This is a genomic window from Oleiphilus sp. HI0125, from assembly GCF_001635355.1.
In genome coordinates this window covers 1-43,777 of sequence record NZ_LWGF01001377.1, presented here as the reverse complement: position 1 = coordinate 43,777, position 43,777 = coordinate 1, and the positions used below count along the sequence as shown (strand labels likewise).

28 protein-coding genes are annotated in these 43,777 nt (G+C 42.6%); 17 read left to right on the top strand and 11 right to left on the bottom strand.

The genetic code is table 11. The annotated features are described in order from the left end of the window. Positions 1-118 precede the first annotated feature (118 nt). The 3 genes from zipA (at position 119) to A3762_RS23680 (ending at position 5,545) form a co-directional block, all read left to right on the top strand. Complete coding sequence (gene zipA, locus A3762_RS23690) at positions 119-964, top strand: cell division protein ZipA (RefSeq protein WP_068757951.1); 846 nt, start codon at positions 119-121, stop codon at positions 962-964. A 9-nt stretch (positions 965-973) separates the two neighbouring features. Beyond that, positions 974-2,977, top strand: coding sequence for an NAD-dependent DNA ligase LigA (gene ligA, locus A3762_RS23685; RefSeq protein ID WP_068757949.1), 2,004 nt, complete (start codon positions 974-976; stop codon positions 2,975-2,977). A 108-nt stretch (positions 2,978-3,085) separates the two neighbouring features. Next, entirely contained in the window at positions 3,086-5,545 is a 2,460-nt protein-coding gene (locus A3762_RS23680; protein WP_068757947.1) for a hypothetical protein, read from the top strand. Here the strand turns inward: A3762_RS23680 and mnmC are convergent. Then, positions 5,538-7,514, bottom strand: a complete 1,977-nt coding sequence (gene mnmC / locus A3762_RS23675) for a bifunctional tRNA (5-methylaminomethyl-2-thiouridine)(34)-methyltransferase MnmD/FAD-dependent 5-carboxymethylaminomethyl-2-thiouridine(34) oxidoreductase MnmC (protein ID WP_068757945.1) — start codon at positions 7,512-7,514, stop codon at positions 5,538-5,540. The two genes, A3762_RS23680 and mnmC, sit on opposite strands and share 8 nt — an antisense overlap. A 16-nt stretch (positions 7,515-7,530) precedes the next feature. Then, positions 7,531-8,085, bottom strand: a complete 555-nt coding sequence (locus A3762_RS23670; protein ID WP_068757943.1) for a peptidylprolyl isomerase — start codon at positions 8,083-8,085, stop codon at positions 7,531-7,533. A 206-nt stretch (positions 8,086-8,291) separates the two neighbouring features. Here A3762_RS23670 and A3762_RS23665 point away from each other — a divergent pair, with 206 nt between their 5' ends. After that, the gene (locus A3762_RS23665) at positions 8,292-9,083 is read left to right on the top strand and encodes a hypothetical protein (protein WP_068757941.1); all 792 of its coding nucleotides are present in this window, start codon (positions 8,292-8,294) and stop codon (positions 9,081-9,083) included. 26 nt (positions 9,084-9,109) lie between these two features. Here the strand turns inward: A3762_RS23665 and A3762_RS23660 are convergent, their stop codons facing one another. The 3 genes from A3762_RS23660 to A3762_RS23650 are packed head-to-tail and all read right to left on the bottom strand — an operon-like array spanning position 9,110 to position 12,227. Further along, entirely contained in the window at positions 9,110-9,817 is a 708-nt protein-coding gene (locus tag A3762_RS23660) for a sensor histidine kinase KdpD (RefSeq protein WP_068478341.1), read from the bottom strand. After that, a complete protein-coding gene (locus A3762_RS23655; RefSeq protein WP_068757939.1) occupies positions 9,814-11,454 on the bottom strand; it encodes a tetratricopeptide repeat-containing response regulator in 1,641 nt (546 codons plus the stop codon). Before A3762_RS23655 ends, A3762_RS23660 begins: the two co-directional genes overlap by 4 nt. 8 nt (positions 11,455-11,462) lie before the next feature. Further along, a complete protein-coding gene (locus A3762_RS23650) occupies positions 11,463-12,227 on the bottom strand; it encodes a PleD family two-component system response regulator (protein ID WP_068754115.1) in 765 nt (254 codons plus the stop codon). A 171-nt stretch (positions 12,228-12,398) separates the two neighbouring features. Here A3762_RS23650 and A3762_RS23645 point away from each other — a divergent pair, with 171 nt between their 5' ends. From A3762_RS23645 to A3762_RS23595, 11 genes are all read left to right on the top strand, one after another. Beyond that, a complete protein-coding gene (locus A3762_RS23645) occupies positions 12,399-13,853 on the top strand; it encodes a glyceraldehyde-3-phosphate dehydrogenase (protein WP_068478348.1) in 1,455 nt (484 codons plus the stop codon). Positions 13,854-14,151: 298 nt separating this feature from the next. Further along, on the top strand, positions 14,152-15,495 hold the full coding sequence (locus tag A3762_RS23640; RefSeq protein ID WP_068757937.1) for a Na(+)-translocating NADH-quinone reductase subunit A: 1,344 nt from the start codon (positions 14,152-14,154) through the stop codon (positions 15,493-15,495). Position 15,496: 1 nt separating this feature from the next. Then, on the top strand, positions 15,497-16,690 hold the full coding sequence (locus A3762_RS23635) for an NADH:ubiquinone reductase (Na(+)-transporting) subunit B (RefSeq protein WP_068473165.1): 1,194 nt from the start codon (positions 15,497-15,499) through the stop codon (positions 16,688-16,690). Beyond that, complete coding sequence (locus A3762_RS23630) at positions 16,683-17,483, top strand: Na(+)-translocating NADH-quinone reductase subunit C (RefSeq protein WP_231876653.1); 801 nt, start codon at positions 16,683-16,685, stop codon at positions 17,481-17,483. Before A3762_RS23635 ends, A3762_RS23630 begins: the two co-directional genes overlap by 8 nt. A 1-nt stretch (position 17,484) precedes the next feature. Further along, entirely contained in the window at positions 17,485-18,150 is a 666-nt protein-coding gene (locus tag A3762_RS23625; protein WP_068478351.1) for an NADH:ubiquinone reductase (Na(+)-transporting) subunit D, read from the top strand. Then, positions 18,150-18,761, top strand: a complete 612-nt coding sequence (nqrE, locus tag A3762_RS23620) for an NADH:ubiquinone reductase (Na(+)-transporting) subunit E (RefSeq protein WP_197469541.1) — start codon at positions 18,150-18,152, stop codon at positions 18,759-18,761. Before A3762_RS23625 ends, nqrE begins: the two co-directional genes overlap by 1 nt. A 35-nt stretch (positions 18,762-18,796) precedes the next feature. After that, complete coding sequence (gene nqrF, locus A3762_RS23615) at positions 18,797-20,023, top strand: NADH:ubiquinone reductase (Na(+)-transporting) subunit F (RefSeq protein ID WP_068478353.1); 1,227 nt, start codon at positions 18,797-18,799, stop codon at positions 20,021-20,023. Positions 20,024-20,041: 18 nt separating this feature from the next. Then, entirely contained in the window at positions 20,042-21,109 is a 1,068-nt protein-coding gene (locus A3762_RS23610) for an FAD:protein FMN transferase (protein ID WP_082869327.1), read from the top strand. A gap of 26 nt (positions 21,110-21,135) precedes the next feature. Further along, positions 21,136-21,366: a (Na+)-NQR maturation NqrM gene (gene nqrM, locus A3762_RS23605; RefSeq protein WP_068473827.1), complete on the top strand. Its 231-nt coding sequence runs from the start codon at positions 21,136-21,138 to the stop codon at positions 21,364-21,366. 71 nt (positions 21,367-21,437) lie between these two features. Next, entirely contained in the window at positions 21,438-22,829 is a 1,392-nt protein-coding gene (sthA, locus tag A3762_RS23600) for a Si-specific NAD(P)(+) transhydrogenase (protein ID WP_068757935.1), read from the top strand. Positions 22,830-23,016: 187 nt separating this feature from the next. Beyond that, complete coding sequence (locus A3762_RS23595; protein WP_068757933.1) at positions 23,017-33,822, top strand: hypothetical protein; 10,806 nt, start codon at positions 23,017-23,019, stop codon at positions 33,820-33,822. A 36-nt stretch (positions 33,823-33,858) separates the two neighbouring features. On the opposite strand, the gene A3762_RS23590 is transcribed toward A3762_RS23595, so the two are convergent. From A3762_RS23590 to dusA, 4 genes are all read right to left on the bottom strand, one after another. Continuing rightward, the gene (locus tag A3762_RS23590) at positions 33,859-34,575 is read right to left on the bottom strand and encodes a glycerophosphodiester phosphodiesterase (RefSeq protein WP_068757931.1); all 717 of its coding nucleotides are present in this window, start codon (positions 34,573-34,575) and stop codon (positions 33,859-33,861) included. After that, a complete protein-coding gene (locus A3762_RS23585; RefSeq protein WP_068757929.1) occupies positions 34,572-35,015 on the bottom strand; it encodes a TerB family tellurite resistance protein in 444 nt (147 codons plus the stop codon). Before A3762_RS23585 ends, A3762_RS23590 begins: the two co-directional genes overlap by 4 nt. A 7-nt stretch (positions 35,016-35,022) precedes the next feature. Continuing rightward, on the bottom strand, positions 35,023-35,967 hold the full coding sequence (gene tal / locus A3762_RS23580; RefSeq protein ID WP_068757953.1) for a transaldolase: 945 nt from the start codon (positions 35,965-35,967) through the stop codon (positions 35,023-35,025). A gap of 99 nt (positions 35,968-36,066) precedes the next feature. Further along, positions 36,067-37,038 (bottom strand): tRNA dihydrouridine(20/20a) synthase DusA, encoded by a 972-nt coding sequence (dusA, locus tag A3762_RS23575; RefSeq protein WP_068757927.1) that lies wholly within the window; start codon positions 37,036-37,038, stop codon positions 36,067-36,069. Positions 37,039-37,209: 171 nt separating this feature from the next. Between dusA and A3762_RS23570 the strand changes: the two genes are divergently transcribed. Further along, complete coding sequence (locus A3762_RS23570) at positions 37,210-39,291, top strand: hypothetical protein (protein WP_197469540.1); 2,082 nt, start codon at positions 37,210-37,212, stop codon at positions 39,289-39,291. A gap of 16 nt (positions 39,292-39,307) precedes the next feature. Here A3762_RS23570 and fabR read toward each other — a convergent pair whose 3' ends face one another. Both fabR and A3762_RS23560 read right to left on the bottom strand, forming a co-directional pair. Beyond that, positions 39,308-39,904 carry an HTH-type transcriptional repressor FabR gene (gene fabR, locus A3762_RS23565; RefSeq protein WP_068753779.1) on the bottom strand — a complete coding sequence of 199 codons (597 nt, stop codon included), beginning with the start codon at positions 39,902-39,904 and terminating at the stop codon, positions 39,308-39,310. Between the two features lie 18 nt (positions 39,905-39,922). After that, on the bottom strand, positions 39,923-40,399 hold the full coding sequence (locus tag A3762_RS23560; RefSeq protein WP_068757921.1) for a MaoC/PaaZ C-terminal domain-containing protein: 477 nt from the start codon (positions 40,397-40,399) through the stop codon (positions 39,923-39,925). 110 nt (positions 40,400-40,509) lie between these two features. On the opposite strand from A3762_RS23560, the gene hrpA reads away from it, so the two are divergent. Further along, positions 40,510-43,777 (top strand): ATP-dependent RNA helicase HrpA (gene hrpA / locus A3762_RS23555; protein ID WP_068757920.1); only part of this gene is annotated, 3,268 nt, incomplete at its 3' end.

Here is a 43,777-nt window from a genome sequence, read left to right as displayed (position 1 = left end):
CAATTAACCACTCTCTAAGGCTCATTAAGAACTCATTCCACGTATAGATAATCTGAGAACATAAAGGCTATCCTAGCCTTTATGTTCTCAGATTATCTATACGTGGAATGAGTTCTTAATGAGCCTTAGAGAGTGGTTAATTGTAGTTGGTGTCGTCATTATCTTGGGGATTTTGATCGATGGTCTTCGTAGAATGCGTCTCGCAAAACAAGACTCTCTTAAAATGTCCCGAGATTTAGGTGGGCAAATAGATTCTTCCCCCCTTGATGATGATTTTAATCCTGAGCTTCCTGGAGGCGGTGTTCGAGTTGTATCTGCAGGAGCGGATTCTGTTGATAGTGAACTTGATGAACAAAATTTACTGTCTATTTCGGCGCAAGACGATTCAGATTTATTTGAGCCTAAAGTTTCAATTGAATCGGATGAGTCTGAGATTGAGAAACCTTCTTCTAGCACGCCTAAGCAAGCGAAAGCTAAGATTGATGCAACAACAAAGCCCAAAGAGGAAACTGTAGAATCAGATTCAGCAATCGATCATGAAGTCATCGTGATTAATGTTGATGCGCAACCAGGTCAAAATTTTGCGGGCGCAGATGTAAATAAACTTCTTGTAGCGTGTGGTATGAAACATGGCGAGATGTCTATTTTTCATCGACATGAAGAGGACTTGTTAAGTCCTATTCAATTTAGCGTCGCGAATGCTGTTGAGCCTGGATATTTTGATCCAGACAAGCTCGAGACCTTATCCACTCCGGGAGTAAGCTTCTTTATGAGTATTCCCGGACCAAAGAATTACTTGCAAGCTTTTGACTTTATGTATGAAACGGCGAAGTGCTTTGCAGATAATTTGCAAGGTGAGTTGAAGGACGAGCATCGCAGCGTATTGACTTCGCAGACTGTTGAACATTATAAGCAGAGAATTAGAGAGTTTGAGCGCAAGCAGTTGTGCAAAATGCGTCCTTAAGGTTGTTTCGTGTCATTCGATAAAATTCGAGATGAGATTGCAGAGTTATCTGAATCTCTAAATACCCATAATCGTCTTTATTATTTAGAAAGCGCTCCGACTATTAGCGATCAGGAATATGATCAGCTATTTCAACGACTCAGATCGCTCGAAGAAGAATATCCGGATCTAAAAAGATCAGATTCCCCTACTCAACGTGTGGGAAGTGCACCTTCTGGTGAGTTCTCGCAAATTGCTCATCGTATTCCAATGCTTTCACTCGATAATGCTTTTTCTAACGAGGATTTGTTGGATTTTTATAGTCGCATTGGTCAAAAAGTAGATGGTGAAGTTTCTTTGTTTGCCGAACCGAAGCTGGATGGTATTGCGGTTAGTCTGATGTATATCGACGGGGTTTTGGCTTATGGCGCCACGCGTGGTGATGGTCAAACAGGTGAAGATATTACTGCAAACGTTAAAACAATCTCGTCTATTCCTTTGCGTCTTTCAGGTGATGATCTTCCTAGTGAGTTGGAAGTGCGCGGTGAGATTTTTATGCCGCGTAGTGTATTTGATGAGCTCAATCTTGAGGCTCAGAAGCGTGAAGAAAAAGTATTCGTAAATCCACGCAATGCTGCATCGGGAAGTTTAAGGCAATTGGACTCGCGCATTACGGCTAAGCGAAAACTGATGATGAATGCTTACTCAGTGGGATATAGCTCAGAGCCAGATCGATATCGTCTTCATAGTGAATCTCTTTCTGATTTGCGGCGTTTAGGTTTTGTCATCAATCCATTGGGCGAATGTTTAGATTCGACAGAAGCTATCGGTAGTTATGTTCAGAAACTTACAGCCTTAAGATCTGAGCTTGATTACGAAATCGATGGCATTGTTTTTAAGGCGGATAAGCTGGCAGATCAGCAAACTCTTGGGTTTGTAGCCAGAGCTCCGCGTTGGGCTATTGCATATAAATTTCCAGCTGAACAGGCAGAAACAACCTTAGAGGATGTGGAGTTCCAGGTTGGTCGAACTGGAGCAATTACACCTGTTGCGCGTTTGAGCCCCGTTTTTGTGGGTGGTGTGACGGTAAGTAATGCGACACTTCATAATATGGATGAAGTTGCACGTTTGGGGATCAAGATTGGCGATCGTGTTGCGATTCAGCGAGCGGGAGATGTGATTCCTAAAGTTGCCGCTCGAATAGGTGCGGGAGCCTTCGGAAGAAATATCGAGCTGCCTAGTCATTGCCCTGTTTGTTCGTCAGAGATTGAGCAAGAAGGCAGTATCGCCAGATGTTCTGGCGCGATGCTTTGTCCCGCGCAGCTCAAAGAATCAATTAAGCACTTTGTATCGCGAAAGGCATTTGATATTGATGGCTTGGGCGATAAATTGGTTGACCAGCTTGTCGATAAAGAGTTTGTGCTATCGCCGATCGATATTTTTGATTTAAATACTCCTAACCTCGTGCTGTTGGAGCGTATGGGGCAAAAAAGCGCTGAGAACTTAATTTCAGCGATTGAGTCCTCAAAGCAGATCGAATTATCCCGATTTATCTATGCGCTCGGAATAAGGGAAGTGGGAGAAACGACCGCGTCAACCATTGCGCGTGAGTTGGATGACGTTATGGGGCTCTTCTCGCTGACGCCAGATGTATTGGAATCTTTAGATGACATCGGTCCAGTAGTTGCTCGCCATGTTATGGTTTTTACCTCTAATCAAGACAATCGTTCTCTTGTTCGGCGACTGCTCGAAAAAGGTGTTGAGTGTCAGATGCCTACGCAAGTACGGGAGTCTTCAGAGAGTGTATTTGCTGGGAAGACGGTTGTGCTGACAGGAACTTTGCCAAACTATAGTCGTGATGAGTTAAAGGCTCTTCTCGTTGCGGTTGGAGCAAAAGTGAGTGGTTCAGTTTCAAGCAAAACCGATTATTTGGTCGCGGGTGAGAAAGCGGGCTCTAAGCTAAAGAAAGCGACTGAACTTAATGTGCAAGTGCTGGATGAAGCTGCTGCTCTAGCATTACTCAATCAAAACTGATCTTTATTGTGATGTAAGGGGCGTTTCTTATTGCCTCTTCTGTCAAACCCTTCTTTGTTTTTATACTATTTGCATCGTTTAAGTTTTTCATAATAAGCCTTTCTGGCCATGAGTGCGTGTATTTTGAAACATCTAGTTCAAAAACTGTGTGTTGTTATTTCTATTCTTGTGCTAGCTGCGTGCGAAACAAATTTGAGTACGCCTGATTTACGAATTGTAAATGAAGAAGCTCTTCCCACAGAGATGACTTGGTATTCACCTATTGATATTCCGATCGAAATTGCGGGTGGTGAAGGCGGTTTTAACGTTCGTTATATTCAAAACCCCGAAGCAGGTATGAGTGAAGAACTTACCGAAGATGCAGAGGGAAATAACACGATTAGCCTCAGTGTTGTGAAGCAAGAGGGAACACAAAAGAATACTTTTCGATTGCAGGGAACACCTATTCCGGCGGTTGGGGATAGCCCCGTCGCACTTGATAGTGATTACTGGCTCGAAGTAACTGACGGCAGCGAGAGCTTTATTACTAGGTTTCCTTTTACTATAGGGCCTGTAGCTATCGAGTCATTTGCGACTTCCAGTAGTTTTGATGAGGGAGGCGCTAATTTCTCTGGGGTTGAAGGTAGAAATATTCGAGGGAAGCAAGTTTGTACTCAGCTGGGTTCTTTGCCACAAAATTCAATTGATAAGGGTTTCGGATTAAGCTATCCGAATGCAGTGTTACTTACATTAACGGAACCCGTATCCATTCCGCTTGTTTTTGATTATGTTATTTCTGAAGACGATAGTGGAAATTCTCCGGCATCACCACTTTCTGATTTCGAGACTTCTACTGGGCAAGTTAGATTTGAGCCTGGAGATACAGCGTGTGGATTTGTTTTGTACTTAATAGACGATTTGGTGATTGAGCCGCCCGAGACCTTCAAACTAGATTTATTAGCGTCTCAGACAATAGTCTCAGAATTTGAAAACCGTTCAGTGGTGGTAAATATTGTTGATAATGAGCCACGGCTTAAACAGGAAAGTCTTTCTTTTATTGCTACGCCTGGGGATGCGAAGTCATTCTCTATTGAATTAAGTAGGCCTGCAGAAAATACGTTGTTAGTTCCCTTTACTGTGAACGAGGATAACTCTACGTTGTCTGCCACTGACTATTCGATTACTCCAGCATCTCAGGTAGTTGAGATAGGAGAGGGTGAGATACTTGGGCAAGTTTCTGTAATGATTGAGTCAACCATTACTAGCACTGAAGCTGATCCTCGGTTCTATATCGAATTTCAAGGTGCCACTGTAGCAGATTCCGAGCCTCAGGTAGAGGTAGAGTTTATTGTGAATTCATTCATAAATACTGAAGCGGTTTATTCTTCAGAACCTGTCGATTTCGTGGTAATTGGTGCAGACCAAAACGTGTATCTTGGGGGCGGTGATCGAACTAATTCGTCAAGTGTCAGGTTGTATAGCCTTAATAAAAAGGGGGAGGCTCGATCAGTAAACTTTAACGACTTCTACGGCATATCTTCTTTAAACGGCGTTTTAGCCTTGAAGGAGTTAGTTACGCTAGATACCTCAAATCAGACTGAGACTTTAGCACTTGTTATGGAGGTCGAGGGGCGTTTTGACGCTGTCAGCGATGCGTGGGGAGGCCAAGATTTTGTATTGATGGTTCTCGAAGTTGAGGAAGATGGTCGGGTTAATCTTGTACATCAATCCCAGCATGGTTCAGAGTCGGATGATTTAATAACGAATATTGACGTAACTGAACAAAACGAATTGATCGTATCAGGTTATACACAAGGCCGCTCTTTAGATGGTTCATCAATTATTCCGTCACAAGGTCAAAATGAGGGGTTTGTTTATAAATTTGATGCAAATTTTGATATCGATTACGCTCGATTTATTGGTGATTCGTTCGATAATGAGACAATAGCTGTCTTGGCTGATGGGTCTTCAGTGAATTCTTTTTTTACGAGCGACTCAGGTATTTTTTCAAAGACTTTAGATGATGACGGTTTTGTAGATATAGATATTGAAACTGTCGAGTTACCTCAGCCGTCAAGTTTTTCTGTTGGTGGTACTTTGAAATATGAAGAAGGTTTTTTTGGGGCTTTGGTAACATCATCATTTGATAATGACCAAACTGCAACCCCGTCTTTGAGTAATGACGTCTTTTTCTATGATTTTGTAATTGGAGAATCGAGCGAGGTAAGAAAGCTTTTTTCTGTCGCAACGAGTCAGGACGACTTAGGTGTAGATTCCGTCTATTTCGGCAAAGAAGACTCAGAAAGAATTGGCGCTATCGGTGAAACGCTTGGCGTGTTTGGAGACCAGAGCTCGCAAGGTGGGCGAGATGTATTTTTCGCATCGATAAATGCACAGGGACGACCTGAATTGATTAAGGTCAATCAGTTTGGCACTCCAGGCGACGATTATGCGATTGATGTCATTGCTGATAGCGAAGACAAATTTTTAGTTCTTTGGAAGGAGGATCACTCGTCAGGTGATGGTACCTTCCGCTATAGAATCACGCCATTTTCTCCAGATGGTGAAAACCTACTTCCTATTAATTAGTTGAATAAAAATGACCTTTCTTGAGGCTTTTTATTAAGAATCGCGCTGGTGATAGTTGTTTTGCTTGTTCGTGTGGAAGTCCGATACTTGAACTAGAAATTGTATCCACAAGAAGTCTTGCACTTAAGGGTGAGTAGGTGAGTCCCTTCGAGCCGTAAGCTAGGTTTAAGTATGTGTGATCGTAGTATCTGCCTTGTATTGTTTCTTGTTTGGCGTTTTTTGTAAGAAAACTATATTGCTTGTTCATTGCACTCGTTCGAGGTAGTTTCCCAACGATCGGAGTGTAGTCGTTTGACGTTGTCCGAATACCTGCATGTCGGCCTGAAACCTGTTCATTCAACGTCGCTTGATCGCTCCATCCTTTGAGCCAAGTCACGAGTTTTTCGATATTAGCGTGATCATCTTCCCTTGATTCAAATGGTTCTGAATTATTCAAGTCGTAACTGGCACCAATATGCAGTTCGCCGTGTAATGTAGGGCAGAGATAACCCTCGCCACATAGAACTGTTTTGGGTGTCGCGAATGACTTGGATGACAACTGAGTTGTTTGCCCTCTTAGGGGTTTTATTGGTAGTGGGTAGTTTATGTCTAGATCTTGGTAGGAAACTGCATTACATATTATCGTTGCATCTGCATTCATCGAGTTCAGTAACGCATCGCTCTCCCAATCCTGATGTGTATATTCACGCTTATTGATTAGCTCAATGTTGTCATGTTCTAGTACATGTTTAGAAAATGCCTCTGTGTCTAACCAACCTGCTTGTGGAAATACTAGCCCGCTGTCTTGAATATCTAGTCCGCTCAGGCCTTTGAGTTTATTTGCATCGGCCTGATACATAAATGTCTCAGGCAGTTCATAGCGATCTACAACATTTTGCTGTTTAGCTCGTTCTTTTTCATTCCATGCTAGGTGAACAACGCCGCAAGTATGCCAAAATCTGTTTCCGCTTGAGAGTTGCTCTCTCGAGAAAAAGGTTTGAGCGTAGAGCTGTGCTTGAATCAGTAGTCGTGCTTCTGGTGTATATTGCTGAGGGAATTTTCCATACATGATCAACTGTTTTTGACCGCTAGCGCCTTGCAATGGGCCCTCTTGCTTCTCAATGATGGTGGCTTTAAAGCCTTTGCGGGCTAGAGTAATAGCGGTGGTGAGTCCTGCTATCCCAGCGCCTATGACGAGTACGTGGCCATGCTTGATGTTTGGGGATGAATTTTCGCTGATATGCCATGCTTGATCAGGCAAGGCCTGAGTTTTCGTGGTGCTTTCTAAGTGACGCGAAGCAGTAATCATTTCACGTTTTTGTTTGAAACCAGATATTTTGGAAACGATGAATCCCGCATCTATAAGGTTTCTTCGAACAAACCCTGCCGCGGTAAATGTAGAAACTGTCGTTTGGTGATTGCTATAAAGCGCCATATGATCGAACAGTTTGCTGTTCCACATTTCTTCATTTTTAGAGGGGGCAAATCCATCAAGAAACCATACGTCGCTGAAAAACTGATATTTATCGAGTGCATTATTGAGTTCTTCGAAAAATAACTTTAGGCTGACTCTTCCAGATTCAAACTCTAAATAGTGAAATCCAGTAATAGGGCTTGGATATTGATTTAGCAGCTCTTTATATTCAAAGCCTAATTCAGGCCAGATTTTAGACGCTAACTTCAAGTCACTAATGCTAAGTGGAAACCCTTCTATGCTAGAAAATTCAAGGCGTTTTTTGGGTTCAGGAAGTGATCTCCATAGCGCATAGCAGGCTATAAAGTTAAGTCCGCTGCCGAAACCCGTTTCACAAACTCTAAGTGTATCTTGATCGTTCGTTGCGTTTCGCAGGCGTTCTTTGAGGCGGTTGGCCTCTATAAAGACATACTCAGTTTCTGCTAGCCCATCGTTAGCGTTGAAGTAAATATCATCGAAGTCCTTGTGATAAGGGATGCCATCTTTCCATTCAATGTTAGCGGTTGGGCGTTGCATAGTTAGATGTTTGTGCTTATTTGTTGATGCGTATTTCTTCAATGATGATGTCGGTGACAGGCACGTCTCCGTATGGTCCACGTCTACCAGTTTTCGTTGCGCTAATTTGATCAGCTACTTCCATTCCACGAACAATCTCGCCGAACACGGCATAACCAGCTTGTGAGCTTGATTTATTGAGGAAATGATTGTCTACCACGTTGATAAAGAACTGAGCCGTTGCTGAATTTGGGTCGTTGGTTCGTGCCATTGATAGGGTGCCACGCTTGTTTGGTGTGGTGGGTTTTGCTTCGTTTTGGATCGGGGCATTTGTTGGTTTCTTAACCATTCCCTTCTCAAAACCGCCACCTTGAACCATAAAGCCCGGTATTACGCGGTGAAAAATCGTATCGTTATAAAATCCGCTGTTCACATACGCAATAAAGTTTTTGGTCGTAATAGGGGCTTGTTGATCATAAAGCTTAACTTCCATTTCGCCGAGGCTTGTCTTTATGATCGCTGTTGTCGCTGCGTTTAGGGTGGTGCTTAACAACAAAGCTGTTGCGAAAATAACGAGGGACTTTAAGTTCATACGGGGCTCGCATTGTTTTTGTTAAAGAAGCGGAAATTGTAGCTTTCGTCTTATTTAAATAAAAGTGAGTTCTAGTTCACCAAATTTCATATCGTTACGTAGGGGTTACATCCCCTTACCAATACGAGTGGCTAGTTTTTAATCGATGAACCATGCTTTGAGTGTGATCCAAATTTGCGTTTTTTACATTTTAGAGGTGGTGGGCAATGGGCAAGTCTGTGCAGCAATCAAGACTGGGTCGTGTTCTTGTCAATAAGGGCATTATTACAGAGTCTCAGCTTAATTTCGCGCTTACAGAGCAGGGTAGAAGTGGTAAGCGATTAGGCGAGATTCTTTTAGATAACGGTTACATTAGCAATAATCAGTTAGAGAGTGCTTTGAAGCGCCAAGATCTATTGCGCCGTGTTGCTGCGTTTACAACAATCGCGTGGGCGCCGTTTCATGCGGTTGCGGGCTTTTCAGTTCCTTCCATGGTAAAACCTGTAGTTCCATCAGTTAAAACATCTTCAGAAATACAATTTGCTAATTTGCCTGCTGGGTTCGTTGCATTAAGCGATGCAGAGTTAGAAAGTGCAGAAGCGCAAGGACCTTTTGTGTTAGGTAGCGAACTTTTGCCACAGTTCGGTTACGAGATGCCTAGCACTGGGGCAGAAAACAAACTAGAAGAGGATGACGAGGATACCACTGAGGAGCAAGTGGCTTTTCAAGCCATGGACGCGGTTACAACCGTTATGGGATTTGGTCCGTTGTCTAACTTTATTGAAGCTGATGTGACTATAGATGGCTTTCGTCGTTTCGATGATATGCCTGCCATGACAATCCTTGATGACGGTGGCGTAAGATTCTATACAGGTTTCGAAGCTGATCGAATTAGTATTGAAAATGTTCGTGTAAAAGGGAGTTCGAGCCCTGACACTATCGGAAGTTTTTATATTTCAGACGTGAGTTTCGATCGAGGCTCAAGCTTAACAATTCGTGGTGAAGAGGCTCGCTGGTAATCTAAATTTGCTCACTAGCGTTTCTTCTATGGGAGGAATACTCGGAATAAGCCGCCGCCCAGTTCACCTCCGTTTTCAAGGGAAATTCTTCCTCGCTTGCTCCCTTGTTGGTGAAGTGATGCGACTTGTGATGCGAAATAGAGCCCAAGCGATGTGCTGCCAGATTTGAAGTTAATGTTATTAAGCACTTCATCAGGTTCTATCTCAAGGATGCTTTTGGGATAACCTTGCCCATCATCATTAATACTGATTTCTAAATATTCGTCAGCGTCGATCGTGATGGATTTCGCCGTAATTTTTATCTTTGCCTTTGTGTAGCGGCTGGCATTATTCAGAGCGTTGTTAATGATTCCACTAACGAGCTCTCTATCAAAAAACCAAGCCAAATGATTCGGGCATTCTATTTCTAAGCTAATACCCTTGTTGGCAAGAATTTCTTGATATTGCGCTCGTTGCTCTGAGCATATATCATCAAGATAAAATTCGTCTAAGTGTGCCGCGAGTTTCTTTTCTTTTATTCGATAGATACCTAGTAAGTGAATTAAGTCGTTATTGACTCTTTCTGCTTCATATCTGATCGTGCTAACCCCAAGGCCTTTCTGCTGGTCTTCAGGGAGTTGCTCGCAAAGTGTTTCTACGCTGTGAATTAACATGCCTAAAGAGTTTTTCATGTCGTGAACGGATGACGCTAAGATCAATGAAAAGTCAGCAGTTGCCTTTGGGTTTTTGCTCATATCTGGTTTTCTCTTAGGATGTTTTGAATATTTGTTTTTATATGTTGTAAACGACGAAATTGCTTGTGTTGTTTAGGAATGTGCTGAATTCGTTCTATACATTCCTGCGCTAAATTCAAAGTGTTTGGCGATGATTCATCTTTATATAACTTAAGTGCAACTTGTGCCAAGTTAAGATTAAGTGCGGCGTGCTTTGGAGTGAGAGCTAGGGCTGATGTAAACGACTCAACAGCAGACTGAAGTTGCCCACTTTCAAATAGCTGAATGCCGGTTTTATTGAGACTCTTGGCTTTTATTCTAAGTTCAAAAGGTTCGGGTTCATCTAGTAAGGCTTCTATCTTGCCTAGGGCTTGAGGGTCTGATTCGAATTTTTGAGATAGCTTTATTAGTAAGTTCTCGGCTTCGTCTTGCCGACCTGTGGTATGAAGGCTGCGGCTTAATTCCAAGCCTAGGTCAACGCTAAGATCTTCGACATCAATTAAAGATTGTACTTCATCTATTAGCATTTGCGCTTGCTCGTGCTTGTCTCGGCCAACTAGTACTCTAGCTTTTACTAAATTAGCGCAATGACACGCTTCCTCTTCATAAGAAAATTTGTCAAGAATAGTCTCAAGCTGAATGCTAGCCTCGTTCGCGAGAGTGTTGCCCTGATTAGTCGTATCTCCGATTGATAGGTCACTTAAACAACGCCCGAAATCTAAGTAGAGGGTAGGTGTTTCGTGAACGGTATTCTCTCCAAACGTGATCGCTTTTCTGAATGCTTCGCTTGCAGAACGCAGATCATTATTTTCAACGCATAAACTCGCCAATTTAGACTGCCTTTTGACCATCCTAGGAGAAATAGTAACGGCTTCTTGGAGAGCTTCTTGGGCTTCTTGTCTTTGTCCTAAGTGCAAGCACGCGTCACTAACTCCTTCGTAGGCTTCTACCATCATTGGTGATTTTTCAATGACTTGCGAGAATACTTGCTTGGCTTGATCGTATTGCGTGGTATCTAGAAGTGTATGGGCTAGACCTAGTTGAGCCCAGTCTATGTGGCGCTGGCTGAGAACCTCTTTATATATTCCTTGAGCGCTCGATGTGTCTCCTAGTTTTCTATAGAGGCTTGCCATAGTTTGTAGGCACCAAGAGCGGTATCGTGTGCCATTTTCGATTTCTTGCTTACAAAGACTAATCGCCTTGGCGTAATTGTCGATATCAATCTCTCGATTGATTGGTTTTAAAATGGCTTGCTGGGTCATCAGTTGCAATAGCCGCTCTTCAAGCATATTACGAGTGACAGGCTTTGCTATATAAGCATCTGGTTGGAACTCTCGTGTTCCAAGTACTGTCTCTTTTGATGTATCTGCGGTGACCATAACGAAAAGGCTCGTATGTTTTATCCGCTTCTTCATGCGAAGTTCTTCTAAGATTTGTTGTCCATTTTTGCCGGCCCCAAGGTTAAAGTCACACAAGATGACGTCATAGCTGTCATATTTAGCTTGGTTCAGGGCTTGCTCGGCGTTAGCAACAGTATCGACAAATGCTGCACCAAAGCTTGTCAGCATGAGGCGGAGAGAGGTACGGAAATTTTCGAAGTCATCTACAATCAAAAACTTGCTGTTTTGGCAAAGTTTTCTTAATTGGTGTTCATTCACGTGTTTCTTTACCTAGATCTATTGCTTTGTTCTAAAAGAACAATGATCTCGTCAATGAGTTCATTAACTTGATGGATTTGTTGCTGCGTTCCTTTGTAATTTTGATCAATTTTTTGAGTAGTCAGCCAAGCAAATGTAGATGCAAATAGCGCTAGGGCAAGAAAACCTATAAACAAAGGTTGTGGTAGCGCTATTTTGGATCGTTTGTTCGTTTCTTCTGCTTGTATTGAAGCCCAGCGCGATATTTCTGTCTTCATTTGACGATTTTCTTTGAGTAGCTCTTCGTAACTTGCTTCTAGCGTTGAGATTCTTGCGTAGAGTTTCGCGTTACTTGACTCGTTTTCAATAGTTTCGTTTACCTTACTATGCACTTCGTTAAATACGAGAGGGACGTCGTCATTCTTAGGAGTGCATATCCGATCAAGCATTAAATAGAGCTTATCTCTATCGATTTGTTTTGATATGACGCCCGCAGCTCCAAGCTTATGAGCCTCTTCGTAGTAATTGTGCGCATGCTGGGATGTATACATGATGACAGGGATATGCTTGGTTTTATCGTCATTTTTGATGCGCTCTAGTGTTTGAAAGCCATCAAGGCCTGGCATCATATGATCGAGAAAAATATAGTCTGGATGAAACCACGATAATTGGGATAGTGCATCTTCACCCGAGCAGGCTTGTTCGCAATGAACGCCTTTCTTTTTGAGTATTTTTGTGAGTAAGGTTCTTGAGGTTGACGAGTCGTCTACGACTAGTGCGCTTTGGCTTGTCACAATGGGTTCCAGATGTGATTTTTCTTTATAAATAATAAGTTTAGCAAGCTCTGGGCGTTTGGCTAAAAATAATACTTTTATTGGCTCGGTTAATTAATTGCCAAGCGGTCAGATTATCTGGATAATACGCGGCCTATTTTATGTGCGCACATATACAAAGAGGTGTGAAGCGTGAGCAACGAAAACATTCAAAACCATTTTAACGATTGGACTCAACGAGAAGCTGCTGCAGAAGCAATGATTCCTTTGATTGGCCGTCTATATCGTGAGAACAATGTAGTGACGTCGATTTATGGTCGCGCAATCATCAGTCAGTCTGTGATTGGATTGCTTAAGTCACATCGTTTTGTGCGTCAAATTGAGAATACAGAACTTTCTGCGCTAGATACGCTAGAAGTTCTAAAAGTGCTTGATGGTTTGAATCTTGGTCCAGCACGCGTTGATATCGGTAAATTAGCTGTTTCGTTCAAGGCGCAGAGCGATGCTTCTTTGGAAGAGTTTTTGAAAGCAGAGCTTGCAGACGTTATTGGTAAAGGCGGTGAGCAGGCGAATGCTGAGTCTAAAGACGTTGTTTTATACGGTTTTGGTCGAATTGGTCGTCTTCTAGCGCGTATTTTGATCGAGAAAGCGGGCGGCGGTAATAACTTGCGATTGCGTGCGATCGTTGTTCGTAAAGGTAAGGCTGATAATGACTTAGAAAAGCGTGCAAGTTTGTTGCGTCGTGATTCTGTTCATGGTCCATTCGAAGGTACGATTTCAGTGGATAATGAAAACAATCAAATCATTGCAAATGGTAACTGCATTCAAGTTATCTATTCAAATGGTCCTGATCAAGTTGATTACACTGAGTACGGCATTAACGATGCACTAGTGATTGATAATACTGGTATCTGGCGTGATGAAGCAGGTCTTGGCCTGCACTTGAAATCAAAAGGTGCAGCTAAGGTGTTATTGACTGCTCCTGGTAAGGGCGACATTAAGAACGTTGTTTACGGCATCAATAACGATGTGATCGAGTCGAGCGATACGATTCTTTCTGCTGCTTCATGTACAACAAATGCGATTACGCCTGTATTGAAAGTTATCAACGATGAGTATGGCGTGGTAAATGGTCACGTTGAAACTGTGCATGCGTTTACAAACGATCAGAATTTGATTGATAACTACCATAAAGGTAGCCGTCGTGGTCGCAGTGCTCCTCTGAATATGGTTATCACTGAAACGGGAGCAGCAAAGGCGGTTGCGAAGGCGCTTCCAGAAATGGCTGGTAAGTTGACTGGTAATGCTATCCGGGTTCCTACGCCTAATGTTTCTATGGCTATTCTTAGTTTGAATGTTTCGCGCGAAGTGACTATTGAAGAAGTAAATGACTTCTTGCGTCACACAAGCTTGCATTCAGAGTTTTCAAAGCAAATTGATTTCACGAACTCGAACGAAGCAGTTTCAAGTGACTTTGTTGGTAATCGTCGCGCGGGTATTGTTGATGCGCAAGCGACTATTGTCAGTGGTTCGCGCATTAATTTGTACGTTTGGTACGATAACGAGTTCGGTTACAGTGCTCAGGTGATTCGAATTGCGAATCAAATGTCTGGTGTGGAGTATCCTACATTCCCTATACATCCATAAATAGCCGCTCAAGATATAAAAAAACCGCTCAATGAGCGGTTTTTTTATGCCTAATTTAAAGGGGTTAACTGACAATTGGTGATTATAGTCAGGAACTTACGAACTATAGCTAAGCTTTATTTTACTTATGTGGTAGCAAAATAGTGGGCGCGTCTTTATAATTGGCGCGATTTTCTGGTTCATCTATGCGTAATTGTGCCTGGTCATTTGTGGTTAGGGATCTTATTTCGCTGTAAGTCTCTGTTATTCAAAGATTTAGATGGAAAATTCATTTTTTGTTTATGTTTAGGCGGGATTAATGGTCAAGATTAAAAAAGGCCTCGATCTTCCAATAACTGGCGCTCCAGAACAAAAGATAACTGACGCAAAATCGGTCAGTCGTGTAGCTCTTGTTGGGTTCGACTATGTCGGAATGAAACCAACAATGGCTGTGCAGGTTGGCGATGTCGTTAAGAAAGGTCAGTTACTTTTTGAGGATAAAAAGACCAGCGGTGTTCGTTACACTGCGCCAGCCAGCGGTAAGGTTGTAGAAATTAATCGCGGTGAACGACGAGTCTTTCAATCTATCGTTATTGAGGTAGAGGGAAATGATGCAGAGTCATTCGATAAGTATGATACTGCGGCGTTTGAGTCGTTGACGCGCGATCAGGTACGCGACAATTTAGTTGCTTCAGGTATGTGGACAGCTCTACGTACACGCCCTTTTAGTAAGGTGCCTGAGTTAGGTAGCGTTCCAAATTCGATTTTTGTAACTGCAATGGATACAAATCCTCTTGCAGCAGACCCTTCAGTTGTTATCTCCGAGAAAGCCGAAGCATTTTCAAGCGGTTTGACAGTCCTTTCTAAGTTAACTGATGGTCGTGTGTTTGTGTGTTGTGAGGCGGGCAAAGAGCCTAGCGTTCCTTCATCAAGCCAAATTGCTGTTGAGACGTTCTCGGGCGTTCACCCAGCAGGTAATGCTGGCACGCATATTCATTATCTTGACCCTGTTAGTGCTGAGAAGACTGTTTGGACTATCTCATATCAAGACGTGATTGCGATCTCTGAGTTGTTCGCAACGGGCGAGCTTTCAGTTGAAAGAGTTATTTCGCTAGCTGGCGAAGGTATTGCTCAGCCTCGTTTGGTTCGTACTCAACTAGGTGCTTGTGTAAGCGATTTGGTCAACGGCGAAGGTGACAATGTTACCTGTCGTGCGATCAGTGGTTCTGTGTTTGGCGGTCGTACAGCGCGCGATTCAGTTGACTTCTTGGGTCGATATGCACAACAGATTTCAGTCATTCCAGAGCCTCAAGAACGCGAGTTGTTCGGTTGGTTAAACCCGGGCATGAACAAGTTCTCTGTCATGAACATTTACTTATCAAAATTAATGGGAAGTAAACTGTTTAGCTTTAGCACCACTACAAATGGTAGTGAACGCGCGATGGTTCCTGTTGGTGCTTATGAACGTGTAATGCCATTAGACGTCCTTCCTACTCAGCTTCTTCGCGCATTGATTGTTGAAGACACTGAACAAGCTCAGCAATTAGGTTGCCTGGAGTTAGACGAGGAAGATTTGGCATTATGCACATTTGTATGCCCTGGTAAGTATGAGTATGGTCCGATCCTTCGGTCCAACCTAACGCGCATCGAGAAGGAGGGCTAATATGGGCTTACGTAGTTTTTTAGATGATCTTGAGCCGCACTTTCATAAGGGTGGCAAATATGAAAAGTTCTACGCACTTTATGAAGCCGTAGATACGATTTTTTACTCACCTTCAAGCACAACTGCTGCGACATCTCATGTTCGCGATGGCGTAGATTTGAAGCGTATTATGATCACAGTTTGGATGTGTACATTCCCAGCTATGTTTTTTGGTATGTGGAATATCGGTTTCCAAGCAAACGATGCAATTGCAGCAGGTCTAGCGACTGCTCCAACGGACTGGCATAGCTTGTTCTTTATTGGTCATGACCCAAGTAATATTTGGCATAATATGGCTTATGGTGCAGCTTACTTCCTGCCTATTTACGCGGTTACCTTCGTAGTTGGTGGTTTTTGGGAAGTGTTGTTCGCAGCTGTTCGTGGTCACGAAGTTAACGAAGGTTTCTTCGTAACATCGATTCTATTTGCTTTGATCTGCCCACCTGATTTACCACTATGGCAAGTTGCTTTAGGTATTTCATTTGGTGTTGTGATTGGTAAAGAAATCTTTGGTGGTACCGGTAAGAACTTCTTAAACCCTGCTTTGACTGGTCGTGCATTCTTGTACTTCGCATACCCAGCTGAAATTTCAGGTGACGTCGTGTGGACTGCAGTTGATGGCTTCTCTGGTGCTACTTCACTTAGCCTCGCGGCAAGTGGTGGTGTCGAAGCGATCATGGCGAACAACATAACTTGGTTGGATGCATTCTTCGGTACCGTTCAAGGGTCGATGGGTGAAACATCAACGCTAGCGATTTTGATCGGCGGTGCGGTTCTGCTCGCAACGCGCATTGCCTCACTTCGTATTGTGATGGGTGTGTTCTTTGGTATGACTGCGATGTCTACCTTGCTGAATCTAATTGGTTCGGACTCTAACCCAATGTTTGATCTGCCATTCTACTGGCACTTCGTTATTGGTGGTTTTGCTTTCGGTATGATCTTTATGGCAACAGACCCTGTGTCTGCTTCTATGACCAATACCGGTAAGTGGTTCTACGGTGCTTTAATTGGCGTAATGACGGTTCTTATTCGCGTTGTAAACCCAGCTTTCCCAGAAGGCATTATGTTGGCGATTCTGTTCGCGAACTTGTTTTCACCGTTGATCGACCATTACGTTGTTCAAGCGAATATTACGAGGAGGTTGGCTCGTGTCTAGTAAAGAAACCATGGGTAAAACCTTTACTGTTGCAGTTTTGTTGTGCCTTGTATGTTCAATCATTGTTGCGGGTTCAGTTGTTATCCTGAAGCCAACTCAGCAGGAGAACAAAGCGCTCAACTTGCAAGCAAACATCTTAGCGGCTGCGGGTTTGCTTCCAGCAGGTGCCGATAAAACTGCAATCCAAGAAGCGTTTAAGAAAATCGATGCGCGCATCGTTGATTTGGATACTGGCGAATATGCAGAGCCAGATCGAGTTAATAAAGAAAATGCACTTGATTACGACCAGCGTAAAGCTCAAAAAGACCCTAAGTTATCTAAGGCGATTGCGGGTAGTGAAGATATCGCAAGTATCAAGCGTCGCGTTGACTACGCAAAAGTATACCTTGTGCGTGAAGGCGACGAGATCAAAACAATCATTCTTCCTGTTAGTGGTTACGGCCTTTGGTCAACACTTCACGGCTTCCTAGCGCTAGAAGCAGATGCTAACACTGTTGTTGGTTTTGGCTTCTATGAGCATGCGGAAACTCCAGGACTTGGTGGTGAAGTTGATAATCCAAACTGGAAAGCTCAATGGCCTGGTAAAAAGGTTTACGATCTTGACGCTTCTGAAGCGCCAAAAATTGCGTTGTTAAAAGGTGCAGTTGATCGTTCAAACCCAGAAGCAGAGTATCAAATTGATGGTCTTTCGGGCGCGACTCTTACAAGTCGTGGCGTGACAAATCTCGTTCAATACTGGACAGGCGAGCACGGTTTCCAAAAGTACTTGCAGAAATTGCGTCAGGGGGTATGAGGTGAGCACAGCATCCGCTAAACAGGTTTTATTCGAACCTATTTTTAGTAATAACCCAATTGCCCTCCAAATCCTTGGTATTTGTTCGGCACTTGCGGTTACCACTAGCATGCAGCTTTCAGTTGTTATGGGCTTGGCAGTATGTACTGTTACAGGCCTTGCCAACTTGGCTGTATCTCTTATTCGAAGCCAGATTCCTTCGAATATTCGTATTATTGTTCAGATGACAATTATCGCGACCTTGGTAATTGTTGTAGACCAAGTACTTCGTGCTTACGCATACGAGCTTTCGAAGCAGCTTTCTGTATTCGTTGGTCTGATCATCACTAACTGTATTGTTATGGGGCGTGCAGAAGCGTTCGCGATGCAGAATGGCCCAGCAATGAGTTTTGTTGATGGTGTTGGTAACGGTCTTGGTTATGCAGTTATCCTGCTGTTCGTAGCATTCTTCCGTGAATTGCTTGGCTCAGGTAAGTTGTTCGGTATTGAGATTCTACCGCTTGTGAATGATGGTGGCTGGTATGTGCCAAATGGTATGTTGCTACTTCCGCCAAGTGCATTCTTCTTAATTGGTATCTTTATCTGGATTGTTCGTACTTGGGATAAAGGCCAAGTTGAAGCGCCGGATTACAAGATGTCAGCGCACCGTGTTAAGGAGGCATTCTAATGATTGAGCATTATTTAAGTCTCTTTATTAAGGCGGTTTTCGTCGAGAACATGGCTTTGGCCTTCTTCTTGGGTATGTGTACCTTCTTGGCGATCTCTAAGAAGATTCAAGCAGCGGTTGGTCTAGGTATCGCAGTTATCGTTGTATTGGCCGTAACCGTGCCAGTGAACAACTTGATCTATACCTACGTACTAAAAGAAGGTGCGTTGGCATGGGCGGGTTACCCTGAAGTTGATTTGAGCTTTTTGGGTCTGCTTACCTATATTGGTGTAATCGCCGCACTTGTACAGATTCTTGAGATGGTCCTAGATAAGTACTTCCCAGATCTTTACAACGCGCTAGGTGTTTTTCTTCCGTTGATTACGGTGAACTGTGCAATTATGGGTGCGTCTCTATTCATGGTAGAGCGTGACTATAACCTCGGTGAATCAGTGGTTTATGGTGTGGGTGCAGGTGTTGGTTGGGCTCTAGCAATTGCAGCTCTGGCTGGCATCCGTGAAAAGTTGAAATACAGCGACGTACCAGAAGGCCTTCGTGGTCTTGGCATAACCTTCATTACTGTTGGTTTGATGTCACTTGGTTTTATGTCGTTCAGCGGTATTTCACTGTAGCTGTTAGACGAAGAGGTTTAAAAGGGTAATCCTATATGAATGCAGAACTCGTTCTAGGCGTTGTCATGTTTACCGTCATCGTTCTAACGTTGGTTGCGGTAATTTTGGCAGCGCGAGCTAAGCTAGTTAGCTCGGGTAATGTTGCGATCACTGTAAATGATGATCCCAACTCAAAAATTGAAACGCCTGCTGGTGGTAAGTTACTTCAAACGCTTGCGTCTGAAGGCTTATTCCTTTCATCAGCTTGTGGCGGAGGTGGTACCTGTGCGCAGTGTACTTGTAAAGTGCTCGAAGGTGGTGGCTCCATGCTTCCTACTGAGCGTACTCACTTTACTCGTCGTGAAGAAGCAGAAGGTTGGCGTTTAGCGTGTCAGGTTCCTGTTAAGCAGGACATGAAAATTGAAGTTGACGAAGAAGTCTTTGGTGTTAAGAAGTGGGAATGTACGGTTGAATCTAACCCGAACGTTGCTACTTTCATCAAGGAACTGACGCTTCGTCTTCCTGAAGGTGAAAATGTCGATTTCCGTGCAGGTGGTTATGTTCAGCTTGAATGTCCTCCACACGAAGTTGACTACAAAAACTTTGATATTGAAGAAGAATATCGCGGTGATTGGGATAAATTTGACGTTTGGCAATATAAGTCAAAAGTTGATGAAACCGTTATCCGTGCTTATTCGATGGCGAACTATCCGGAAGAGAAGGGTGTTGTTAAATTCAACATTCGTATCGCTTCTCCACCTCCGGGAACTGATCATCCACCAGGACAAATGTCTTCTTGGGTCTTCGACTTGAAGCCGGGAGATAAAGTAACTGTATACGGTCCATTTGGTGAGTTCTTTGCGAAAGAAACCGAAGCTGAAATGGTATTCGTTGGTGGTGGTGCTGGTATGGCGCCAATGCGTTCGCATATTTTTGATCAGCTCAAACGTATCGGCTCTAAACGTAAGATGTCGTTCTGGTATGGTGCTCGTTCATTGCGCGAGATGTTCTATCAAGATGAATATGATGCGCTTGCTGCAGAGAATGACAACTTTGAATGGCATGTGGCACTTTCTGATCCTCAGCCAGAGGACAATTGGGAAGGCTACACAGGCTTTATTCATAATGTTCTTCTTGAGAACTACTTGAAAGACCACCCAGCGCCCGAAGATTGCGAGTTCTACATGTGTGGGCCTCCAATGATGAACGCTGCGGTTATCGAGATGTTGAAAAATCTCGGGGTCGAAGATGAAAATATCATGTTAGACGATTTCGGTGGCTAACTGACCTCATAATAAAAAATGCCAGACTTTGTTCTGGCATTTTTGTTTTATGGTTATGGAAATCGAGAGAATGAGGATGTTTTGTTGATACTTCGTTTTAGTGCTTTGCTTAGCTTTTTGTTTATCGTTGGTTGTTCTGAATCTCCTGAAACATTTAAGTTTAGCGGCCATGTGATGGGTACAACTTATTCAGTCGTTCTTGTTGAAACGGATTTGGCTGATTCATTATTTGAAGAAACTAAAGTTGGCGTTGATGAAGTTTTGTCTCGTGTAGATAGGGATTTATCCACGTATAAGCCTGACTCTGAGATTATGCGCTTTAATAACGCGGATGTCGGTCAAACCTTTATGTTTGGCCCGCATATGCAGCATGTTACTGACATTTCAATTGATGTGTTGGAAAAGTCGAAAGGGTATTTCGACCCAAGCATAGGGCCTTTGGTTTCTGCATGGGGCTTTGGTGTAAACAGTCAGACTTCAAAGCCAAGCAAAGAAATTATCGAGCAATTAAAGTCGCAAGCGAATATGAGTCCCGTTTCTTGGGACGGAGGGCGTTCCTTTAAGAAAGTTGGAGTTGGGTTTATAGATTATTCGGCTGTCGCAAAAGGTTATGGAGTAGATCTTGTTGCTGATTATCTTCGCGAGCAGGGGTTTAAAGATTTTATGGTAGAAGTCGGAGGAGAAATCAAAGTTGCTGGTAAGAACGTTGAGCGTATTAATTGGCGTATGGGTATAGAGCAGCCTGATTTAATGATGCGAAAGGCGTATAATATTGCATATATTACAAATGTCTCAATGGCGACGTCTGGTGATTACCGCAATTACATAGACGATGAAGATGGCAGATATTCGCACACGATTAATCCGATATCTGGTTATCCCGTCAAAAATGATATTGCTTCGGTTAGCGTGATATTGGAAAGCTGCGCGTACGCAGACGCTTGGGCAACAGCTTTAATGGCAATGGGCAGTGAGAAAGGCGTGACTTTCGCGTCTGAACACAATATTCCCGCGTATTTTATTTTGAGAGAGAGTAAGGGCTTCTCGGCGATTGCTACTGAGCAAATGAAGTCTTATATGAACTAGACGTAACTTATTTTAGGAGTGTCATGATGGAAATTTTTCTTGTCGTTTTCATTTTTATGGGTGTGTTAGTCGCTCTAATGGCAGTTGGTGTGATCTTTAGTAATAAGCCGATTAGCGGTTCATGCGGTGGTATGAGTGCACTAGGAATGGACGTTGCCTGCGATATTTGTAAGGGCGATCCTGCTAAGTGTGATAAAGAAAGTGAAGACGCTGCGAAAGGCAATACTGATTTAGCTTATGAAGCCAAGACTAAGTGAAAAACATAGTCTACTCTGAATGTAAGTGTATGAAATTTATAATGATGTAATGGAAGAGGGACGAAGGAAGTATGGCTGAGTATCGCTATGATGTAGTTGTTATTGGTTCGGGGCCTGCAGGAGAAGGGGCTGCAATGAATGCCGCAAAACACGGAAAACGTGTTGCGGTGATCGAAGAGAAACAAGTCGTTGGCGGTAACTGTACCCACTTAGGGACAATTCCTTCAAAAGCATTGCGTCATGCTGTTAAACAGATCATTAGTTTCAACACCAATAGTATGTTTCGTGATATTGGTGAGCCTCGTTGGTTTTCGTTTCCTCGTGTTTTGAAAAGCGCTGAAAAAGTTATTCATAAGCAAGTGAAACTCCGTACTCAGTTCTACGCGAGAAATCGGGTTGATCTGTACAATGGCCGTGCGTTCTTTCTAGATAAAAATCGAATTGAGGTAAGAGATAATCAAAGCACGGATGTATTGATTGCGGAAATGGTCATCATAGCAAGTGGAAGTCGGCCTTATAAACCTGCCAATGTCGACTTTAGTCATGAGCGTATATATTGCAGTGACTCGATTCTTACCTTAAGTCATACGCCTAGAACCATTGTGATTTATGGGGCTGGAGTAATCGGTAGCGAATACGCATCTATCTTTGCAGGCCTAGGTGTGAAAGTCGATCTAGTTAATCCTGGTGAAAAGTTACTGTCATTTTTAGATGACGAGATCTCTGATGCTTTGAGCTACCACCTCCGCAATAACGGCGTGTTAGTTCGTCATAACGAGACATATGAGTCTGTGGTCGGTACTGATAATGCGGTTGAGGTGACGTTTGCATCGGGTAAAAAAATTCGAGCGGATGCTTTTCTTTGGTGTAATGGGCGTAGTGGTAATACCGATAATATGGGGCTCGAAAACACTGGTTTGAAGCCTAACTCACGTGGACAGCTTACGATCGATGATCACTATCGAACTGAAGTAGAGGGTATCTATGCCGTTGGAGATGTTATAGGTTGGCCTGCTTTGGCGAGTGCTGCTTACGATCAAGGTCGTGCTTCGGCGGCGGCAATGTCAGAGGATCAGTACTTTAGGTTCGTCGATGATGTGCCTACTGGCATTTACACCATTCCTGAGATTAGTTCAGTAGGTCGAACTGAGCGTGAATTGACTGAAGATAAGGTTCCTTACGAAGTCGGGCAGGCATTTTTTAAAGATTTAGCCCGTGCGCAAATTACAGGTGAGGCGGTTGGGATGTTGAAGATCTTGTTTCACCGAGATACCAAAGAAATATTGGGAATTCATTGCTTTGGTGACCAAGCGGCAGAGATCGTGCACATTGGGCAGGCTGTGATGAACCAAAAAGGAGAGGCGAATAGCCTCGATTACTTCATTAATACGACCTTTAATTATCCGACAATGGCGGAAGCTTATCGAGTGGCTGCATTGAACGGCTTAAATCGTATTTTTTAACATTGTTTTTCATGCTTGAGACCTAGTAATGATCTAGGTCTCGTTTCCTCATTTAAACGCGTCTAATAGTTCACGCTTCTATCCCTCGTTCATTGTTCTTACTTGGTGCATTTTGTACCATGCCAAAAGCCTATTTCTCCATTATTGGAGAAGTTTTTTCTGTAAGTGAATGGACCATACTTTCCTCATGCTTCTAAGCTTTACCAGCGTTAAAAAAATTAGTCTTATCTCATGTTTATCTTTTGTGCTTGCTGCATGTGGTAGTGGAAGTTCTGACGTTGTTCCACTAAGTGATGAGGTTGAAGCGCCGGCACGTCAAGCAGATCTTAGCCTTAACGTGAATGTTGTAAAAGGTCCTATGGCCGGGGCAAGAGTAAACTTCTACAAGGTTGATTTAGAAGAGGGGGCTTTTGGCGAACTAACAAATGCTTTCGAGTATTTTATTGATCAGTTATACGATTGGGGTGTTCGTTATAACGATGGAAATATTGAGTTTACGACGCTATCTGACGGAGAGGTATATAGTTTACTGCAGCAGCTAGCGGCTCGTGATGCTTTAGTTGGTGAGATACCTCAGTTGGTTTCTAATGTTAATGCGACTAATTCTGTCGTGGATGCAGAAACGATCCTTAATGATTTCATTAGTAACGAGACTAATGCGTATCACAGACAGTACGTTGAAAATATCTTATCGGAATATGCAACTCTGTCAGAGCTTAAAAACCTTGTTGCTGCTGTTCCTACAGTAAATTCTCGCTTACATGACGAATTAGACGAAGATGATGGGGAAATTAGTTTCTCGGAAGTAAAAAGTATCGTCAATGTTTTTGCACCGCGCGAAGAAAATCCCATCAAATCACAAGGTTGGCAGCTTCTTTTAGAAGACATTAATGCGATTGAATTGTCAGTGCTTTCTAAGACTGATGTCGCTAAGCGGATTGATGACCTGCTTGATGAGGCGGAAGAAAATAACTGGTTTCGTACAGATCTCGTAGCGCAGCGTAATTTGGTTCAACTAGAGCTTAAGGTCGATGACTCTGATGATGTTTTTGAGTTAGATCGTATCGTTTTTCAAGCGTATCAAAATGAAGGTAATGAAGATCTTAAAGCAGCATTGCTAACTTTGAGCAATGATGTTGTTACGCCACTTGATGCAGTGGACTTAATTAAGCAAAAAGATGCTTTGTATAATTGGCGCCTTAACGATCTGTTAACGACTCATGCAACTTCAAATGCTGTCGTAATACAATTTATATCAGATTATCAGTCTCGATACCCTTCAGCCATTCAGGAAGCATTTGTTAGTCCTGAGCTAAATCCAGGTAACGGTCGCCCTGTCAACTGGGTTGCAGAGCAGGTTTCTAATTCCCAAGCCCAAGTTCCCGCCGTTGCATTCGAGGATTTTGATGGCTTGATCTATCTTGAAGCAGACTTGTCTGATGCGATTGATCTCACTTCTGGTCAACGATCGATTATACCAACGCTTTCGACAGTTGTTAGTACGGCTGAGATTCGTGGTGCCGGAGATAATTCAAAAGAAGATGTTGCCGCTAAGTATTATTTTGAAGGTGAGTTGTTACGGTTTGACGACGGTACGCTGGTCCCAAGTCTTACGGATGAAAGACTTTCTATAGCTCAACGAGTGCGATTTACTAATGCCGAACTAATCTCCCCAACGAGATCTGTAAGTTTGATTTCTCATATTTCGATCATCTCTTCTTTAACGTCAGTAGAATCTTCATTGTCTTGGTTGAACGATTTAAATTTTGCTGGTGGTTTAAAACCTACAGAGGTTATTTCACAACCTTACAGTATTTATGGAAACATATCTGAAATCTCTGATGTTATTTCAACGAGTTTCGATGGATTCTCGCCGGTAATTGGACAAGGAGTATTATCTAGACCATTAATCTTTACCAGAGAATCATTGCTCGAGCCTATTCTACAAAGTCCGATTGTTACAGCTCGTTATTTAAATGAGTATACAGGGGCATACGCATTTCGCTTATCAAATGACAATTCAATAACTCTTGAAGAGTCTATTAACGGTATAGCTAGTGATATTATTGACAATGAAATTGATGGTTATGCGTATGATAGAGAGTTGTTTAATAAATCTGACTTATCTAAAGCAATTCTCCAAACTGGACCTTCGAACTTTAACATCATACGGTCTGGGGCTCTGGTTTCAGATACTCCTTCGGTAATGCGAAGTGAATTTTCAGATCTGCTTCCTGAAGAGATTATTGACGACTTAGTCGTATCATCATCGCAATTTAACTTTTCAATTCCTGTTTCCGGAATAGATACTGATGGAGACGGAGTTTTAGATAATCAAGATGCTTTTCCATTTGATCCGAACAAATCGGAAATGGATATTCCGGTTGGCTACAAAGGGTTAACTTCTTCTAACTTTGACGAGCTTGTTAGTTTAACGGCACGTTTTTCTGGAGAGGTAGATTTCTCTGTAATTATTGAGGAAACCAATGGTCAATGTACTTCAGATAATTGCCTTGGGATAGGTGACCAGATAACTCCAATTATTGATAACTGGGTTATCTCTGACAAACCCCTTGGTTCAAATGTGACACTCACTGAGCCAAACGATCTGACGCAAGTAGGGCTCAACTTCGTAGCCGACACTCCTGGAAGCTATAGAGTGCTTGGGAGTTTTTCTACTACCGAGTCGCCTGTTCGTAGTTATTCTGTAGAGTTAGCTATTACTGTGCCAGACTTTGAAGAATATGAGTTTTCAGTTAGTCCTATGCCTAGTAGTCTCGGTGAACTACCCGATGTCGCTATCAGGGCAACGGCAGAGTTATGTGCAGCCTACAGTGTTTGCGTTAATCCGAACGGTGGAGAAGATCTTGATATTTCTCTTTTATTGGGTGACTTATATAGTTCTTGGATTGATAGCAGTGGCCAAAGTCTTGAAGAACTTGATATTAGTGCCGTAGAGAGCGCTTCCGCAGACTACGGTTCGACTTATACTCTATCGGTACATTTAATCGATACGGCACGCAAGGTGGATGTTTTTAACTATGATTTCGGTCTTGACTTAGATGACGATGGTGATGGAGTCAGTAATAGATTCGACGCTGTACCAGGAGATGATGCGTGTAGTACTGTAGAAGAAAGCTTCAATCTTACCACTTTGGTTTCATCAAACGTATCGGAGTTTCAAGCCTCTAATGCCCTTCCTATGGGAGAGCTTCGGTATTGTCGATCTTCTTATCTATCCGCTAAAGGAATTACCTCACCTAGTTTTACCTTAGCTGATTCGAGTTCCGAGCTATTCTATGATGGCTCTTTAGGTCTTCTTTTTATCCAAGGTCCAGAGGTTACCAACAGTGTTTTGCAACTGCCTGCGTCTAGAGATAGCAATAACCCATTTGATGACTTTACGCCGGTTAAATTTGTTGAAGATTCGCTAAATCAATTCTTATATGTTGCATATTCTAATGGTCAAGTTGATCGTTATAGTTTTACTGATGGATTGTTTACCCGCTTTGTTGATCCTAAACTGGGATATGAGCTTTCTAGTACATCTATTCCGATAAACGCAGTCGCGGGTTTTTTGTTCTTAGCTCTGGATGCTACCGATCCAAATTATGAAGATGTCGTTCTAGTCTTTGATTCACAAGCTGTGGAAGTCCCATTAAATTTTGGGACTAGTTATTTGAGCTCCGGACAACGCGTCGATCTTTTTCTTGGGGGTAATACTCTCAGATCCGTTTCCGAGTTCAGTGCAGTTTGGAGTGTCTCTCGTCTTGTTGAACAGGGAGCACAAACGCTTGTTAATGAAATCGCTTCTCTCCAGACGACTAGTTTTGAGAGATCACTTCTTAGTGGGCAAATTATTCTAAAGGACTTTGTAGAGGCGGAATTAAAGGGTTTTGATAATTCGAATATTCTCTCAGTTCCAATATCAGTTGAAGCTCCTGTACTTAATATACCTTCTTTGACTCTCAACTCGCCATTCTCTCCGCCAGGCGATTTTATCGGATTCCAGTTCAGTGAATCTTTGAGTGATCTCGATGGTGTGATAGAGATGCAATGGTCTATAAATAACGCCTCTTCGGAATATTTTAGGCCATTTAGTACATCTGCTGCTTCGCCGTATATTTTGGATGCTGGCATAACTGCACTCGGAGATATTGTTAAGGTCGACATCGCGTTTCGTCTAGACGATAGTACCGATGTTACTAAAAGCATAAAATTAGACTTAAAGTCGATTTTGACCTTGGTAGTTAGTGATCCTTCCGTTATACCGATTGCTGTGCAGAATGTATCAGTAATTGGAAGAAGTATATCTGCTGAGCTTGATAAGTCTTTCGTTCCTAATAATCAATTTATAGATTTATTCTTCGAACCTCGATGGTATGCAGGTGGAACTGTTTTACTTAATGAAAATCTAGATCCCGTTAATGGCTACGATATCCAAACAGAGCTCTTATATAATGAGGAGTTAACAGTTGGATATTCTTATCGTATTGGTGAAATAGAAGGTTTAACACCTGCTGTATCTGTAGCTACAGTTCCTTTAAACGCAGCCTCTATTCTTGAGTTTGACAATAGTTTTTATGGGCAGGGCGATATAATTTCGGTTGCTGAAACTGTTGCATCAAGTATTTTTGAAGTTTTGATACCTTTATGGTCTGTCGACGGTCAATTTGTTGCGGATGATGAAAATTTCCAGCCGCAATTAAGTATAGAGTCTTTACCTGTAGGTAGTTCGATCCAGTTTTCTATCCATCAAACAGACCCATCTAAGCCTAATAATGTGGGTGACAAGTTCGTCGATGATTTTGCTTCAGCCGTAATTGGCTACGGTTTTGTACCATCAACTGATCAAGATTTTGACGGGGATGGAGTTAAAAACTCGCAAGACTATTTTATTTATGATCCGGCGTGTAGTGCGAGAGACCAAGGGAATCCCGATGATTTTGATATGGATGGCATTCCTAATCTCGATGAGTTAAGTATTGATCTCGCAAACCCTTCAAATAGCCGAGTTGTCTCTTATATGCGTTCAGCGGACAGTGATGGTGACGGTTTATCAGATTCAGATGAATTGCTTGCCGGCACTGATCCTTTAAACCCCGATACCGATAACGATGGTAATTCTGATTACTATGAGGTGAAACTGCGTGGTTCAGATCCGTTAGATGACTTAGATTTTGTCGATTTAAACCTAGATCTTGATCAAGACGGGTTGTTAGATACTGATGAGTACGATGATGGAACGAACCTTAGACGTGCCGATAGTGATGCAGATGGTTTACCCGATGGGTATGAAGTTAACATTAGTATGACCAATCCGAGAAAAGACGATACTGATGAAGATGGATTGTCTGATGGTGCTGAAGTTCTCGTTACTAATACCGATCCTACGCAGACTGATAGTGACAGTGATGGTTTGGGAGATGGCTTTGAAGTGGCTAATGATTACAATCCTAACGACAGTGATACTTTAAATAATGGTGTTCAAGATGGTATGGAGCTGACCAATGCTCCCATGACTGGCACTGTTATCAAGGTTGGTGGTCTAGCTAATTATCGTTATGCCGAAGAATATAACCCTGTCCCAGCTGGGACTTGCTATGCAAGTTGGCTTTATCAAAAACGGCCGACTGTGAGAGCGGCTTCTACGAACGATCAAGACATAGGTTCCCCGATAAAAGTTGCTTTGGCCGGAGGAGATCTTGAACAGTTATATCTCATGGATGGCACGACTGGTCGTTATCTTACACCGATTACCGCTAATCAATTAGTTGACTCAGTTAGTGCGTTGACGTTTGCCTCAGATGCTTCATCTAGCGATACCTTATTTGTAGGTTATTCAAATGGGGTCGTTCGTCAATTTGATACAAGTGCTGATCCTGCGGTATTCGCGCAATTCTTTGACACTACAACCTCAGATCCAGTTGGTGCGATTTGGGATCAAGGTACTTATTTGATCGTCGAAACGACGAACTCAATGGGTATCTTGTCTCAAACGATTTTTAACAAAGGGTCTCGTGCTATTGAATCGTTTGAGGCTACTCAAGTAAGTGTCAAACATGCTGTGTGGGACGATAAAAATACGCGTCAAGCTTTGTGGGCACTAGATGACATAAACGATACTTTCGTGCGCTTTGACTATAGCGGGCTGCCAACAGTAATTGAGTCGCCTAATTTGAATAGTTCAGACTTGGTATTGAATGGTTCGTTGTACATAGATAATGCCTTATCGACCAGACGTTTGCGTTTTGCATCTGGTCATAGTTATTTGCCTGACGCAATAACCCCTGATTTCGAATCAGCGAATGCTGATTTAGATAGAGCGTTCGTGTTAGCAGTTCAAAGAGATACTTCAGATAGACACACTACAACACTCGGGATTGATGGAAAATTAACGATTCAGTTATATCCGAATGCAGCAAATGATAGCGAGTATTGGAGATATGCAAGATCTGGTTATGGTACTCAGGCTTTGGCATTGTTTAATGCTCAGGAAGATATTGTGTTGCTTCGTCAGGTTGAAAATAGCGCATCCCCTTCTTTAGGTTATTTGCAGTACCTGCGTGAAGAAGTTGGTGATTCTGATAGTGATGGCTTGCCAGGTTGGTACGAACATTACTCAAATTCTGACGACAATCTAAGTTCTGATAAAGATCAGTTATTAGGTGGAGTATCGCGACTAGATCGTTTTAATAATTTTGATGATATTTCTGATTTCCTCGTAGATTCCGACGGTGATGGCTTGAGCAATGGTGAAGAGTCGGGCGGTGATGAGTATAAGAACGACAGTGATAATGACGGACTGAATGACAGTGTCGGCGCTGGAATTATTGGCTCTAATGATGATGACAATGATGGCTTAACGAATTTCGAAGAAATTAATATATATGGCACGGACCATAACTTAGCTGATACAGATAGCGATGGCGTCAGTGATTATTTTGAAATTTTTGTGTTATTCACTGATCCCACAAACCCTACGTCTCAAGACTTCGATTTGGATGGAGTGTTAGATAACGATGGTGCGAGTGATTATGATCGAGATGGTCGCACTAACGCTGAAGAAGAAACTGACAAAACTGATCCATATAACCCAGATACCGATAGCGATGGTTTGGCTGATGGAGAGGAGTTTGCATTAGGCACTAATCCTTTATCAGCAGACTCGGATGGTGATGGTCTGCGTGACTTCGTCGAATCTAAGGTGGCGGGCCTTAATCCTAATGATGGTAGCGATGTAAACAATACAGATACTGATTCTGACGGTTTGAAAGATTGGGAGGAAGCAATATATGGCACAGATCCTAGCGATCCCGATAGCGATAATGATGGGATTAACGATGGAGACGAGGTACGTCCAGCTAGAGTCGTTGGACAAACATACTACACCACAGACCCTCTATTGGATGACACAGATGGTGACGGACTAACTGACAAAGAAGAGCGAGACGGAATTACGCATACCCCACAACAGCAAGTTGAATGTAATGGCAATACCACTCATCTAACCTCAATTAAAACGCGTGGCGATTTGGCTGATACCGATGGCGATGGCCTGAGCGATTATTTTGAGTTTGGTCTCGACGCGCAAGCGGTTGCACGCGGTTTCTTTTCCGATCCGACTAAAGCTGACTCCGATGGTGATGGATTAATAGATCTTGAGGAATGGGAATTTGAGTTTACATACTCTAATGATGATTTGTTGGAATTAGGTTTTGACGTTACTAATCCTCCAAATGGCTACGTAAGCGCTCTCAAGTGCGACTCAGATAATGATGGCTTGTCAGATTTTGATGAAGATGCGTTAAATATTAATCCTGGCTTTGCTGATACAGATAATGATCTTTTACTTGACGGAGACGAAGTACGGCTGAACCTAAATCCAAACAATATAGATAGTGACTTAGATGGTCTCAGAGACGGATATGAAGTCTATTTGACATTAACAGATCCTAATTCGAAAGATACGAATTTAGACAACACCGCCGATGGTGAAGAAGATATAGACCTGGATGGTATCGCTAATGTTGATGAATTAGAGCTCGTATTTACCTTGCCGAGAGATGCAGACACTGGGTCCTTAATAAATGACAAAGGCAAGCTAACTAGTACCTTTTTAACTTCTGATGGCCCAATAACTAGAGTTTGGATACAGGATTTGTCTACCATTGTTCCTAACGGCAGTGTCGATGGGTCAGGAAATATATTGAACGAAGATAGTTCGATCGCCTTCCCTGATCAATATGAGTTCTTAACAACCTTAAATGGTTTGAGTGACGCCAACGAGGATGCTGATCTTGATGGTTTAACCAATATTGAAGAATTAGTGTTGGGTACAAATCCTTGGATGCAAGACACTGATAATGACGGCTTGACTGATTTTGAAGAGGTAAGAGGCGATCCTAATAATGTCTCTTGCTTTCAAGATGGTGGAGCTAGTTTAGTGCCTTGTACCAGTGATCCCTTGGAAGAAGATACTGATGGTGACGGATTAAAGGATGGGGAGGAAAGTGATGGCGATGCAAATGGAAACAAAACTAACCCTAACATTAGAGATACTGACGGTGATGGCTTAGATGATGGTCTAGAGGTCTCTGCGGGCACTAATCCAACGGTCATGGATACAGATGGAGATTTTCTGATCGACGGTGTTGATGATAATCCTCTGAGTGTCGACGGAGATAACGATGGGATACCAGATTTTGTTGAACTTATAACAGGCATTGATCCAATAAGTATAGATTCTGATGGGGATACTATAAATGATGGCCAAGAAGTTTGGGTTTTTGGTTATAAATCAGATGATTCATTATTTTATTTCGGTGAAGATTTGAATAATGACAACATTCCAGACGAGGTATTAAACAGTAAGGCCTTGTCTCCTGGTTGGGTTCCGTCACCACGAGTTGACTTTCATAATCCGCCATTTAGAGAGGTAGTCACGGATTTCGGTGGTTTATCAGTTCCGGGCCTAGATAGACTATACGTTTGGTACATATCAGACCCGCGGTCAGAGGATGGTGATGGTGATGGTATTTTCGATCTTGAAGAGCTGCTGACCATCGAAAATAAGGTTTCACCTATTGACTTTGAAGCTCCTGTTGATTTGTCAGAGACAGATATGTCGCTTCCTCAATCGTTTGAAAAAATGAGAACGGAAAGTCGTTTTATACATAGCAATCCATTAAGTATGGATTCAGATAATGATGGAATTCCCGATGCGAATGAAGATTACGACAATGATTATGCAAGCAATTTGTTAGAGGCTGAACTTTCTGACTCTAATTCAATTAAATCTGATTCGGATGGAGATGGTCTGGAAGACGGTATAGAACTAAATATACTTTCAACGCTGGTTCAAGAAAAAGATACTGATAGTGACGGCGTAACAGATGATGCGGAGCTTGCAGTATCTTTTGTCACGCCAGATGCGGCGACAGAATTTACGAATCCGCGATTAGAAACTGGGCCAGGAAAGTGTTCTTCGACTGAAATAGAGCACAGTGTAAATGGCGCAACCTATTGTTTTACTGTGAGCTATATATCGTTGCCGACTATCGCTGATAGCGATAACGATGGTGTTAATGATGATATTGATTCATATCCATTAGATAGTGCATGTTCGAGCTTGACGAATGGTTTTCAAAGAGCGGATCGTATGCGCTGCTACGCTAGCTGGATGGCTGAGCAAACTGAAGTAGGCAAAGTAGCATTTATTGATAATGCCACTTATGAGCAGTTTGCGTTTTACGCATCGAATTGGGATTCTTTGATCCATTATGATTATGCAACGGGCAATTATATTAATCATATTGATGTGTCTTCTTCATCTGTAGATTTTGCCACATATGAATCTGCGCAAGACAAGTTAATTCTCGTCGGTACAAACGGATCACTGCGCTCAGTTGATCTCGGGTCACCTTCAACCGTCAATACTTTGCCTTCGCTAAGTGTTGCGAATGGTTCAATCTTTGGTTTGTTGTCTGTTGATGACCATTTTGTTGTGCAAGAAAGTGATGGGCCCGGCTCTAAACTTGCGATGTACGATTTAGCTGGTGGCATTGTAGGGCGAGTCGATTTGGATAATGCTCAATTGCGCAATGCAGTCTGGGTAGCTGGGCAAGGGATTTATATACCGATTGGTTCGGATACTATCGAAGATGTGGCCTTAGTCTCTGTAGATACATCTGGCTCTCCGTCGATTGGTAATACAGTTTTACTTGCTAATGCTGGCTGGGTTGGTTTACCAGAAAGTAAATTGAGTGTTGGCTTGGTATCTAAAACAGGGGAGGCCGCTGCCTCTCGCGTAATCATACCGAGCGGTTTTGCTCTGAGCCAAGATCTATCTGAAATATTACCTTTAAATCAAACCGTATTGAGTCGGCATTTCAGGTCATCGATGTATGAAATGCTTGTTCAGCAATCAGCTATTGATAGTCTTAATGAAGAAATATACACGGTTTCTTCTTTCTTAGATAATTCAGGGCTAGATGTCGCACCGAGTAATTTTGTGCTAAATAGTTTGCAGATTCATGTTAACTCTCTGGCTGCTTCTGGGCCTGATCCTGATCCTAATCCTAAACCTAAGGTAGAGAATGCATTTAATTTCGCTGCGACACGTCAAGATGAGGGTATATGGGGGCTAGCTCCGATTGGTTCAGAGGTCGTTCAAGTTAAAGAGTCAAATGGTTTAGTGATCGTTCAAGGCGTCGGGTTGTTTGATGGTAACCCGATGCTTACAGATGACGGGGATGGAATTCCTTGCTTCTATGAACGTCGTTACGACTTAATCGACGATATTCATTGTGGTGTTCCAACATCAAATCCAGGGACTGGGCGTTTCGGTGATGCTGATAACGACAGATTAGTGAACTTGGAGGAATACGAGAATCTTACAGATCCTAGAAGTTCGGATACGGATGCAGATGGTTGGAATGATTTGGATGAGTTGCTCGAGAAAACTGATCCTCTAGATCCGACTGATTTTTAAATCATACAAGATCGCTAACACATAGCCTGTAGGTATTTATGGGTTAGCGATCGCCTTTGAAGGGATGTCAGTAATGACACTGTTAACGCCCATTAGGCGCAGTTGATCGATACGATGTAAGTCATTTACCGTCCATATGGAGATCTCTTTTCCTGCTGTTAGAATGTCATTGGCAACGGTTTTATTACAGAACTTATCGTTAAGAGCAATGAGCTCGAGATCTAAATTGGTGGCAGTTTGCAGGGCTGTTTTCCCATCAAAATCGGCAACTAAACCGCGCCGAATTTTTCTATCGATCCGATGTATTTTATTTAGAAAATACGGGCTAGATGATGTAACACTTACTCGCCCTAATTTAAGACTATTTGTTCTGAGGTATCGTGCAAGCTTGTAGGCGAGGGTATCCATTCTTTGTCTACTCGTAGGTTTTACTTCGAATTGCCAGTCCCAAGTTTCAGGCACGGCATCGACAACTTGCTTTAAGGTTGGAATGAAGCAGGATGTTGAGCGTAAATGACCTGCTGTAGCGTTTAGTGTCTGAAGTTTCAATGATGTACTGTGGTGTATATTTCCTCGATATCCCGTCGTTCTGTTCGTCGTAATGTCATGAAATACCATCAGTTCATGGTCAGAAGATAGCCTGACGTCGAGCTCAAAAGCGAAGCATCCATTTTGTTGGGCGTGAACAAAGCTAGGCACTGTATTTTCAGGAAGTTCTGCGCGTGCGCCCCGATGTCCAATGATATACGTCATGGTTTTGCTACATGCTTTGCTTCTGTGAACCTAGCGTGATCAAGATAAATGAGTTCGGCCACTCGGCGAATAATGTGCTCTTCGTATTTGTCTATTGATCCATCAGCATACGCTATTTTCCATAAGCCAACGATGAGAGCGAATTTGTCTTTCTCTTGCAGATGCTCGTGAATGGTTGAGGTGAATTGGTGCAAAGAAGTTGAGTCATGCGCTGATTGCTCAGCATCTTTGATGATGTCTGAAATTGTTGAATCGTCTAGGCTAAAAAGTTCTTTGCCAAGCTCTTTGATTGTTAGTCGTTCATTTTCATCAAAGTCATTGTCGATATTAGCGATGATGCACATTAGGCTAAAACAGCATAGCTCTATGGAACTTTGCTTAACTTCAGGATTCGTTTGTGTAGCGAGTTCAGTAAAAAAAGCTTTTAGCTTTGATATCATCTAGTGCTCACCCTTTGAGTATTTGTTCGAGCTTCAGCTGATCAACAGCGAAATTTCTAATGCCCTCGGCAAGCTTTTCTGTTGCCATAGCGCTGGCGTTCAACCCCCAGCGGAATTGTGATTCTGAATAAGGAGTCGTGGTCGTTTCTGTTGATTTAGTAAACAACTTTTGTTCCAGTGGGGCTGTGTCGTTTGATAACTCTTCTAATAATTGCGGGCTAATAGTAAGCCTATCGCAGCCCGCAAGTTGCTCAATTTCCCCAGTATTTCTAAAGCTGGCACCCATGACAATAGTATCGTACCCGTTGCTTTTGTAGTGATTGAATATTTCTTTTACTGATAAAACGCCTGGATCTTCGCAAGGCTCGTATGTCTGTTTATCTGTGTTCGATTTGTACCAATCTAGTATTCGACCAACAAAAGGAGAGATTAAATATGCACCAACGTCCGCTGCAGCTTGCGCTTGAGAGAAATCAAATAAAAGCGTTAAATTGCAGTTAATTCCTTGTTTCTCAAGAGCTTTTGCCGCTTGAATACCCTCCCAAGTTGAAGCTAATTTAATGAGAACTCGTTCCTTTGGGATGCCGGAATCTTCATACATTCCAATAATTCTTAGTGCACGAGCAACTGAGCTTTCGGTATCGAAAGACAGTCGAGCGTCTACTTCAGTACTAATTCTTCCTGGGATATGCCCTAATATTTCTTTACCAATAGAAACCGCCAGATGATCACAAGCTAAATCTAGTTGGTCTTGACTTGACGCCCCATTTTCAAGGCCGTGACTCTTGGCATTATTCAATAGCTCAGCGTATTCAGTAAGTGAAGCTGCCTTAAGCAATAGCGAAGGGTTGGTTGTTGCATCTTGAGGCTTCCATTGTTTAATTGCTTGTAAATCACCTGTGTCGGCCACAACAACAGTCATCTTTCTTAATTGGTCTAACTTGTTCGACATAATGAAACTCAATGAGTAATGGGATATAGGTAAACGTAAACTAATGCTCTAGATAAAAAACCGATTTGCTTCACACTAAGAGTCATTGAATGCAAATTATTATTTAACGTAAGACAATGCTTTTTCTAGGACTTCAATGCCTGCACCTAGCTTGTGCGCCTCCTCGCTTATATGCCTTCGAAATTGTTTGCCACCCGGTTGTGCGTGGTATAGGCCTAAAATATGGCGCGTAATGTAGCTAAGTTTCTGACCATGTCCTAGCTGTTGCTCAATGTAGGGGTACATCTGCTCAATAACTTCATGTCTTTTTAAAACCTTGGATGGAGTGTTGTATAATCGTTGATCCACTTCCGAAAGTAACCACGGGTTATGGTAAGCCTCTCGACCAAGCATGACGCCATCTACATTTTTAAGATGATTTTCTGCTTCATCAAGGTTTTTAATTCCTCCGTTTATAATGATTTCTAGGTCTGGAAAATGTTGTTTTAAACGATATACCCAATCATATTTGAGGGGAGGGATCTCTCTATTTTCTTTCGGGCTTAGACCATCCAAAATTGCAATTCTGGCGTGAACGATAAATGTAGAGCATCCGGTTTCTGCGACAGTGCCGACAAAATCACTCAAAAACTCTTCGCTATCGAAGTCGTCTATACCAATACGGTGTTTGATTGTTACAGGAATGTCGCATGACTCACGCATTGCGGATATACAACTGGCAACGAGGTCTTTATGCCCCATTAAACAAGCGCCAATCATATTATTTTGCACTCGATCACTTGGACAGCCTACGTTAAGGTTGACTTCGTCATAAGCACGCGTTTTAGCTATTTTGGTACATTTGGCTAGGTCTTTAGGGTCGCTGCCTCCAAGCTGAAGAGCAATAGGGTGCTCTTCTTCGTTGTATCCAAGGTGCCGATCTTCATCTCCATATATAATGGCACCAGTCGTGACCATTTCTGTGTACAGCAACGCGCGCTTCGTTAATAAACGAGCAAAGTAACGCTGATGTTTATCCGTCCAGTCCATCATGGGAGCAATCGAAAAGGTGCGATCAAGTTGCTTGGTCATAGTCCACTTAAATGAATTGTTGATGTATTGAATAATCTTTTTCGGTAGACCGCATATTGTACATGATCTAGAAATATAAAGACTTGTCTTAAAAACTGTGTACGGACTCTCTAACAATAATTGAAACATCGATATAATCTTGGGTTCAGAAAATTATAGTTGGAAATTGTTTTGTCTCTTCGTGCACTCGTTTCTTCATTAGCTTGTATTGTTTTTATCTCTGCGTGCTCTCGTACCTATGACGTTGATGCAAATCCGGTTTTAGTTTCTCCTGATGAACCGGATTGTTCGATTGCTCCATTAGCAAGCCCCGTTGTCAACGAGATTAAGTTAGTGTCTAAGGGAGTAGATTTATTAGAAGCTCAGGTGCTATACGAAGCGCAAAGTTTGGTTGCATCAAGTCTTACAGAAACCTTATTTTTAGAGCCTGCTAGCGACCAATTATATATATATTTAGATTTTCTTAGTCCAGGTGAAGGGGTTGCTTTATTTGATGGAACAGCCGCAGATATTTCGAATTTAACAGCGCTTATTAGTGACAGTAGTGAGCAGTTAGACCCAGTTACATTGGAAAATAAAATTGAGGCTCCTTATGGCGTGCTGTCTGCGACCTCTCAACTTGATGTTAGATTTGATTTAGCTTACCGATTTGAAGAAACTCGATCGAAATGTGAGCCTTTTGGGACGATTGAAGTAGAGGAAATAACAGACCCAGATGGAAATATTGAAGAAGTTAGTCGAGTAGTAAGAACTCAATTTGAGACTTTCGATATAACCCTTGTTATTGAAAGAAGTCCTTATAAAAATTCGATTGAGATTTCTCAATTCAATTCCAATTCTGATATCGAAGATAAAAAAGCAAGCTCGGTGTCGGGCAATGGATTATATCTAGCGGTTGGAGTACCCGGGGATGATGGAGGCGATACTAGTTTCGTTCCTGCATCTGACACGGTATCTAATACAACTACTTTAAATAGCGGTGCTGTTCAGCTCTATCAGCGTGATTTAGAGAATGGTTCACTAGAGTTTTGTGGTTTGGTCAAAGCAAGTAATGGGCGAGAAAATGATGCATTTGGCTCGAATGTCCTTCTGCGAGGTGATTACTTGTATGTTTATGCTTCTGGAGAAGATTCTGACGGGGTTGGGGCATATTCTTCAGCGGCTGCAAGTTTGACCTTAAATTATTCTCAGATAGATAGCGGAGCAGTCTATGTCTATGAAATTTCGGATTCATGTGTTGCGCAAGAGGTTGGTTATATAAAAAGCCCAGATAATGCCTTGAATGTTGTTGATCCTAAAACCGGATTTGGATCAGCTTTGGCAGAATACAATGGTGAGTTGTTCGTGGGGGCGCCACAGCAGCGCGAAAGAGCAGGTAGTGCTCGACAACTTGGTAAGGTTTATCAGTTTTTTAGAGAATCAGGAAATACGTGGCTTACGCAAACCAATACTTACCAGCATATATTCGAGCATCCCGGACAAGCTTTCGGTGCTTCTTTGGCAGTCAATGATCGCTTTGTATTAGTGGGAGTACCGAACGACTCCGCTTCATCGAGCGATCTGGCATTGTCTAACGGAAGAGCTAGCGATTTGCAGGATCTTATTGATAACCCGGTTGCCGCGACCCTTGTTAACTCTGGAGCTGCGCTAGTATTTAATCGGGCTCCAGTCAATAATTTACCTGTTGTTAAAGACTACCTAAAGTCTAGTTTCAATGATCAGGGTGATCGATTCGGTTCAAGTGTTGCTTTGACGGATACTACTTTATTTGTGGGAGCTCCGTTTGAAGATAGCAACTCCTCGGTTATTAATACCGGAGAAAATCAGAATAATGCGCCGGTTGGCGGAGGACCATTAGACGGTAATTATGGTGCGGTTTATCAGTATATGCTTGATGAATTTGATGCTCTATCGATTAGCAATTACATCAAGGCTAAGCAACCCGTATCGGGGGCTAATTTCGGTGAGGTGATTGCTGCGGAAAATCGTTACTTGGTGATTGGTCAGCCGAGTGCCAGTTTCGAACTCAATAGCTCAACAATTCCTGCTCATGTAGAAATATATGATCATCAAAGTATTAGTGAAGCGCCGGTATACCTGAGTGTATATGATGACGAACAAGCTTTAGGTGGTTCAGTATTGAATGCTCGAGTTAAGTCTCTTTCATTGTTCGCGGGTATGTTAGCAATAGGTTTGCCGGAGGCAACGATTGATGGAGACACAAATGCTGGTGCGTTTGCTATTTGGGATTAGCCTGAGTTATTGAAGGCTATATCTCTGTTTTCAACGCACCAAGCATGACGAGTTTGAGTTGGCTTATAGTGTTGTCTCTCAGAGCTCGTTTTTTAGCTTTATCTAAAAATGTAAACTTTGCTCCCATTGCAATAATGATCGCGATCATTGCTTCAGCTACATTTTGCGTGTCTATATTTCGTGTAGCGCGAGACTGAAGATAATCACATAGCTCATTGATGAAATTATCTACTTCCAGACGAACAGCGCGCCTGAATTCATCGGAATAGCCCACTTGTTCTTGTAATAGAATACGAAAATGCACGGGATATTGTTCGAGAAACTCAATAAATGTATCGGTGGAAATATCAATTGCGCTGTCCGTATCATCGATACGTTGTCTTGTTTTTCTGAGCATCTGTCTCAGAAATAGACCAGCTTCCTCGACAAGAGCTAAACCAAGCTCTTCCATATCTGCGAAGTGTCTATAAAAGGAAGGAGCAGCGATACCTGCTTCGCGAGTAACTTCTCTTAGGCCAATGCTATCAAGGCTTCTTTGATCAGATAGAATTTTAAGCGCGGCATCTAAAATGGCTCTGCGTGTTCTAAGTTTTTGTTCTGCACGCGTCGTCATTAATAGTTACCTTCAGATTTATGTTGTTTCGATTTCGATTCTTGGCAGGTTTGGTTCTTGAAGCGAAACTTTGTCAGTCGGGGCTGCAATCAAAGAAGTGCCAGTAATAATCTCAATATTATCCTGATTTCTAACCGAGCAGTCCATCTCAACACGGTTGTGTGCTAGCTTCTCTTTAACAGTTAGCGTCACTGTTAGTGTGTCTCCGAGTCTAACAGCTTCATTGAACTTTAAATTTTGCTCCAGATGTACTGTCCCGGGACCTGGAATAACAGTAGATAAAGCCGCAGAAATAAGAGAGCCTGCCCACATTCCATGGCCTATACGCTCTTTGTAAGTGGTTTTTTTTGCGTATTCCGCATCCAAAGTAACGGGGTTTACATCGCCAGAAGCAGCAGCAAATAAAACTAGCTCATCTTCCGTTAATGTTTTTGTGAATGTGGCATAATCCCCGACGTGTAGTTCATCGTAAGTAATGTTTTCGATAACCCGCATAATTGGCTTCCGCTATAAAAAAGTCTATTAAAGTTAGAATAGGCCACAATCAAAGCGAATCAAACGTCATCGTGTAAGCGTCTGTATCTAAAGAAATTAAAGAGAACCTAGTGTCTGTTTCCGATCAAAACAATATTCAACAATATGATTTGTCTAAATGTTTATTGCGCGATGCGTATGCGATAAAGCGTAAACTGTCCCATGCGGCAAAACTTAATGACAGTGATCGCCAAAAGCAGCTTCAAAGCTTGGACGAAAAGTATCAGAAATCATGTGATTTAGTTGAGTCGAGAAAGCAGACACCTGTCACTATTACATATCCCAAAAATTTGCCCGTCTCACAACAGGTTGACGAGATTAAGGATGCTCTTCAAATCGCTCAGGTGGTCGTTGTCGCTGGTGAAACAGGTTCCGGTAAAACGACTCAGCTTCCGAAAATTTGTTTGGAGTTAGGCTTAGCTAATCGTGGATTAATTGGACATACCCAACCGCGTCGTTTGGCCGCCAGAACCGTTGCTAATCGAATTAGTGATGAGCTCTATACAGAATTGGGTCACGCGGTTGGCTATCAGGTTAGATTTACTGATCAGTCCTCGGACCAGACCTTAGTCAAGGTCATGACGGATGGTATTTTGCTTGCCGAAATTAAAAATGACCCGTTTTTAAACAAGTATCAAACGCTCATTATTGATGAAGCGCACGAACGTAGTCTGAATATCGATTTTATTTTGGGCTATTTAAAGACCATTTTGCGAAAGCGAAAAGACTTGAAGGTAGTGATTACCTCCGCGACGATTGATGTAGAGCGTTTCTCTCGCCATTTTGAAGATGCTCCTGTTATCTCAGTGGAGGGACGAACCTTTCCTGTAGATGTGAAATATCTCGATGGTGGGCGCGATAATGAAATGTCTTTACCTGAAATGGTTCAGCGCGCTGTAGAAACCTTGCAAGACGATGAAAAGGAGCGGGGGTGGCGCATTGGTGATGCACTTGTTTTCCTTCCTGGAGAACGCGAGATTCGGGAAGTAGCAAAACATCTGCGAGATATGGATTGGCGTGATACGGAAGTAACGCCGCTATACGCTCGCCTAAGTAACGAAGAGCAACAGAAGATATTTCGAAGCCACTCTGGTCGTCGTATTGTGCTTGCGACGAATGTTGCGGAAACATCGATTACCGTGCCAGGTATTCGCTACGTGATTGATAGCGGTTTAGCGCGAATGTCCCGCTATAGCGTTCGTTCAAAAATTCAAAGACTTCCAATTGAAGGAATTTCTCAGGCAAGCGCGAATCAACGTAAGGGGCGTTGTGGGCGTGTTGCAGAAGGCATATGTTATCGGCTGTATAGTGAAGACGACTTTAATTCCCGCCCCGAGTTTACTGATCCAGAGATTCTAAGAACAAACCTTGCTTCAGTTGTCTTGAAGATGTTGGATGTAGGTTTGGGTGACGTAAAGAAATTTCCGTTTTTGGACATGCCAGAATCGAAGCTTTGGAATGATGGTTTCAAGCTTTTATTTGAACTTGGTGCAGTCAACAAAACTAATAGAATTACTCGTTTAGGTAGAGAAATCGCAAAACTGCCAATCGACCCCAAACTCGCGCGCGTTTTGTATCAAGCAAAACAACAAAACTGTCTTGATGACGCCCTGATTGTTGTGAGTGGCTTGGCTATACAAGATCCTCGCGAACGCCCAGTTGAAAAACGTCAAGCTGCGGATCAAGCCCATGCTCAGTTTCGAGATAAGGACTCGGATTTTGCATCACTAGTACTCTTGTTTAAACATTACGAAGAGCAACGACAAGAACTTGGTTCGAGTGCACTAAAGCGCTATGCGCAAAAGAACTTTTTATCGTTTATGCGCATGCGAGAATGGCGTGAGATGCATCGTCAACTAGTCATTGCTTGTAAAGCTTGGCGTACACAAACACCTGATGTTGAAGCATCAGACTCACCCGCGACAGACGATCAAAAATCCTTGAAGTATCAAGCGCTGCATGAATCGTTGCTTTCGGGATTTTTATCAAACATCGCGCGTCATGATGAAAAGCGTGATTATCTTGCCTGTCGTAACAAGAAGATTCAGATATATCCTGGGTCTGGTATCGCGAAATCCAAAGTCAAATGGTTAATGTCTGCGGAACTCGTTGAAACACAACAAGTATTTGCGCGTATGAATGCGCGCATTGAAGCAGGTTGGGTTGAACCTCTTGCTTCGCACTTGATTAAGAAGTCTTGGAGCGAGCCGCATTATCAGCGCAAGCGCGGGCAAGTATTAGCGTATGAAAAAGTCACGTTATATGGACTTGAAATCGTTGCAAAACGGCTCGTTAATTTCAGCTCTGTGAATGAAGTTGTTGCGCGAGAAGTATTTATTCGTAGCGCATTAGTGGAGGGTGAATATCGTGGGCGTGTAAAGGCGATCAAACTCAATCACGCTGCCTTGCAAGAGCTAGAAAAAATAGAAGATCGTACGCGAAGAAAGGACGTTGTCATTGATGATGAGGCGCTATATAGCTTGTACGATGGCCTACTGCCAAAACATGTTGTGAGCGATGCTGCGCTCGAAAAATGGTATCGCCAAGCAAGCGAGAATGACAAGCTCCGTCTTGTCTTTAGTGAAGAGCAACTTAAACTAGATAATGCCGCGAGCTTTGATGCTGGGATGTTTCCAGACACCCTAGAAAACAATGGTATCAAGTTTCCTTTAACATACTCCTTTAAACCAGGAGCTGCGGAGGATGGGATCAGTATTAACGTTCCAGCGCGCGCAGCAAGGCAGGTTACGGCCGCGCGCCTTGAGAAGTTAGTCCCTGGTTTACTTAAAGAAAAATGCACGCAGTTGATCAAGAATTTACCTCGAACACTGCGTAAACACTTTGTACCTGTTCCGGATACAGTTAATAAAATCTTTGAAAAAGTCGAATCCAGTACTGATCCCTTATTAGAAAGCTTGGCTGCGCAGCTCAAGTATCTAACAGGCGTTAATGTGCCTATTGAAGCGTGGAATGTTGATTTGCTCGATGATCATTTACGTTTGAATATCCGAGTGCTTGATGACAATGGAAAGTTAATTACTCAAGGAAGGGATCTCGTTAAAGTTGTAGAGAAAGCTGATGAGTACCTAAAGGATAAGCCAGATGCAGACGCTCAGGATTCAGTGCGCAATGAACAAGAGGTATTAGCGTGGGATTTCGATCTGCCAGAGTCTATTGAAGTTTCCCAAGCTGGTATCAGACTGAATGTATATCCTTGCTTGATCGATAAGAAAAAATACGTTCTTAAGACTAACGAGAATGATGAGCATAAAGCGCAAGAACAAAGTCGTTTGGGAATGGCGCGCCTTCTGTTTTACAAGTTAAGTGATCAAATCGCTT

Excerpts from the sequence above, each read along its gene's own strand:
- zipA (WP_068757951.1), top strand. The coding sequence starts at position 119 with ATGAGCCTTAGAGAGTGGTTAATTGTAGTTGGTGTCGTCATTATCTTG.
- A3762_RS23680 (WP_068757947.1), top strand. The coding sequence starts at position 3,086 with ATGAGTGCGTGTATTTTGAAACATCTAGTTCAAAAACTGTGTGTTGTT.
- mnmC (WP_068757945.1), bottom strand. The coding sequence starts at position 7,514 with ATGCAACGCCCAACCGCTAACATTGAATGGAAAGATGGCATCCCTTAT.
- A3762_RS23670 (WP_068757943.1), bottom strand. The coding sequence starts at position 8,085 with ATGAACTTAAAGTCCCTCGTTATTTTCGCAACAGCTTTGTTGTTAAGC.
- A3762_RS23665 (WP_068757941.1), top strand. The coding sequence starts at position 8,292 with ATGGGCAAGTCTGTGCAGCAATCAAGACTGGGTCGTGTTCTTGTCAAT.
- A3762_RS23660 (WP_068478341.1), bottom strand. The coding sequence starts at position 9,817 with ATGAGCAAAAACCCAAAGGCAACTGCTGACTTTTCATTGATCTTAGCG.
- A3762_RS23640 (WP_068757937.1), top strand. The coding sequence starts at position 14,152 with ATGGTCAAGATTAAAAAAGGCCTCGATCTTCCAATAACTGGCGCTCCA.
- A3762_RS23635 (WP_068473165.1), top strand. The coding sequence starts at position 15,497 with ATGGGCTTACGTAGTTTTTTAGATGATCTTGAGCCGCACTTTCATAAG.
- nqrE (WP_197469541.1), top strand. The coding sequence starts at position 18,150 with ATGATTGAGCATTATTTAAGTCTCTTTATTAAGGCGGTTTTCGTCGAG.
- nqrF (WP_068478353.1), top strand. The coding sequence starts at position 18,797 with ATGAATGCAGAACTCGTTCTAGGCGTTGTCATGTTTACCGTCATCGTT.
- A3762_RS23610 (WP_082869327.1), top strand. The coding sequence starts at position 20,042 with ATGCCAGACTTTGTTCTGGCATTTTTGTTTTATGGTTATGGAAATCGA.
- nqrM (WP_068473827.1), top strand. The coding sequence starts at position 21,136 with ATGGAAATTTTTCTTGTCGTTTTCATTTTTATGGGTGTGTTAGTCGCT.
- sthA (WP_068757935.1), top strand. The coding sequence starts at position 21,438 with ATGGCTGAGTATCGCTATGATGTAGTTGTTATTGGTTCGGGGCCTGCA.
- A3762_RS23595 (WP_068757933.1), top strand. The coding sequence starts at position 23,017 with ATGCTTCTAAGCTTTACCAGCGTTAAAAAAATTAGTCTTATCTCATGT.
- A3762_RS23590 (WP_068757931.1), bottom strand. The coding sequence starts at position 34,575 with ATGACGTATATCATTGGACATCGGGGCGCACGCGCAGAACTTCCTGAA.
- A3762_RS23585 (WP_068757929.1), bottom strand. The coding sequence starts at position 35,015 with ATGATATCAAAGCTAAAAGCTTTTTTTACTGAACTCGCTACACAAACG.
- tal (WP_068757953.1), bottom strand. The coding sequence starts at position 35,967 with ATGTCGAACAAGTTAGACCAATTAAGAAAGATGACTGTTGTTGTGGCC.
- dusA (WP_068757927.1), bottom strand. The coding sequence starts at position 37,038 with ATGACCAAGCAACTTGATCGCACCTTTTCGATTGCTCCCATGATGGAC.
- fabR (WP_068753779.1), bottom strand. The coding sequence starts at position 39,904 with ATGACGACGCGTGCAGAACAAAAACTTAGAACACGCAGAGCCATTTTA.
- A3762_RS23560 (WP_068757921.1), bottom strand. The coding sequence starts at position 40,399 with ATGCGGGTTATCGAAAACATTACTTACGATGAACTACACGTCGGGGAT.